Below are 57671 nucleotides of genomic sequence, written 5' to 3'. Positions count from 1 at the left end.
ATTTCAATCCCTGTCGTACTGGGGGACTCACAGATCGACCCCGGACTGTCGGACACGCCGATCGCACCCACCAACTTTCATCCCATCTCAACAACATCTACAATGCAATTCCTCGAACTCGTCCTCAAAAACTTCGGCCCCTATGCAGGCACCCAAACCATCAATCTCCGCCCCGAAAAAGACGGAAATCCCTGCCCAGTCATTTTATTTGGCGGCATGAATGGCGGCGGCAAAACCACCCTCATGGACGCCATTCGCCTCGCCCTCTACGGCGGCAGAGCCCAATGTTCCACCAGAGGCAATTTAAGCTACAGCGACTTTCTCAATCAATGCGTCAACCGCCACACTCCCCCATTAGAAGATACCCGCGTCGAACTAACATTTGAACAAGTCCAAGACGACAAATTAACTCAATTCAAAATAGTTAGATACTGGAAAAAATTAGATATAAAAGACAATTTAAGCATTCTCATATACAGCGAAATTGTCAGCGATTGGTGGTCGGACAAAGCAATTACTAACACCTGGGACGAATACATCGAAACCCTTTTGCCCGTCGGAATATCCAACCTATTTTTGTTTGACGGCGAACAAGTAAAAGAACTTGCCGAACTCGAAACACCGCCAGAGTTTGTCGTCGGGGCGATTAAATCTCTTTTAGGTTTAGAATTAGCAGAACGCCTCGCCGTCGATTTAGAAATATTAGCAGGCCGCAAGCGGAAAGAAATTGCTGGCAAAAAAGACTTGGCTGCTTTAGAGAAAATCGAACAAACTTTTAAGGAAATTACTGATAAAATAGACTTAGCTAAGCAAGAACAAGCCAGCTTTAAAAACGAATTAGATAAAGCTCAAAAAAATCAGAAACAAGCATCAGACAAGTTTATTTCAGAAGGCGGCAAAATTGCCGCCGATCGCAGTCAGCTAGACAGCAAGCTAAATGACTACAGAAATAAGGCAGACAAAAGCCGTCAAGCCATGATGGAATTGGCATCAAATACGCTACCACTAGCCCTAATTTCGCCCTTGCTAAGTGAAGCAAAAATTCAAGCAGAAACCGAAGCCAGCCAGCAGCAAGCAAAGATTGCCCAAAATGTTATCAAACAAAGAAGCGATCGCCTTCTCAACTATATCGCGGAAATCTCGTTAAATCCCCAACAGCTAGATAAAATTCAAGACTTCATCCGCCAAGAAAACCAAGAACTAGAACAGCAAGCCGGAACAGACGCCCCGCCCTGGATGAACGCCGACAACAACAGCATCCAACAACTAGAAAACCTTCTTAGCTACCAAATCAAAACCCAGCAAATTCTAGCCCGCGACCAAATAGAAGAAATCAAAAACATCGAATCAGAAATCGACTTCACAGACAGAGAACTCGCAGCCGCAGCTTCCCCCGAAGCCTACGAAAAACTAGAAGAAGAAGTCAGGAAAGCGCAAAAAGCAGTCGCTATCGCATCCGCAGCCTGCGAATCAGCCAACCGCCGCGTCGATGAATTAGAGAGAGAATTAGCCAAAAACCAAAAAGAATTAGAAAACTACAGCAGCGAATTCATTACCATCAGAAACAGCCAACACGTCATCGCTTCGATCGCCAAAGCCCAAGCTACCCTAAAACTCTTTAAAGAAAAACTCACCCTCAAAAAACTCAACAAACTCGAAATAGAAATTACCGACTGTTTCCGCTACCTGTTGCACAAAACCGACCTCGTGCACAGAGTTGCGATCGACACTCAAACATTTAGCCTCTCCATTTACGATCCAGAAGGCAAACCAGTACCCAAACACCGACTTTCAGCCGGGGAAAAACAATTGCTGGCGATCGCCTTTTTGTGGGGATTGGCGAGAGTATCCGGGAGACAATTGCCAGTGGCGATCGACACTCCCTTGGGCCGCCTCGACTCCTCCCACAGAAACAACCTAGTGGAACGCTATTTCCCCTCGGCCAGCCACCAAGTCATCCTGCTTTCTACCGACACGGAAATTAGAAAAGTAGAATACGAAAAACTCCAAGAATTAGAGGCGATCGCCCACAGCTACCTCCTCAAATACGACTCCGCCAAACACCAAACCACCGTCGAAAAAGGTTACTTCTGGGAATAAAAATTCGCCCTAAAAAATAGCCGCAACCCCCTTGACTTTGCTGGGGAGTTGCGGTAGTATATATAGCATAATGGGATGGTTGCGAAAATTTTATTTTTGCCACCATCCCATTATTAAGGATAAATCCTACTACAATCACAATACCAAAAAACAACCTTTTTATCAAGTCGCGCCGTGTAAAAAAATGTTAATTATTTCGGGTTATCTAGAGGCTTTGCTTCCCCAACATTAACACTTTTTACAATATACCAAAAAATCTTAAACCTATGGAACCACCAGTCGATCGCATCCGCCTCTCCCAAACAGGCAAAGACCAACTATCAAAACTGAAACGATCGACCAAAATCGATCAGTGGAATATTCTATGCAGGTGGGGATTTTGCCGATCGCTCGCCGAGCCCAGCATCCCATCGCCAGTACCAATTCCCAGCGACAGCAACGTCGAATTAAGCTGGGATGTTTTCGGCGGCGACATGGCCGATATCCTGATAATGGCCCTCAAGCAGCGCTGTCACCAAGACAATTTAGGCACAGAAAAAGAAACTCTAGCCAAACAATTTCGCCTGCACTTGCACCGAGGGATTGGTTATTTAGCGGGCGATCCGAATATTAAGAAAATTGAAGACTTGGTGGCGATCGCTTTATCGCCTGAGAAATTAAGAAATTAACTGATTGTTGACTGTTGGCGGTTCACTCAGGTTATTGGTTATATCAATTCCGGTTGGATCGGAATGATTTAACCGCAGAGTACGCAGAGAACACAGAGGAAGAGAAGAGAGAGAGGAATAATTTCGATGAATCGTGGATTTGATATTATTAGCAGACTCAAACAAGTAACAAATAACTTATTACTTCTGTAACAGGGGGAAAAAATGCCCTACTGGCCCTTGGCCTTCCCCAATATCCAAAGCATATTTGAGAGCAGTAGTAACATAATCCTTAGCCAATGTTATCGCTGTAAACAAATCTTTACCCAAAGCTAAATTAGCGGCGATCGCAGCACTCAAAGTACAACCAGTCCCGTGAGTATTCCCAGTATCAACATTCTCAGTCTTCAACACATCCAACCGCGTACCATCAAACCAAACATCAATCCCCCGCAAATCTCCCGCCATCCCGCCACCTTTCACCAAAACAGCCTTTGCGCCCAAACGGTAAATCTGTTGCGCCGCCGATCGCATATCATCTAGAGAAACAATCTCCAAACCGCTCAAAATCTGAGCTTCAAACCGATTGGGAGTCACGACAGCAGCCAAAGGAATCAAAACCTCCCGCAAAAATGCGATCGCCCCCTCATCAATCAATCGATCGCCCGATCGTGAAACCATCACCGGATCGACAACCAAATTCCCGATTCCCAAAGCTTCCACCTGTAAAGCCACCGCCGCCATAATTTCCCGGTTCAACAGCATCCCTGTCTTCACAGCATCTACCCCAATATCCCCAACCACCGCCTCAATTTGAGCCGCCACAGCCTCCGCAGACAAAGCATCAACTCGCATCACCCCCAAAGTATTTTGAGCCGTCACGCAAGTCAAAGCACTCGTACCGTGCACGCAGTGAAACGCAAAAGTCCGCAAATCCGCCTGAATCCCAGCCCCACCGCCACTATCAGATCCAGCCACAGTCAAAGCCACAGGAATCTTTGATTTAATCATCTTCTTCCACCCCAGATAAACGCCAACTTGAACCAGACAAATCCCAATCATATCTGTGGCACGGGCGTCCCGCCTGTGCTTCCCCGTGGCATGGGCGTCCCGCCTGTGCTTCCCCGTGGCACGGGCGTCCCGCCTGTGGTTCCGAAGGGGTTAAAATTCCCAAACAAAATTAGCTATGATTAAACCAAATGTAAAGAATTATTGCAAACAACTGTGAAAATTACCCGAATCGACCTCAACTCTTGGATCTTCCACATTGCAGGCCAAACCATCCTCGTCGATCCCTGGCTGGTCGATCCCCTCGTATTTTACGGTCAACCCTGGCTGTTCACCGCCTACCACAACACCCCCGTCGCCTTCACTCCCAGCAGCTTACCGCCGATCGACCTCATCCTAATTTCCCAAGGATTAGACGACCACTGCCACAGACCAACACTCGAACAGCTCGATCGCACAATTCCCGCGATCGCCTCACCCACCGCCACCAAAGTCCTCAGCAGTTTAGGCTACACCAATATCACATCTTTAGCAAATTGGCAAGAATTTAATTATCAAGAAAAGTTACAAATTACAGCCGTACCCGGAGCCGAAGTCCAGCCCGGACAAGAAGAAAACGGCTATTTGCTAAAAGATTTAAGCAGCGGCGAGACACTTTATTACGAACCGCACTTACCGCCATTAGACAAAGTTAAACAGAAAATAGACACAGTAGACGTAGCGATCGCCCCAGTCATCGGTCAAATCTTCCCCTTCCTCGGACAAGTCATCATCGGCCCTTCGGAAGCCCTCAGCCTCGCCCAAACTCTCAAACCTAGGTTTTTTCTGCCTACAGCGGCGGGAGACATCCGAGCCACAGGCATTTTACCAATGTTAGTGCGATCGGTCGGTAGCATCCCCGAATTTCGCGATTTACTAGCAAAATCGGGACTCTCCACCCAACTCCTCGAACCCGAACCAGGTCAAACCCTGGAAATTTTGGATTTTAGATTTTAGATTTTAGATTGAAGATTGAAGACTGGAGATTTTCGATTTTCTAGATTGGAGATTTTCGATTTTTTAGATTGGAGATTGGAGATTGGAGATTGGAGATTCAATCCAAAATCCAAAATCCAAAATCTAAAATCTAAAATCTAAAATCATCTTGGCGGGCGACGGTTGCGTAAAAACTCAGGAATATCCAATCCCAAATCCTGCGGCGGTTTCGCTTTCGGATCGGGCGTCTGTTGAGCAGGAGTTGTCGGCACAGTTGCAGCCCGCCAAGGAGCATTAACATTTTGCGTCCGCCCCGGAGTCGGAGGCGCCGGAATTTCTCCCGAAAAACCAGTAGCGATCACAGTAATCTTAATTTCGCCCTGAAGCCGCTCGTCAATCACCGCTCCAAAAATAATATTGGCATTCGGATCGACAACCTCGTAAATCGTCTCAGCCGCCGCATTCACTTCGTGCAGAGTCATGTCAGTACCGCCAGTGATGTTAAACACCACACCTCTAGCGCCCTCAATAGACGAAGCTTCCAGCAGAGGCGAAGAAATAGCCTGCATCGCAGCCTCCCTAGCCCGCGACTTGCCAGAACCCACGCCGATGCCCATCAAAGCCGAACCCGCATCCGCCATTACTGCCCGCACGTCAGCAAAGTCAACATTCACCAAACCGGGAATAGTAATAATGTCAGAAATACCCTGAACGCCTTGGCGCAGGATATCGTCAGCAACTCGAAAAGCCTCTTGTACCGGCATTTGTTCGGAAATCACAGACAGCAGCTTGTCGTTAGGAATTACGATCAGCGTATCCACCCGGGTTTGCAAAGCCGCAATCCCTTCCTCAGCTTGGCTGGTGCGCCGCCGTCCCTCAAACGTAAAAGGCCGGGTCACTATGCCCACAGTCAAGGCGCCCATTTCCTTAGCCACCTCAGCCACGATCGGAGCCGCGCCCGTGCCCGTACCGCCGCCCATGCCGGCTGTGATAAATACCAAATCCGCATGATTCAGAGCATTAGCAACCTCGTCGCGGGATTCCTCCGCAGCCTTTTGACCGATCGCCGGATTGCCCCCCGCCCCCAAACCGCGCGTCAACTTCTGTCCGACTTGCAAGCGTTTCGGAGCATTTGAGAGAACCAGAGCTTGGGAATCTGTATTCACGCACCAAAACTCGACACCAGAAACCTCGCTAGCAATCATCCGGTTAACGGCGTTGCCCCCACCGCCGCCGACGCCAATTACTTTGATTTTGGCAGCACTGCTGGGCATTATGTCTTTGGGATTGACCATAGGATCGATATCAATACTATCTACATTTACATAACCAGACTTGCGTCTAAACGGATTGGCGGAATCTGCAGCCACCGGAAAATTTTTTACTTCTTCCGAAGGGGGACTGTCTTGGTCAGACCCCTGTCTATTATTAAGCTTCATTACAGTTGGGGGTAGTAGATTACAGCTTGGTGACATCCTCCATACACCGATTTGGAGTACCAAATGAGCGTGTAGGCTTCCCAAATTCACAGATGGGCATTCCTGCTTCATTGGTCGTATCTAGACCGAAGTCCCCGATAACTATACCTCCACAGGCAACTTGACTGCGAGTCCCGCAGCGGCAAGACCCCTTTGTTCTACTACCATTGCAGCAGCAACATCGCGGTCTGTTGTGTATCCACACTCATGACAAGCATGAATGCGATCGGACAGCTTTTTCTTTCCTGTATGAGTGGAACACTGAGGACAAGTTTGGCTAGTGCCATTGGGGTCAACTTTAGCAAAGTACACGCCACGTTTCCAGCAAACCCAAGATAGGATATCGAGGAATCCGCCCCAACTAGCATCAAGACAGTGTTTTGCTAGCATCCCGCGACTCATCATTTTGAGATTCAACTCCTCAGCAAAAATCATTCCAACTCCCAAATCGCATAAAGCATGAGCTGTTTTGAAATGAAACTCTTTACGGAGATCATGAATGCGCTCGTGCAGAAGGCGGACTTTGTGTTGGATCTTGCGGTAGTTAGCAGAACCCTTAGTTTTGTTTCTCAGCTTGCGTTGCAGCCATTTAAGCTTGCTTTCCAAGTCTACAAAGAAACGTGGTCTTGAGAGTAACTTACCGTTAGATACAGCCAAGAATTTCTCCAATCCCAGATCGATGCCAATAGACAAACCATGAGGCATGAGATCGGGAACAGAGACATCACACTGCAAAATCAATTGAGTGTACCATCCTGATGCTTTGTTGATTACCCTCACTTGTTTAATGACAAACCCATCTGGGATGGCGCGGTGCAAATTAATTGGCACTGCTCCAATCTTAGGCAGCTTTATTTGTACTCCTATCAATGGATAGTCTTTGAACTGAGGGAAAGTAAACGACCGATACGAACCTAACTTTTTGAATCTAGGAAACCCAAAACCACGTTCTTTCATAAACTTGAAAGCCCGATCAAGTCGCTTCAAGGCATCTTGTAAAACTTGCGATTGAACCTCTTGGAGTTCTGGATTTACTTTTTTCGCTCTTGTCAGGGCGTTCTGTTGTTTGTAATAGTCAGGATACGCTGCGTCAGATGGAATGATGTACTCAGAATGAATACTGCAAGCGTTGATCGCACACTTACGCGATGCTATCGAGTCTTTTCGCTCTCGCAAAGCGTAATTATAAACTTTGCGACAAATCTCCATCCAAGCAAGCATTTTGGCTTCTTGACTGGCATCTGGATAAATTCGGTATGTGTACGTCAAACTGAGCATTGTGCAACCTTCCATCGAATTCTAACAGAATTTACAATTTTCTTAGAAAACTGGAGAAATTGTGATATAGTTAATCGCCTTATTCCCTCACTTGCTTGTAGTAAATATTGATCGCAGGGCGTTTCGTTTATAACTACCTTATATCCCCCCACCGATAGGGATTACCAAATTAGTGTGGGGCACGAGGGCGCGAAATTGTTAACTAAACGCCAATTCACGATCAACTATAGGCTATGTTGCGCGAAAAACTAACACAGATCGATGCTCAATGTTAGCAATCTCGGATTTTGCCGGCTTTGCAAAGCTGAGACCTCGATTGACCCCAATCCGGGCGCTTGTACGCTGCGTCAGAAAGAAAAAAAGTTGATACTAGCCTCCCCCATCGGGATGGAAAGAAAAATCAGATTTTTTTTCCCGACTCGATATCAAACAAGTGTCCTTATTTGCAGCCCTGCGTATCGATCCTGGTGGGCAAAAATTCTGCCTATCGATCGATACCTTCTACCTTCTGTTGACAGAGGATCAATTTCGGGCGCGAGTGGGTGCGGGAGTGGAACTCTCCAAACTGCCGGGGAGTTGTGGCAAATGGACGATCGGCGAAGCAGGATTTTTCAAGTCAATGTAGGCTATTTTGCTTGAATCTATCTGTTTTGGCAATTGTCGCATTCGGTCTAAAACCTTAAGTTGCTCCGCAGTCTTGGAACTGTACGGCCCTAAGTGTACGGTACCGATCTCTGTTTTCAAGATCAAGTTGTTCGGGTTTTGCCAATTAATCTCAAACACTTTCACCGTCAAGCCGCTGAGTCCTTGGTAAAACTTCGGCCAAGAGGCGCGATACTGTTCCAAAGGCCCGATGACTTTTAAAGTGGGCAAAGAACGCTGAGGCTGCGTTCCCGGAATGCTGCCGGGCCCGATCGAACTATTCTGCGATCGTACAGCAGTATAACTATCCGACGGCATCCAACCTCCGCGAGCGTCCAGCCACCCCACTTTTTCCTTGTCACTGTTCGATCTCAACACCGTATTCGGCTGCGCCACCGCCACCGGCAAGCGTTCTGCCACTTCTATAGTCAAACTCGGTGGAAACAAGTTACGAGTCACCTTCGCTTGGGCTATGGGCCCCGTTGACTCCAGCTTTTCGGCCAGGGCCTGCGGTTGAATTCCCCACAGCGACTGCGGGTAAGACAGCGGCACCAAAGACCGCACCGCCTTATCCGACAGCCACTGATTTCCCTCCACCTTCACTTGTTCCGATCGGGCAATCAACCAAGCCGGCTGAGCAATCCACCACAGCAAACCTCCAGCCATTGCACTCGCTGCCAGCATTTGCCACACAACAGCCGCCAATCGAGCGCGCCTCTGCTGCCGCAACTTTTGGCGCCTGCGCCCTAACTCTGTTTGAGAAACCGCTCCAAAACTAGCCATCTACGTCTTGACAATATAGTAATTAAGGATTAGCACAAATTCAAAACTGTTTAATCTCTCTCTCTCTTGAGCCCTGTTTTCCCCTACCATTTAACCAGATCCCCGCCAATTTACCCAGACTCCTGCCAATATCAGTAATATCACTGATCCCGCTAAGTAATAAAAAATTATTAATTAAAAATTCCCAATTCCAGCGCCGGGAAAACCCCTTGCCAGATCAAGGTTCTTTGGGTATTTAGGGCATTACCCCACAGGGCAAAAGGTTACAAATCAAACTAAACTCAACTAAAGAAAGTTTAGACTTTCGATTAACTTTTTAACTTTTATTCGGCTTCAATTGTGATCGCACTCGAATTAGACAGATTCTATAAAGCCTGCAACCCCAGCAAGACCCTTGTTGCGGGAGACCCAGGGGATTATCAATACTACATTGATTTTGGTTCCGTGCGTGGCGGCAAAATCATTGAATCTTTACAGCGAACCATTACCCGCATTTCCCCCAACGAGCCAACCTGTCAGCTATTTACAGGACATATCGGCTGTGGCAAATCTACGGAATTGTTTCGACTGAAAGCTGAGTTAGAGCAAGAGGGTTTTTGCGTTGTCTACTTTGAGTCTTCCCAAGACTTAGACATGGGGGATGTAGATATTAGCGATATTTTGCTGAGCATTGCGCGCCAAGTCAGCGAAACTATGGAATCCGCTAAAATCAAACTCAGACCGAGCTATTTTACAAATCTGTTTGCAGAAGTGGCAGAATTTTTGCAGACTCCCATAGATTTGTCAGCGGAAGCCGAGTTATCTGTAGGCATTGCTAGAGTGACTGCTAAAACTAAAGACTCTCCCAAACTGCGATCGCAACTCAGGCAATATCTCGAACCCCGCACCAACAGCATTTTGCAGTCGATCAACGAAGAACTCCTCAACAAAGCTAACGCCGAACTTAAGCACCAAGGCAAAAAAGGGCTCGCAGTCATCGTTGACAACCTCGATCGCCTCGACGCCTCCCTCAAACCCAGCGGACGCACCCAGCCAGAATACCTGTTTTTAGACCGTGGCGAACAGTTGAAAAAACTTAATTGCCATGTCGTCTACACGATTCCCCTGACTTTGATTTTTTCCAACGACTTCGGCCGCCTCGCCAGTCGATTTGGAGTCAAGCCCAAGGTGATGCCGATGGTACCAGTGCAAGTGCGATCGGGCGAAGACCACCTCGAAGGAATGGCACTGCTGCGGCAGCTAGTATTAGCTAGAGCTTTCCCCGCAGTTGCTCCCCATCAACGCATCGATTTGATTTCCCAGGTGTTTGACTCTCCCGAAACTTTAGATCGGCTTTGTCGGATTAGTGGCGGTCATGTTCGCAATCTACTGATGCTTTTGTATAGCTGTTTGCAGCACGAAGACCCTCCCTTCTCTCGCGAATGCCTCGAAAGTGTCATTCAAGAATATCGCGATGACCTTTTGGGAGCCATCAATGACCTGGAATGGGAATTGCTGTTTCAAGTCGTCAAGCGACAAAGTGTAACCGGCGAAGAAGAGTCTCAAATCTTGTTGCGAAGTATGTTTGTCTTTGAATACCGCGATCAAGAAGGTCGTTGGTTTGGGATTAATCCAGCCCTAGCAGAAACCAGAAAATATAAGGAGTGGCTGCAGCGCAGTGAGCCAAAATAGTTGGGATTTTTGAGATAGCTTTGTGACTCTGAGAACCCTTAACCACGAGGGACTTAGAAATTATTTAACTGAAAATTCCTCGCTCATAACTCCGAAATCTTACCATCCAATACAGAAATCAGTCAGCGGTTTTTGCCACTGGCTGATTTCTGTTGAATGCTGGCTATAGGCGGTGAATGTTATTGTCGTGTAAAAGTTTGCCACCACTAAGGACTTTCCCCACTTTCAACTCTCATATCTGCAATGCCAGACCCCCTATGTCTGTTTTTACCTGTTGTTCTTAATTTAAAATAATCCCATCCCGGAGGACATTTTTTTTTCTGTTTTGCTAAATGCCTGCTACAGATATATCGGAGTTGTTTACTAATAGCTAGCCGTCAGTATGATCGTGAACTTAGCAGTTGGCTATTTGTGATCGGTAGTCCTTTATATATAGCTGAATCAAAAAATCTAAGGGTGACATTAAATTTTTATTGGAAGTCTAGCATTCTCTGAGATTGAGAGGTATGATATCTTTACATTGGATCTAATAACTATGTAAGTATTGATAGGACAAGTACGGAAAACTACGTATTTATACAGAGATAAAGCGTCAGACAGAGACGGCGATATCTAAGTAGATACGCTTTCAGTCACGATTGGCGAGCGTTAGGTAATTGATTAATGCAAAAGAGGTGCACGCATGACCGATCTAATTAAGGTACAAGAAACTGCAAACTACAACGAGCGCTCGCTCAAAACTCTGGTCAGATCCATCACAATGTCTCAACACCAATTCTCGCTAATTTTGGTGCGCTGCAACTACGAGCAGTTGCGGCAGCAAATAGCGCAGCGGCTGCGAGAAGTGTCCCCAGTTCCAATTCAAGATATCGTCCTGCCAGCTTCAGTCAAAACCCTTTACACTACTCTGCAGGCAAGCACTTTCCAGGAGGGGTACTCGCCTGTCGATGCCGCCTCGGCTTTGATGGTATTCGGTTTAGAAACAGTAGTAGCGATCGACGAACTGATGGCTTCTACCAATCAAGTGCGAGACGAATTTCGCAAAAATTTTTCCTGCCCAGTGATTTTGTGGGTAACAGATGACATCGTGACCAAAATGATTCGTCTGGCCCCGGATTTCAAAAGTTGGGCCGCCGCCACAATTAAATTTGAAATGGGCGTTGACGAATTAATTAATTTCCTCGCTAGGCGGGCCGATACTATATTTAAAATAGGCGAACTCAATCAAGAACTCGCCAGCAGCAACGTCAGCACCATAGCTAATTGTGAGACCTGCGAAACCCCGTGCGAAAAACGCGGTCTGGAGCGCGAAATCAGCGCTGGAGAACGCTTTCTAACTTTTAACTCAGGGCCCCAAAACCGACGACAATCAGATGTCCACTCGTATTCGCCATTGAGTCCTGGCAATACCTTCGATTTGGCGATCGGCTCTTTGTCACGCCGAGAACTAGAATTAGCTTTAAGAGATTTACAAAATCGCGGTGAAGAATTAGAACCCGCCCTCAAAGCCAGCCTGCAATTCGTTCTCGGTCGAGATTACTATGTCAGCGACCAAACCGAAACTGCCTTAATTCACTACCAAGAAAGTTTAGTATTTTGGCAGCAGAAAACGGGCAACTGGGAACTGGAAAACTTGGAACATTCCGAAAACCCAGAAACCTTCTCCTCCTTGTCGAATCCTGTCCCCAAAATTTTATTTTTAGAGAGAGAAGGCATAGTGCTGTTTCACATAGCCCTCTGTCACCGCTTGCAAGCAGCCAGAAACCCGGTTGCCAACCGCCAGCACTGGGAACAAGCTTGGATTAGCCTGGAACAATCTAGAAACGCTTTCTCCCTTGCCTCACGCCCGGAATTGGTAGCTGAGGTGACAGCACACCTCGGAGAAGTGCTGCAGCGCCTGAAAGCTTGGGGAGAGTTGCAAGCATTAGCGGAAAATTCTTTGCAGTTGCACTTCACTTACGGTACTCCCAGCCAACTAGCTCAAGATTACGGCTTTTTGGCTGAAGTTGCCCTGCAACAGTCGAGGTGGAGTCACGCCCGCCAGCTAGCCGAGTTGGCTTTGGCGATTTTGGATCAAACGCCTAATGATTTGAGATTGCTGATTGAAGATTTGAGATTGGGGTTTGAGGGAAATTATCCAGAATTTGTGGGATCTAACGAGTTAAGTAACGAACCCAAATCTAAAATCCAACATCCCAAATCCGACAGGAGTTCCTATCTTTTACTTTTAGCCCGAAGTTTGCGGCAGCTAGGCCAGTGGGAAGCGGCGGTTCATTCTTTGGAGTTGGCTCAATCTCAAAGCGAGCCGAAGTACGACCCCCGACTTTACATCGATATTTTGACGGAACTGCAAGCGGTTTATTTCGAGCAGGGAGAGTATCTTAAAGCGTTTCGGATTAAAAAAACCCAGCGGTCGATCGAATATCAATACGGATTTAGAGCTTTTATCGGAGCCAGCCAATTGCAGCAGCAGCGCCAAGCCGTCAATCCTTCGGGCCCCTCAGCTCAAAACCAAGCTGCCATCGCAGCGGAAATGACAGCTTACTCGCGCCAAACAGATATCAATAGCTTGCTAGAAAGAATTAGCAGGGATGACCATAAATTAACTATTATTCATGGGCCCAGCGGAGTCGGGAAAAGTTCTCTAGTCAATGCCGGCTTAGTACCAGCTTTGAAAAATATTACTCCGGGCGCGCGGGATACATTGCCCGTAGTAGTCAAAGTTTACACCGACTGGCTGGTGGAGTTAGAAAATGCTTTGAACAGCGCACTGTACGACAAACAAGCCGAAGAGGAAAGTAAATTAATCTCCAAAGGACTACAGGAAATCAATAAAAAAAGTTGCTCGGTTATTCCTGCTCGCAGCTCGGAAGTCTCTTCTTTTATTATAGAGCAGTTGCGCGAAAATGCCACCAATAATTTGTTGACTGTGCTGATTTTCGATCAATTTGAAGAGTTTTTCTTTGTTTCGACTTCAGTGGCACAAAGACAACTTTTTTATAATTTTTTGCGCTTGTTTTTGAATTTGCCTTATGTCAAAATAATTCTGTGCTTGCGCGAAGATTATTTGCACTACTTACTAGATTGCGATCGCTTCCCAAATCTTGACGCTATTAACAATAATATTCTCGACAAAAGTATCCGCTACCAACTGCGGAGTTTTTCTATCAAAGACGCGCGGGCTGTCATCGGACACTTAACAGAACGAGCGGAATTTTATTTAGAGCCGGCACTGATCGATGCCTTCGTAGAAGATTTAGCAGACGAACTGCAAGAAGTGCGACCAATCGAATTGCAGGTAGTAGGAGCGCAACTGCAAGAAGAAGGTATTACCAATCTAGCACAATACCAGCAATTGGGGGACAATCCCAAAGCAGAATTAGTGAAACGATCGCTCGAAAGAGTCATCTCTGACTGTGGCCTGGTTAACGAAGACGCGGCTTGGAAAATCTTGTTTTCCCTGACAGATGAAAGAGGCGTAAGACTGATAAAAACCAAACACGAACTCTCGTTAGTTACAGGCCCACAGCCAGCCGATGCCCGCGAAACCGAATTATCGGCGATCGGCAGAAACAGAATTTCCCTACAGCGACAGTTCGCCAAAGACCCTGAAAGCCGACCCAATAAAACCGACAACCTCGACTTAATTTTAGACATTTTAGTTGGTCACGGTTTGCTATTTCTGCTACGGGAAGCGCCAGAAGACCGCTATCAATTGGTACACGACTATTTAGTGCGACCGATTCGCCAAAGATTCGGCTTAGAAGCCAGACTGCACAAAGCAGAAGCAGACAAAAAAATGAGTCAAGCACAGCTCTACCGAGCCAATACTTTTCTCAAACAACTGCTGGGAGTAGCAGTGATCGGCGTCATGCTGCTCACCAGTTCCACCATCGCCGCCGTAAATTTTTGGTGGCGGGCTGTGGGTCAAAAACAGCTAGCTGTCGCTCAAACTCAGCGAGCCGAAATCAGTACCCTGACAGCAGCTTCTGAAGCACTTTATTTCTCAAACAACAAATTTGACGCCATGATGGAAAGTTTGAGAGCTGGTAAAAAGTGGAAACAGATCGAACACTCCCAACAAATGTATACTCTCAAAGACACCGAAATTCTGATTTCGGCTGCCCTCCAGCAGGCAGTTTATGGAGTCAAAGAACGCAACCGCTTGGAAGGACATGGCGATGTAGTTTGGGGTCTTAGCTTCAGTCCAGACGGCGAAACAATAGCTTCTTCCAGTGTAGATAAAACAGTCAAACTTTGGCGACGCGACGGCAGTTTGCTGGCAACTTTCAAAGACCACACTAACAGCGTCTCCTGTGTAGCGTTCAGTCCCGACAACAAAACCCTAGCCTCGGCAAGTTTAGATAAAACTGTCAAAATTTGGCAAACAGACGGCAGTTTGCTGGCTACTTTCAAAGGGCATACTAATAGCGTTACCAGCGTTGCTTTTAGTTCTGACGGTCAAACGATCGCCACTGGCTCTACTGATAAAACTATCAAACTTTGGAAAACCGACGGCACGCTGCTGCGAACGATCGAACAATTTGCTCCCGTAAATTGGCTAAGCTTCAGCCGCGACGGCAAAATAATCGCTGTGGCGAGCGATGACGGTAGTGTGAAACTGTGGAGTTCGGACGGCAGGTTAATCGCTAATTTATGGCACAGCGAAAACAGACAACCCTCGAAAATTTACACCGTCAGTTTCTCCCCCGATGGTGAAACGATCGCCAGTGCGGGTGAAGATAAAACGGTGAAAATCTGGAGCATCGCGGCACTCAAACACCCACCAACAGAAAATTCAAAACCAGCAAAAAAAGGTGAACTGTTAACAACTTTGCGGGGACACAGCAAGTGGGTATTTGGTGTCAGTTTCTCCCCCGACGGTCAAACACTTGCTTCTGGAAGTGCAGACGGGACTGTCAAACTCTGGAATCTTGCTGGTGTTGGCGACAAACGCCCAACCGATGCTAGCAACATTAAACCAGAGAGTCGCTTACTGAGAACTTTTGAGGGACACGCCGATCGAGTTACTCAGGTGAGTTTTAGCCCGGAAGGCAAAACCTTGGCTTCGGCAAGTTTTGACAAAACTATCAGGCTGTGGCGACTCGATGACGTGCCACTCAAAACCCTCGACGGACACCAAAACCGGGTGCAAAGCGTTACTTTCAGCCCCAACGGCCAAAGGCTGGCTTCTGCTTCTACGGACAACACTATCAAACTCTGGAGCCGCACGGGGGTTTTGCTGGAAACCTTGGAAGGACACACTCAGAGAGTCGCCAGCGTCAGTTTCAGCCCCGACGGCCAGCTACTTGCTTCTGGGAGTTACGACAAAACTGTGAAGGTGTGGAGTTTGACAGAAGATGGCATGAATAATATTCTCCCTTGTCCTTCGGCTCCGCTATTCCCGTGTTCGCCTTCTGTGCTTTTCACTCTCGACGGCCACACCGACAGCGTGATGAGCGTGAGTTTTAGCCCCGACAGCGAGGTTCTGGCAACGGCTAGCAAGGATAAGACTGTGAAACTCTGGACTAGAAACGGCAGGTTGATTAAGACTTTGACGGGACACACAGGCTGGGTGACTGGGGTGACTTTCAGTCCCGACGGCTCGATGCTGGCTTCTGCCAGCGATGATGGTACTCTCAAACTCTGGAATCGGGATGGTCGTTTGCTAAGAACTTTTGAAGGAGCTCACAACAGTTTTGTGTTGGGGGTTGCTTTTAGCCCTGATGGCAAAATGCTGGCTTCGGCTGGTTACGACAATTCGGTGAAATTGTGGAAGGTAGACGGGACTTTGGTGGCGACGCTGCTGAAGGGTTCTAGCGACAGCGTGACTAGCGTGGGTTTTAGCCCGGATGGTTTGTTGGTTGCTTCGGGTAGTTACGATCATAAGGTGAAGCTTTGGAGTCGCAGCGGGACTTTGCTGAAAACTTTGACGGGTCACAAGGATAGCGTGATGAGCGTGAGTTTTAGCCCGGATGGGAAGGTTCTGGCTTCTGCTGGCCGGGATAATCGGGTGATTTTGTGGAATTTGGATCTTGACGATTTGCTGGTGAGGGGCTGCGATTGGGTGGGAGATTATCTGAGAACTAATCCTAATGTGAGCGATCGCGATCGGCGTCTCTGTGACGGGGTTGGGGCAAAACCAAATCAATTTTAGATTTTCGATTTTCGATTTTTGATTGGGGGATTCAGTCGATTTTCGATTTTCGATTTTCGATTTTCGATTGGGGGATGCAGTTGATTTTCGATTGGGGGATGTTATACCAATTTCCTAAAGTCCTGCTACAGATAAGGCGTCTAAAATGAATTCCCATCCCGTCAAAGAAGCAACGACTTCCCTGGTCAACTTTTCTAACTCTTTTTGCACCATGGTTCTTGCACAAGGGAGTCTCTTGCGAGCCGAATGTGTTAGCGTATCTATAGCATACTGAGGAAAATAAAATATGCCTAGAAATATAGTACCAAAACCAACACGGCGCTATAACGTTGATTTCAAATCCAGCTTGGAGGCTGACTGGGCTTCAATATTTGAACATTTAGAATTAAGTTGGAAGTATGAGCGAGAAGAGCCTTTTAAGTTTACAGATGAAACAAAATATACACCTGATTTTTGGATAGAAGACTTAGGTGTTTGGGTGGAGATTAAACCAACTCTAAAAATAGCACTTGAAGATGATGCTATACGTAAATGTTCAAAATTAGCCCTTGAACATGATGTGTTTGTAGATTTAGAAGTAGGTGAAGGCTCTTTCTGGTTTATTAAGGTTCGACATAACCAAAATCCTGAAGTGATAATATTGCCAATGTCTCCTCAATTTATTTTCTCAGGATACATTGTGAGAAAGTCGTTTGGTAGAGAACTTGAGGGTTTGAAACCCCCATTACGTAGTAAAGCCAATCAATTGCGCGGTTATAGTGATCCAAATTACCCCAAAGTGTGATTCAGATCATAAAAAAACGGTAGAATGCGGGTTGTAGCGGTCGTACCTCAACAGCTAGGATGACGCAAAATCGTTCAGAAATTTGTACAGCCCCCCTCCATTTTGGTGAAACTAGGGGGGGTCGTTGCTTCTTTGACGGGATGGGAATTCATTTTAGACGCCTTATCTGTAGCAGGACTTTAGGAAATTGGTATTACTCACCCCCTTGAGGAGCTCGATCGCTAATTTCTGGGCCCTTCCCCCTCTCCTTCTCCCCCTCCCCTTTCTCAAAAACTCTTTCCCCCTTCCCCTTGCTCTCGGCTTCCTGTAAAGTAAATAATTGTAAAGAAAAATGAGTTTTCTCTTATCCTTTGGTTAAAACCGCCAGCTAGCATTCACAATTAAGACCCGGATTATAAGTTCCTATGTCACAGCTTTTCCCGCGAAAATTTCTAGCCTCTGTTGCCGCATTTTTTCTGGCTTTGTCCGTGTGGACGATCGCACCTGCGGCCCACGCTTTCAATAATCCCGATTTGTTGCCGTCAACTCAGACGCCGATCATTGACTTAGCTAAAGCCCTTACGGATATTGAAGAACAAAGTTTGGCAAAAAATTTAAAGGCATTTGAAGCCGAAACCGGTTGGAAATTGCGAGTGCTGACTCAGTACGATCGCACGCCCGGTTTGGCTGTCAAAAGCTATTGGGGGCTAGATGACAAGAGTGTGTTATTAGTTGCTGACCCGCGAGGGGGCAATTTGCTCAATTTTAATGTGGGCGACTCGCTGTATCCGCTGCTGCCGCGCACTTTTTGGGTGGAACTGCAAACCCGCTACGGTAATCAATTTTTTGTGCGGGACAATGGCGAAGATCGAGCGATTATTGAATCTTTGGAGTCGATAGAAGGCTGTTTGCGTCAGGGCGGATGCCGCGTGGTTCCCGGTTTGCCGAGGGAACAGTGGGTTCTAACCTTAATTACGTCGGTGGTTGGCGGCGTCATCTGCGGGTTTGCGGCTCAGCCTCGGAAGCCGGGACAGGTGGTGGCTTGGCAGTGGGCGCTGATTTTTTCGCCGCTGTGGGGCATTCTGTTTTTCGCTTTCGGACTTGGGCCTGTGGTGACTCGGACTTCTGACTGGTTGCCTGTGGTTCGGAATGTGTCCGGTTTTGCGATCGGAGTTTTGGTGGCATTCCTGACTCCGGTGTTGGGCAAATCTTCTTCGTCATCGGAAACTTAGTTGTCAGTTGGCAGCCAAGTGACAACAGTCAACAGCCAAGTGACAACAGTCAACAGCCAAGTGACAACAGTCAACAGTCAACAGTCAACAGTCAACAGTCAACAGTCAACAGTTAACTGTTGACCAATGACTAAAAGCTGGTAAGCTGATACCTGACAACTCACAGGCGACAGCTATCCAACAAATGGAATGGCACGTAAGCGATGCCCAGAGTCTGGGATTAATCGATAACGAAATTGGCGACCACGGTTTTTCAGCGGCGGAGTACGAAATAGTCCGCCGCGTGATTTATGCTACTGCTGATTTTGAGTACAAGTCTTTAATTAGTTTTTCCGATCAGGCTTTGCAGGCTGGGGCGGCTGCTTTGGCTGCTCGGACTACGATCGTGGTAGATGTGCCGATGGTGCAGGTGGGCATTACGCCACAAATCCAAAGTACCTTTGCGAATCCGGTTTACTGTTCGATGGAGGCTTTGACGCGGCCCCAAAAGGAAAGGACGCGGGCGGCTTGGGGGATTGAAACTTTGGCAAGACGCTATCCTGAAGGGATTTTTGTGGTGGGCCAGGCTCAAACTGCTTTGTCGGCGATCGTAGATTTGATTGAATCTGAGGAAATTCGGCCGGCTTTAGTGATTGGCACTCCTTCTGGGTTTGTGGGGGTGGACGTGGCTAAGTCGCGGCTGCACGATTCGATGATTCCTCACATTCGGATTGAGGGCCGCAAGGGATCTGCGGTGGTGGCTGTGGCTATTGTTAACGGGCTGGTGGATTTGGCTTGGCAAGCTTACGGCCAAGAGGGGAACAGTTGATCGAGAAGTCAGCAGTCATTAGTCATTAGTCAGTAGTCAGTAGTCATTCTATCTGTGAGATCGTTTCCGGTTGCATCGGAATTATTAGCCAAAATTTAGGACACGGCAGTGCCGTTTCCCTACAATATTATTTTCGGTAGGGAAACGGCACTGCCGTCTCCTCGCTTGTCATTCCTATAATAACGGAATTGATATGAGCTCCGAGAAACCGGGTTTTTCACCTTAATTTGCGACTACAACCAAGTATCTCCCCAAAACCCGGTTTCTGCCCACGCACCCGTGCCTAAGTCCCAGATTAATAATCAGCGGGCGATCGCCTTTTTACATCTCTGCTTTGATTAGTGCGATCGCGCCCTTTTTTCCTACCTTTTTTAATCTGTTGGCTCATCTCGACAAACAAATCTCTGCGTAAATAAGGATAGTCGCTCACCCACACGTCACGGCTGGGAATATAAATATCTGAAACTTTGGCAATTCTGCCTAAATCTTCTTGATTTGACATAATTAACATTAAAGCAGCTTGACCGGGGACAATTCCTTGGTGATCTTTCCGCAATGGAGCTCGAAGTGTAGTAGTAAATCCGGTTTTGTCACCAACTTCTAAGTTGATGCGCGGTTCTAGGTTGTCAACTATTACGAGTTGTCCTTTTTGATTGACTGTTTCTTCTTGACTTGTGACTTCATCTGTAATATATATATCCAAAACTCGTCCTTGCCAAAAACCGCAGTATTGATATTTGCGGCATTCTGCATTCCGCAAACTCGCCCACAAAATCGGCCCCCACAGCCAGTACAAACCAGCTATCAATCCGGTGATTAAAACTAGCGGCGCGACATCGGAACCGGCGAAGTTGTAGACTACCAGGAGGAAAACTACGCTGACTGCAGAGATTAACATTCGCCTCAAAAAATCGGGCGGTTTTCCCCAGATATATTTGTATTGTGCTCCTGTGGCGACGGCGGGAATTAGTTCTTGAAAGGTTTCGCGGGTTAAGGGAATTAGCATAAGAAGTTCGGCAACGAGCAATGTACGGGATGCAACGGCTGTCTGTTCGGAAGCGGATTATCTTAAGGGATTTAACAGATTTTACGGATTGAAGTTGAAGTCAAAAATTAGAAGTTAGAAGTCAAAAGTTAGAAGTTAGATTAATTCCACATTACTAATGACTAATGACTAATGACTAATGACTACAAGATTTTTTCCAATCCGTAAACGAGCGATCGCAATTCAATGACTTTGCGTATAGACAGCAAGACTCCGGGCATATAACAAGCGCGATCGCTCGTATCGTGTCGTAAAGTATAAACTTGACCTGCGCCGCCAAAAATCACCTCTTGGTGGGCAATTAAACCTGGTAAACGGATGCTGTGAATGCGAATCCCTTCATCCGCCACTGAACCTCTAGCTCCGGCTAATTTTTCGGTTTCCTCAACTTCTGGCTGATTGAAAGTTTTTCCCATTTCTGCTAACATTTGGGCAGTTTGAATTGCCGTACCGCTGGGGGCGTCGGCTTTTTGATTGTGGTGCAGCTCGATAATTTCTACGTGTTCAAAATACTGAGATGCCGTGACGGCGGCTTGTTGGAGCAAAACCATGCCGATCGAGAAATTGGGTATGATCAAACACCCGATGCTAGCTTTATCAGCAAATTCAGCTAATTCTTGAATTTGGTCGCTGCTCAAGCCAGTAGTGCCGACTACCGGCCGAATGCCGTAAGCTATAGCCGATCGCACGTTTTCATAAACTGACGAAGGGTGCGTAAAATCTACCATCACGCCTAACTGCTTTTCCTGAGCTGCTAATACCAGCATTCCTTGCAAGTCGTCAGTGATGGGAACTTCTAACGGGCCGCATCCGGCTAATTCGCCGGCATCGGCGTTGAGGCACTCAGGAGAGCGGTCTACAGCCCCAAATAAGGTCATGTCACTAGCATGGGCGATCGCCTTAATTACTTCGCGGCCCATTTTGCCTGCGGCACCGTTAACAATCACCGGAATCGGAAGTTGATTCGCCATCATCTCAAAAATATCCTGAAAGTTTGATCGACTAAATTTTAACGCTTGTGCGAATTTGGGGAAACAAGGAATGAAAGACAGGATTTGTCGGCAAATCTTCAAAAACCCGGTTCCCATTCGAGAAATACTTTGCCAAATCGAGTAATTAGCTTAAAGAAACTCGGTTGCGGCACAAGTTCTGAAAAAATTACATTCAATCTCATATTAAGCTCAATTCTGTAAGAACAGACTTGTGCAAAGCTAATTTGCACCGACATATTTTTTCTGTGACTGCCAAATTCTCTCGAAATCTTCGATATGTCATGTCTGTCGCAACTGGTCTCAACCTGAGTTCTCAAAACCGACGGGTCAGGATTTTGCCTGCAATGCTTGCGGGCGTGACTGTAACGCTGCTGAATATGGGAATTCGGCAGTTGGGAGGCCTGCAAAGCTTGGAATTGGCGAGTTTTGACTCGTTAGTGCGCTTGCAGCCAGATGCGGGCCCCGATCCGCGACTGCTGGTAGTGGGAATTTCTGAGGCCGATATTCAAGCTTTGGGGAGATTTCCGATTTCCGACGGTGCGATCGCTCAAACCTTGGCAAAACTGCAAAAGTATCAGCCAAAAGTCATCGGTTTGGATTTGTACCGGGATTTGCCTCAAGCGCCGGGACACCAAGAATTGCTGGCCGCGCTGAAAGCACCGAATGTGGTGGCGATCAACCAATTGAGCGATTCAGAAAGTCCGGGAGTGCCTGCGCCTCCGGGGATACCGCCCGATCGGGTTGGTTTTAACGATTTCGTGCTCGATCCTGATGGCGTTGTACGCCGCAATTTGCTCTCAGTCTCGCAACCAGACAAAAAGATTGCTTTATCGTTTTCTCTGCAAGTGGCTTTGCTGTATCTCAAAGACAGAGTACAGCAGAAAAATAGCGCTGTTCATCCCCACCAAATCAACTGGGGAAAGGCAGAATTTGTGCCTTTAACTTCTGACAGTGGCGGCTATGCAAATCTCGACGCCAAAGGCTACCAAATTCTGCTCAAATACCGTTCTGGTAAGGAGGTGGCGCGACAAGTCAGTATCAGGCAGGTATTGAAGGGAGAAATTGAACCAAGCTGGGTTAAGGACAAGATTGTGCTGATCGGGACGACGGCACCGAGTACCAGAGATTTGTTTTTGACGCCTTACAGCCCGGTTAAAAAGCAAAGTCCGAAAATGCCGGGGGTGTTGCTGCACACGCAAATGCTTAGCCAAATATTGAGTGCGGTTTTGGATGGACGATCGCTGTTTTGGGTGTGGCCGGAATGGGCGGAAATTTTGTGGAACGGTGCTTGGGCGATGGTTGGCGGGGTTTTGGCTTGGCGGATTCAGCATCCGGCGAGGGCGGGATTGGCTGGGGGTGCGGCGTTAATGGGTTTGTTGGGGATTACTTTTGGGATTTTTACTGGGGGTGGGTGGGTACCGTTAGTGTCGCCGACTTTGGGTTTAGTTGTGACTGGTGTGGGTGTCAGTGCTTACAGGAAGCTTTACGATGCTTTTCACGATTCTCTGACTGGTTTGCCCAACCGGGATTTGTTCGTGGATTGCCTGGGGCGGGCGATCGCCAATACTAGGGGCCGGCGCAGCTATCTGTTTGCGGTGCTGTTTCTAGATTTAGACAGGTTTAAGGTGATTAATGATTCTTTGGGTCATTTGGTGGGGGATGAACTCCTGATGGCGGTGGTGCTGCGGTTGAGGGCAATTATTGGCTCCGGGGATACTGTGGCGCGGGTGGGGGGTGATGATTTTGCGATTTTGGTGAGGAATGTTGATGTTGACAGTGCCGTGGATTTGGCCACTCGAATTCACCAAGCTTTAATTGTGCCTTTTGAGTTGAAGGGGCAGGAGGTTTTTGTGACGGCAAGCATCGGGATTGCCATCGGGGGCGAACCCGCTGCTACTGTCAGGGAACAGCCGGAACACTTGCTGCGGGACGCCCACACGGCGATGTACCGGGCGAAGGCTTTGGGAACGGGAAGGTATCAGGTGTTTAATGCTTCGATGCACGCTTTGGCGGTGGAGAGGTTGCAGTTGGAAACTGATTTGCGGATGGCCCTCAAGCGTCAGGAGTTTTTGCTGCACTACCAGCCGTTTGTATCTTTGGCAAGCGGGAGGATTATTGGGTTTGAGGCTTTGGTACGCTGGCAACACCCGCTGCGGGGTTTGATTGGGCCGATGAAGTTTATTCCGGTGGCTGAAGAAACGGGGGCAATTGTGCCGCTGGGTGAGTGGGTGCTGGAGGAGGCTTGCCGACAGTTGCGGCTGTGGGAGGAAATGTTTGGTTTCGATCAAGCTTTGATTATGAGTGTAAATTTATCTGGGAAGCAGTTTGCTCAGCCGGATTTGGTCGATCGCATTCAGGTGATTTTGGAAACAACGGGTTTGAGTGCCGAGAGTTTGAAGTTGGAGATTACTGAGAGTGTGGTGATGGAGGATGTGGAGTCGGCGATCGCGGTTTTGAAGCAGATGAAAGCGTTAAATGTCAAGTTGGGAATTGATGATTTTGGTACGGGTTATTCGTCGTTGAGTTATTTGAGTCGGTTTCCTACGGATACTTTGAAGGTTGATAAGTCGTTTGTGGGGCGAATGGAGATCGAAAGCGAGGGAGAGAATGTGGCGATCGTGCGGACGATTGTGGCGCTGGCTCATGCTTTGGGTATGGATGTGATTGCTGAGGGTGTGGAGACGGCGGCACAATTAGCTAGGTTGAGGTCGATCGGCTGCGAATACGGTCAGGGTTATTTTTTTGCTAAGCCGTTACCGAGCGAGGCTGCGACTGCTTTGATGGCTTCCGAGCCGCAGTGGTAGTTGTGGGTTATTAGTTATTAGTTATTGTACGTTAGAGCTAAAGTTGAAAGTCGATCGGGTTGCCAAAACAGATCTTTAATCTGTTGGATGCTAAAATTAGTGTTATGTCAACAAACATGAAGCTGAAAGAACTTGTCAGCCATCTCGTTATCGCTCCTCGAAAATTAACAGAGTATGCTCTTAATTTAGATAATCCAGTCGGTAGCGATAAAGCTGTAATATTTCAGCGTCGCTTAGGATTTAGCCAAGAAAACTATGAATTGCTGTTAACACAGATTTCAGCTAAAATTCTTGATGCTGAAGCAGTTTTAGGACTAAATGACAAACACGGACAGCGCTATACTCTAGACTTGGAAATTGTGGGTGTACAGGGACAGCAGGGGATTGTCCGTACAGGTTGGATCGTAGAACCGGGTAGTAATGGGGCGAGACTGATAACACTATTCGTTCGGAGGTAAGCACGATCGTGCCAGAATTATTTGATGTAGTCGAATTGTTAGTAACATTACCTGAATCTAATTTGCACCAGGGTGTTAGAGGGGCAATTGTAGATTGTTATGATGATGGAACTTACGAGGTAGAATTTAGCGAGGGCTCTGGCGAAACGATAGCTTTGTGTACTCTGTCTACCGAGCAGTTTTTAGTGGTTTGGAAGTCGAAAGAAAGGCGTTGGTTGTCTGTATCGGAGCTATTAGCTGCGATGGTTGAACGTTTGTCTGATGAACGTCAGCAACAAATTTTAGACTTTGCGCGTTCTGTGTCTCAGAAATAGTCTGTTTTTGGCGGGGTTTTGAGAGGAATCAGACTAACTCTGTACTTGGATTTCAAGGCTGCCGATCGACTGTTGTCCGCTTGTATGTCACAATAAACAAGCAATTATTATATTTTGAGTTATCCTGTGAGTCCTACTGCCGAAGTCAGCAATACCCTAAATGCGGGCGCTCTACCAACCGTTACCGCTACCGCAGCCCGCCGCGCTGTTTTTCCCTTCACTGCAATTGTTGGTCAGGAGGAGATGAAACTGGCGCTGCTGTTGAATGTCATCGATCCCAAAATTGGCGGGGTGATGATTATGGGCGATCGAGGTACTGGTAAATCTACCACAATCCGCGCCCTCACTGATTTGCTGCCGGAAATTGAGGTGGTGGCTGACGATCCTTTTAACAGTCATCCCAGCGATCCAGATTTGATGAGTGATGAGGTGCGCGATCGCACTATGTCTCAAACTGACATTAAAATCGCCCGCAAGAAAGTCCAAATGGTAGACTTGCCTTTGGGCGCTACCGAAGACCGAGTTTGCGGTACGATCGACATCGAGAAAGCTTTGTCAGAAGGTGTTAAAGCTTTTGAACCCGGCCTTTTAGCTAAAGCTAACCGCGGCATTCTGTACGTTGATGAAGTCAATTTGCTCGACGATCATTTAGTCGATGTTTTGCTCGACTCGGCCGCCAGCGGTTGGAATACTGTTGAAAGAGAAGGCATTTCGATCCGCCACCCGGCTAAGTTTATTCTCATCGGTTCCGGGAATCCAGAAGAAGGAGAATTGCGGCCGCAGTTGCTCGACAGATTCGGGATGCACGCAGAAATTCGGACTGTAAAAGACCCGAATTTAAGAGTGGAAATTGTCGAACAGCGATCGAGTTTTGACCAAAATCCGCCGGAGTTTCTCGCGAAATACCAGCGCGAACAAGATGAAATGCAGCAGAGGTTGGTGGAAGCCCAGGAAAGGTTGAAATCGGTAACTATCGATCGAGAGTTGCGGGTAAAAATCTCCCAAGTTTGCGCGGAATTGGACGTAGACGGGCTGCGGGGCGATTTGGTGACGAATCGGGCTGCGAAAGCTTTCACGGCTTTGGAATGCCGCACAGAGGTGACTGTGGACGATATTCGCCGGGTGATGACTCTGTGTTTGCGGCACCGATTGCGGAAAGACCCGCTAGAATCAATAGATTCGGGGTATAAAGTGACTAAAGTGTTCGATCGGGTATTCGGCCTAGAAACAACTGAGGGGTAATTAATAATTGGTAATTGGTAATGGGTGGTGAGGAAACATTTCCCAAATTTTTAAGGCCTCCTTCCCCAGTTCCAATTACTAATTCTGGCAATGGAAAAACGAATTTTAGGATTAGATCCCGGCTTAGCAAATCTCGGCTATGGGGCAATTTCCTGTCAAATTGTCCCCGGCAAACAAGATAAAAACAGCGTTTCCCTGATTGATTGCGGCGTCATACAAACAACGCCAAAACAGGAAATGGGACAGCGGTTGAAAACAATTTACGACGATTTGCACGAGGTAATTGAACAGATTAAACCAGATATAGCAATTGCCGAAAAACTGTTCTTTTACAAGATGGGAAATACCATACTTGTAGCGCAAGCGCGGGGCGTTTTGACCCTAGTATTGGCGCAGTGTGGAGTGCCGCTGTTCGAGTTTACGCCGGCTCAAATTAAGCAAGCTTTGACGGGCCGCGGTAATGCGGATAAATCCGAAGTGCAAGAGGCCGTGGCGCGGGAGTTGGAGTTGGGTTATATTCCGAAACCCGACGATGCGGCAGATGCTTTGGCGGTGGCTTTGACTGGTTGGTACGATGATGATATTTGTCCGAAGAAAATACAGTTGGAAACAGGAAAAATTTGATGCAATATCAAATCATCGGCAAATTAAGAACAAATCCGGGCAAGACATCTTCTCCCGATAAACTTACAGGAAATTGTACAATCTCTACTTCGCGAGAAGGGCGATAAATTTCTACTTGTTCGTCTAGAGGATTAATTAACCAGCCCAAGCGTAAACCGCTGTTGAGATACTCCTGCATTTTCTCCTGAAGTGGTCGCAGCGGGTCTGGGGGCGATCGCAATTCTATGACAAAATCAGGACAAATTGGCGGAAATTTCTCTTGTTCTTCTGTTGTTAAAGCAGACCATCTTTCTAAGCTAACCCAAGCGGCGTCTGGAGCTCGATAGCCATTATTAGGCAACCGGAAAATTGTAGAAGAATTAAACACTCTCCCTAGCTGCATTTTACGGTTCCACAAGCCCAAATCAGTCATTAAATAAGCTTCTCGATTGCCGTTAACTCCGCCTACGGGTGACATAATAATGATTTCTCCTTTAGGTGTCCGTTCAAATTGCCAATCTCGATTCATCTGGCATAAACGGTAAAACTGTTCGTCTGTTAGTTCGACAGTATCTAAGTTTAAAGTAACGGTTGTCATTTTATTATTTCTCCTCTATTCAGTCCGGGCAGGCGGAGTTTGTTGTATGTGTAGAAGCGATTTCAATCGCCGATTAATCTATTTTAGCGCCATTTTAGTGAGAATGTGTGTTTTAAATCATATGTTGCACCATTCTCAATAATAGGTTTTCCGGCCTATTTCACAAATAGTAGATTTTCGGGTGGGAAGTAGGGGTTGGGCAGGATAACCCGCCCATATAAGAGTTATTGATAATGGTGCAATATCTCAGTTTTAAGGAAGAATTAACCCTTATACACTTCCTAATTTTTTCAGTGCAATTGTCCGGTTTTTACATAGAAAGTGGTAATCTGGTTTGATTTATAAGGCTTTTTCATAGGAGGCAATCTCTTGTTCAAACAATCCTAAATTACCCAAGATAATGCCCAATTGTTCTAGGCTCCAGAATAATCGGATTTGAATTCTAAAGGTTTGTTGGACGAGGCGAACTCCCGTTTGAAATTCACTAAATCACATTGCTTATTACCTCAATCGATACCACCGCATCCCTAGGGGCCGTGTCCCCGTACCCGCCCTCCAACAATAGAGCCCCAAACCTCCGCAACCAAGCCGCCAAATCACCATTTTTAATGCGTTTTGCGAGTAAGAATCCCGCAACATCCCCTCTTCCCCAGCCCTCATTCACCCCTTCGAGAAGTTCCATGAACTTCGCCTCGTATTCCGCATCAGTCAAAGTTGGTCGCGGTTGAGGAGGTGTCGGTTCAATTTTCGGATTGATGCCGAATAGCCGCTGAATTAATTGTTTGAGGAATCGCCAGATTTTATCTAACATTGGTGAGATTTTGAGGCGGTTGGTTTTTGTTATTTTAGCAATAATTGTGAGGATTGGTCGCCAGTCCGATCGTCCGCCAGAGGTTGAAAAGGCGATCATCGGGATTTGTCGTTAGTCCCATAGTCCGCCAGGGGTTGAAACCCCTGTCTCATAGCGCAAGTCCTCTGAAAGAGGACTGAAGATGTGCACAATGTTAATTAAGAGTGACATTTTGAACATTGTTAATTACCATTGAAATCCTTCTCATCAGTCCTATGCAAGAGGAATTTAGCTATGAGACGGGGGTTTCAACCATCGTCGGACTTCGCAACATCGCAATCTCACATTTTGAACATGATTAATTAGCCTTTAAATCCTTGTCATCAGTTTTATTGAGAGGACTTCCACTAGGAGACGGGGGTTGAAACCATCCTCGGACTCCGCTATGAGACGGGGGTTTCAAGCACATTGAACTATTGCACCAGTGATAAAATTCAAACAACCAATCCCAACCTCAAAAAAAATGCTATAATATCAACTTTAATTGCTAAACTTATCCCGCAAACACAAAACACAGGAAAATAATATGGTGATTATTACCTCACAACAAATTGCCCAATTTCGATCGCAATTAGCCGAATATCCCGAAGCCCTAAAAGCCCTAGACGCCATCGAAGATTGCGAAGGTAACATCGAAGATGCAGCGATATCTTTAGCAATTCAAGCCGGACAAGAACCGAATATCTCGGAAAATTGGTTAGACGGATTGGCTAAAAGATGCCGCGTTGCTATCTGCAAATCAGAGGTTAAAGAAGAGTTGACAAACGGACAATTGAATGCAGCATTTAGAGATTTAGTTGCCGCAAAAATTTGCCCTGATATTTTGGTGACTTCGGTGATTATTTATGTATTTAAAACTGGGGTGGATGATTTTTGTGAACCTCTCGAATATAAACTGTAAAGCCATAGCTGCATTTAAAAATTAGGTCAGGCGAAGCTATCCCGAAGGGTAGGGAATCGCCCTCTTTTCTCAAAACATGATACAACGAGGCGATCCTCTTCGAGGGCTTCGCTAACGCACTTTTTCTCTACCCCTTTGCACTACTGTACCCAGCCGGCTTCAAATCCGGCGACAAACCCAAAGATTTCCCCAGCAAACGAGCAAGTTGCACTAAAAAATTAGCAGTATCTTCGTCACCTTCGCGCGCCATTGAAGCCGATATCTGGATTAGCATTTGCACAAATCCCGCATCAATTAAATCGGAACAGGAACTCAAAACCTCTGGTTCTTGGCCGTTGGGACAGGTAAGCACTCGCTCGATTAAGTTCAAATAAGCCTCTTGGCGTTCTGGATTCATTTTGGCAGAAGCTGTACAGTAAATAATTTATTATTACGTTTAACTCAGTCCTGTCAATCAGGCGATCGAATAAGCGATCCCCGTTTTTACTCTAGAAACTCCATTCAGTCAGGAATAGACAGAAGCTTAAAGAAAATCTTAAGTTTCTCGATGCTAGTTTAGTCGAGGTAAGCTGCCCCGATGCGCCCCCTAGAATTCAAGCTAAGCTGGGCCAATCATAACCCTAAGATTCAAGGGAATTAAGAATATACAAAATGAAAATAGGAATATTTTTAGGAAATCTAGGAAACCCCGCCATCTACTATCCCAAACTCGCCACAATTAGTGGCGGAGTCGCGGCGAGTATTTTTCTTTGCCAATTATTGCAATGGCAATCACAAAAGTCCAATTCCGGCGAATGGGTAAAAACTAACAGCCGCGAAATTGAAAAAGCCACCGGTTTAAATCACGAAGAACAGGAATTAGCGAGAAAGCAGCTCCAAGTGCGATCGCTCCTGAAAGAAAAATTAACAAATCCCAACACCGACACCCTAGAACTCTGGGCGGACATTGACGCTTTCGAGGAAAAACTCAATAACTTTTGGACACCGAATCTGCCAGAAATCATAACACAGACAAGCCGCGAAAACAACAATCACCCTGTAGAAATATTCCCCGAAACATCACCCCCAAATCATGTAGTTAAAACCGACAAATATTTCGGGCAACCCCGCCAGCAAATAGCCGTTGCTGTCACGCCTCATTACCGATTTAGCGGCCCTTGGAATTCTCAAGAACAACTGCACAACTTTCAGCGAGCTTTAGAAGCATATGCTCAAGAGCGCAACTTAGGATTCGGCAATCCTTCTGGATGGGCATTTAAAATTATTGACAGCATGACAAAAGGCTTAACCTCGACTTTTTGGGATGAATTTATCGCCGGAATTCCTTTAGGAGAAAGTCAGAAAGTCAAGCGGGATTGGGAAATCGAGCCGGAAGTGCCTTATCCTGCTTTTGAAGAGGAGCGAATTCAGTATTACGTCCACAAAGGCGAACCGCTAGAAGCAGCAGTATCTAAAGCACGTGCTGACTTGAGAAACCCGGTTTTGGGCAAAGATTTGTGGGAGGGTTTTTTGCGAAAGTGCGATCGCCTTGCCGATGATGCACTCAAAGCAAAACAGCAGGGCGTTGACACACCATATCTGCCGTCTTCCTTCAACGAAAAACCGCAAATCACCAAGGATAGCGTTATGCGGAAGTTAGGGGCGATCGCGCCTCAATCTGCCTTAAATCACTCCACATCTGAAACAATTGCTGAACCGCCAAAACTCGAACAAAAACAGCCCCCAACGGCCGCCGAAATCCCCAGTATTTCCTCTTTGCAAAAAGCTTACAAAACTCCTCTCGGCCGAAGTCTAGTAGAAAAACAAATCGCTGCAAACCCAGAATGGGGCTACGAAATAGTTGACGGTGAAATAGTCGAATCAATCCCTTTTTAATGAGGCTGATATGAAACGAGTTAGCGATATTAATCCGTTGGGAGAAGAACGACCAAATCCTTCTGAGAAAGAGAGAGAAAAACTGCGGGGAGAGAGGTTACAGCGAGAAAGAGATGCAGGATATGAAAAGTTAGTTGAACTCTGCAATTTAGGCGAATATGACATGGCCCAGCAGTTGGCAAATCGCAACTCTAATTGGGGTTATGAAATAGTTGATGGAATTGTGATGGAAAGGATAGATTAGGTTCGCAGTTATCCCCTTTGTCACTTTCATGGGCGGGCAAGATGCCCGCCCCACAAAAAATTTAATATGTCGTGGAACAGGCATCTTGCCTGTTCCTAAGAATATGGGCCGGCTCTCCGGCATACCCCACAAGAAACTTGATATGTTGTGGAACAGGCATCTTGCCTGTTCTTAAGAATGGTGCAAGTAAACTACCGCAATGTCTATGTTATAATTATAACTAAAAATTAAATAACTATTAAAATATGACGACAACTATTAATGCCAAAAACCTAACATTAGCAGAAGTACACCGTCTGTTCGGCTTTCAAAAACAGTACACTAACTCATTTACCTCTCTGTTATCCCTTGAAGATATCACAGAACACGAACAGCAGGAAATTATACAAATTAGGGAGGACTTCGATGACTACATTTCAACTGATCGAGTTTCTGAAGGATTGGTAAAAGCTCTGACTACCTTTCCCTTAATGCGATTGGCTGGCTTCTACCGTCGCCCGATTAAAATTAGTTTAGAACAAGACATCGCCGAAATTAGCATTGAAGATGAAGATACTATCATTAAAGGACGGTTTGATATCTTAGCTGTCAACAGGATAAAACCCATCAGAAGCGATACATATTTTTGGGTTTTGGTGATTGAAAGTAAAAATTCTGGAATTAACGCATTGATGGGTTTATCCCAATTGCTAACCTATGCTTATCAAAATTTAAAATATCAAGACACAATCTGGGGCTTGACAACAAACGGAATGCACTATCAGTTCGTCAATATTCAGGGTGGCAATAACCCAACCTATCACCTAATGCCTTTGCTAAACCTGATGGAGTCCGACTCTTCAATTTTATTGTTGCAAGTTTTAAAAGCTATTTGTAAGCTATAGCAGAAGGAAGAAGAAGGAATAAAGTCCTTAGTAGAAACATAAAAAAAGAGGCAGAGAAAATTCTCCGCCTCAAGTCTGCAATGACTGTTAACCTAAAAGTTAGATTAGCCAGCCAATACTTTTTAGTAGCCTCTGGTGTTAGGCTTGTGCACGATGAAGCTGAGCACTTGGCATTGCTTCACGTTGTCAAAACCCATGACGCGGATGTAGCAGCTAGGATTTTCTTGACGGCAAGCTTGAACTTCAGCCATGATTTCTTGGACGCTGCGAGCACCAAACAAAGGCAACTTCCACAAAGTCCAGTAGCGCATTTCAGCGGCAGAGGTTTCGTTGAATTCTACGCCGGGAATGTAGCCTTGATCCAGGATGTACTGGAGTTGCTTGGCAATTTGGGCGTCTGTCAGCGGGGGCAAATAGGACAGAGTTTCGTAACGACGCTCTTTAGGTAAAGTCTTCATTTTTTGTATCTCTAAGGTGTGTGTTCGATCGCACTTGTCGATCGATTAACTCGACAAATTATCCAGATTCGGTTCAGAATCTATTGATGTTTCAGGATTACTGCTAGGAACAGACCAATTAAGTTGCGTAGTTCGCTCTAAATGCTGGCGTCTGTGTTCCATATTCGCCTGTTGAATGCCAGTACAAACCATTTCTGGCAAATATTCTGTCACATCGTGAGCCAGATACTCTCGCACAGTCATGATCCGAAAGCCTAAATCTTGATTTTCCAAAAGCAACTCTTGAATATAAGCTTCTCCATCTTGGATTTTGCCCTTAGTGGAAAACTCATTCAACCAGATTGCCAGAGGAGGATTGGTTTCGCTCAACTGAGCGACCACCATCCGCACGGATTGATAGGTTAGGTAACTTGCCAGCACCTTAGCGGTGTCTTTCGCAACTTGTTTGAGATCCATTTTGACCCCAGCCCCCTCAAATTTTAGATTTTGGATTTTAGATTTTGGATGCAAACTTACTTGTAAATCTTCTTCAAAGATAAAGACTTCCCAGCAAGTTTGCGACCTAAAACCTAAAATCTCAAACCAAAAATCCTTAAAGGGTATCCATTGCCTCGAACTCAAACTTGATTTCTTTCCAGAGTTCGCAAGCAACAGCCAGTTCAGGAGACCATTTGCAAGCTTCGCGAATTACGTCGCCGCCTTCGCGCATCAAGTTGCGGCCTTCATTACGAGCTTGGACGCAAGCTTCCAAAGCAACGCGGTTAGCAGTTGCACCAGGTGCGTTACCCCAAGGGTGGCCCAAGGTGCCGCCGCCGAACTGCAAGCAGGAGTCGTCGCCGAAGATTTCAACCAAGGCTGGCATGTGCCAGATGTGGATACCACCGGATGCAACTGGCATGACACCAGGCATGGAGGCCCAATCTTGGGTGAAGTAAATACCGCGGCTGCGGTCTTCTTCGATGTGGTCTTCGCGCATCAAGTCTACGAAGCCCATTGTGATGCCTTTTTCGCCTTCGAGTTTACCCACAACTGTACCGGAGTGCAGGTGGTCGCCACCGGACATCCGCAAGCACTTGGCAAGCACGCGGAAGTGGATACCGTGGTTTTTCTGACGGTCGATAACTGCGTGCATGGCGCGGTGAATGTGCAGCAAAATACCGTTGCGGCGGCACCATTTAGCCAAGGTGGTGTTTGCAGTGAAACCACCGGTCAGGTAGTCGTGCATGATGATGGGGGTTTTGATTTCCTTAGCGAACTCAGCCCGCTCCATCATTTCTTCGCAGGTAGGGGCAGTTACGTTGAGGTAGTGACCCTTGACTTCGCCGGTTTCTGCTTGGGCTTTTTCAATAGCTTCTTGAACGAACAAGAAACGATCGCGCCAACGCATGAACGGTTGCGAGTTGATGTTTTCGTCGTCTTTGGTGAAGTCCAAACCGCCGCGCAGAACTTCGTAAACGGCACGGCCGTAGTTCTTAGCAGACAGACCCAATTTGGGCTTAATTGTACAGCCCAGCAAAGGACGACCGTACTTGTTCAATTTGTCCCGCTCAACGGTAATACCGTGAGGAGGGCCTTGGAAGGTTTTCAGGTAAGCGATGGGAATCCGCAAGTCTTCCAAACGCAGAGCGCGCAGAGCTTTGAAACCGAACACGTTACCGACCAAAGAGGTCAGCAAGTTGGTGACGGAACCTTCTTCAAACAAATCCAAAGGATAGGCAATGAAGCAGATGTATTGGTTGTCTTCACCGGGAACTGGTTCGATGTCGTAGCAGCGACCTTTGTAGCGGTCGAGGTCGGTCAGGAGGTCAGTCCAAACAGTCGTCCATGTACCTGTAGAAGATTCAGCAGCCACAGCAGCTCCAGCTTCTTCTGGGGGAACTCCCGGCTGCGGTGTGACGCGGAAGGCAGCCAAAATATCTGTATCTTTCGGCGTGTAGTCCGGCGTGTAATACGTTAGTTTATAGTCTTGAACTCCGGCTTTATACCCAGCCTTTGATTGAGTTTGGGTTTGCGCGTAAGCCATATCTCGCTTCCTAGTATTCGCTTAATTTTTTTGCCCGATCGCAGGCTGTTAAAAATATATCAACAAAGTGTCACTCTCAAATTTTAATATTCTTTTAATCATCATAAGTATTATTTATTTTGCTTTACATTAGGCAAATATTTGTAACATATCTTATGAAATGCCAGCGGCGAAGGATGCAGGAGGAAAGGCTGGGGATCGCAGAGTGGGCAGGAATTTTGATCGACCGAAAGATATGGTGCAGCAAGCGGAACAGCGGATCAATACGGTTTATGTAAAGAATTTAATACTTAAAAATCAGAATTGGTAAGGGGTAATCGGTCAGGGGGAAGTAGTTAGAAATACCTAAAGTTATGGTTGGTAGTTGAGATCGATCTCAACTGCGATCCAGTATGCAATCTAAAATCCAAAATCCAAAATCTAAAATCTAAAATCGCGTGACTTCCAGACCGCCAACTCAAAAATCGACAGCATAGCACATAATATGGACAGGACTTGTGCTCTCAAACCAAATCCGTCGTTACAGCCATTTGACCACGCTGAAAACCGGGTTTCTGCATTAGCTGCGCGTAAGTCTACTATGGATATTTAGCCCCATTTTTACTCTGGTTGTGCCTCACCCCCCTTCAAAAGCCGTCCACTGCATCAATCCAGATTGCCCAAGGCCCTACCCTCAGACTTGGGGCAACAATTTTTGTCATAGTTGCGGAGCTCCGCTGCGACTAAAAAATCGCTACGTGCCTCTAGAAAGCCTCGGTTCCGGGGGTTTTGCAGCAATTTTCACAGTTTGGGACACAGAAACTGAAACCGAGCGCGTCCTGAAAGTGTTGCTTGAAACTTCCGCGAAAGCCCTGAAACTGTTCGAGCAAGAAGCTTGGGTTTTGGCACTTTTGCGGCACCCTGGTGTCCCTAGAGTCGAGCCTGACGGTTATTTTCACGTCCAAACACAAAATTTTGCAGGCGGGGATGGAAATCCTGCTGCGAAGCGGCTGCCTTGTTTGGTAATGGAAAAGATTCACGGCAAAACTTTAGAAGAGGTTCTCGACGAGCACCCTCAAGGATGTCCGCAGGAATGGGTGTTTAGTTGGCTGAGTCAAGCTGTGGAAATTTTAGAGGAGTTGCACAGGTGTCAGATTATTCACCGCGACATTAAACCCTCAAATTTGATGCTGCGAGACCCGGAATCGCCCCAAGTTTTGCTAAGCAAGGGTTTGGGCGGACTACAATTGGTGACGATCGACTTTGGGGGAGTTAAACAAATGGGCGGTGTCGAATCCGTGGGGAAAGATTCTCGGAGTTCGACGCGGTTGATTTCGCCCGGGTACAGTCCCCCGGAACAAATTGTGGGAGGCGGTGTGGTGCCGGCGACGGATTTTTATGCGCTGGGGCGGACTTGCATTCATTTGCTGACGGGGAAGTATCCGGCGGAAATTGAAGATCCGATGACGGGGGAGTTGCGGTGGCGCCACATTGTAGCTGTGAGTCCGGCTTTTGCGAATTTGTTGGACGATATGGTGCGATCAAATGTGCAACAACGTCCGGCGACTGCTGGCGATGTTCGGGCGCGTTTGCAGGAGATTTATGCTAGGAGTAAGGGCAAAATCGCGCTCGCCCCAATGGGTCAAGCTATTGTAGAATTCTGTCGGCAAGTAGTGGTGGCAGGGGCGCAAAAAACGGCAAATTTGACGGTTTTGCTGTTCGGCGCGATCGCCCAAATCGTGGTAGCTTCTCTGGATACTGGCTGGGAAATGGTGCTGGGTGCCGTTGGTGGAAGTGCGGGGGCGATCGGCGGTTTGGTTTTGGGTTATGCTTCGCCTATTGGCCCGGAAATTGCCAGTTTTCTGAATGAAGGTTTGCAGCAATTAATTCCTAATATGACTTTCGCTGTCGGGCCGGAAGTGCTGCTGTTTGGGTTGGCGGGGTTCGGAACTGCGATCGGTTTGACGGATGCGGGGAGTTTTCGCCAGCAAAAACAGTATTGGCTGTCTGGATTGATGGGAGCTCAGGGTTATTTATTGGCGGGTTTGTGCTGGATGGAAGCAACAGCTTCTAGTGGTGTGCAAGGGGTTATTTTGGGAGCTTTTGCGATCGCCTCTTTGACTGTGGGAATGGGTTTGCGGAGTCATCAATTAGTTCACGCTTTGGTAGTGGCTGTTTTTTCTACGGGAATGTTTCTGTTGCTGAATGCGTGGAACATTTTTCCGGGGAGTTTCTTTGGGATTTTGTCACTGTCTAACGTTACCTTCGGCTGGCTGCAAGTTTGGGGCTCAATTGTGTTTTTCGGTTTGTTGGGAAGTGCGATCGGGCTTTGTTTGGGAGTTAGTCATTATTTAATTGTGCCTTTGTTAAGGTGGTTGGGTTGGAAGTAGGAATTAACACCAAATCACTATGCTAATCGAGTCGTTATCAATTAAACCCGTCTCCAGATTTTCAATGATTTGTGCGATCGGGATCGCCCTTGTCCTCATCAGCCCCAATCTAGCCAAAGCTGAATCGCGCGAACAAGCCGTTGATCGATTGACCGATTTCTTATTCTACAGGGTTAATCCTCAGTTAAACAATCGCAAACTCCAAGCGGGCGATCGCGAATATAGCAATCAATGGCGGAGATTGCGCGAAGCGATCGATCCGCGAGTCAAGTCGGTACAAGAAGTCTGCTTTAGGCCCGCCCCAGAAGAGACAGGATGGGAATTCACGACAATTAACGGCGAAACCTACGAGCAAACCTACGATTTACTTGCAGATACAATTTTTTACAGCCGCCATCCTCAACGAACCGGACAGCAAATTCCCAAAAGCGATCGGATCGGCATTAGTGAATGGTCAGCAATTCGACGCGAAATGTATATTTCCAATTGTGGACTGTGAGACTCTATCGCCTTACGCCGCACGCAGCATTGATTGTAAAAAGAAAGGTTTTAAACCGATGAGTATGAAAAGTTGGATAGGCGATCGCACTCTTGTTACAACCAGAATTATTGCACCTTTGATGGGACTAATCGCTATTGGATATACAAGTTTTGCCGATGCTGCCCTGCAGCAACAAGTTCCCAGCATAAATAGTGCCAACATCGATACAAAAACTAAAAAAAATTACCTGAATAATCCAGGGGAAAATTCAACAATCGAGGCTTTAAATAAAAAAGTTCAAGTCAGCATTGAAAATTCTGTAAATGCCGCAAAAAAAATACCTCTTCAACAAGGTATGCCATACAAAGAGGCCCGTCAAATCCTGATTCAACAACGGTGGCAGCCAAGCTTACAGGGTCAACCTAACCTCAGAGATCGTTCGGTTAAAGAGCTATTTGATTTAGGATATAAAGAGATTAAGGATTGTTCGGGTACAGGAGAGGGGCCTTGTCGTTTTGAGTTTATAAATCAACAAGGAGAACTGCTAGTTATAGTCGCTACGACAAGAGGTTCTGAAAATACAAAACGTTTTGTGAGGAATTGGTGGATTGAGAAAAAGACAGATAGCAATCAACAAAAATCGTCATCAAACATAATTCAAGAAGGTCGTTATTGGTTGGGAGGTTCGGCTCAGGGTTTAGAGGTCAAGGGAAAACAATATCGATATTATGACGAGTCTAATATCGAGCGACCGTGGCAACCTCTCTCTGAGTTACAATATATCAAAAAAGGTGTTGTGTTTGATGGTAAAAATTATTGGTGTTTATCTACTCTAGCACCTAAAACAGGAGGAATTTCTTGTTCTAGGGATGGATGGCAATGAAAGATTTATCACCAGCTATATCCGGTAAATTCATAATTTTTATTGGTTGAATCGTGCTAACTAAATCACTTTCAATTAAGTCTAGATCGAAGTTTTTAGGGGTGTGTGCATTAGCTATATCCCTTGTACTGGGTGGTTCCAATCTAGATAGTGCTACAGCGCGCGATTATGAATCACGCACTCAAGCTGTGGATAGGTTTACGGATTGGTTTTTTTATAAAGTGAATCCTCAATTAGGAGGTCGCAAATTGCGCTCTGACGATTCTTCTGCCTACATCCGTGAATGGAATGCTATTCGCAATATAGTCGATCGAGAAATGATTGCTACACCAGGAGATTGCGTCGGTGATGCTTTCTGGGACTTCGATTATCGTTCTCATGGGCGATCGCTCGTTAGCGGAGCCCTCGAAGAGGATCGGATTGCAGATACAATTTGGGATATTCGCGATCCATCGGGTGACAAAACTCGTGCAGATGTTTCTAAACAAGAATGGCAGAAGCTTCGTAATTCAATAATTAGAGAGCATTTTTGCTATTAATTTGCCATATTTGTCAAGCCCATTTAAACAATAAAGAACAACAGCGCTTTCAGTTACAAATATTGTTAAAATGTAAAATAGCCCGCCTAGATCGTAGGTCATTTAGTCAAAAAGCAACAGAAACATTCTATAGCAAAACAAAAGGAGAAAAAAATGGGCCGAGTCACCGCAACAATAACCGTCACCAACGAAGTAGACAAGATGCTAGCAGAAAGAGGGTTCATCCCCGCAGAGCAAATACGCTGTATCACCATCGATAACGTCTTAGTCGATACAGGCGCAACTCGACTCTGCTTACCAGCAGATATTATCGCTCAGTTAGGTTTAACTTTAGTTGGTGAAATCCAAGGAAATACTGCAATAGGATCTAGACAATTTCGTCTGTTCAAAAATGTTGGTATTGCCGTAGCTGGACGGGAAGGCAGGTATGATTGTGTAGAAATTCCCGCAGGAGAAGAACCTTTACTCGGCTTAATTCCCCTCGAAGATTTGGGTTTAGAACCGGACTTGAAAAATCAGCGGTTGATTGTGTTGCCTGCCGAAGGAATGCAAAGCTATATTCGGGTATAAACTCCCTATGGTTTTTGCCATAAATACACTGCCCATTGTGTTTTTGTCTCGCTTTGCGCGGACTGAGCATTAGGGGGGCGGGTTTACTATATACTTAGTTTTAAACATAGATGGTTGGTAAAACCAGCCCCTACATCGCGCCAATTATATAGCGAAATTATACAAGGACGAATCAACCGGATTTGATATCATAAGTAATACCCAGAAATAATATTATATTATTGCACTAAAATGTCAGTCACTACTCATCAATTAATTCAGTGGAAACAACAAGGGCGGTCAATTGTCGCGCTGACAGCGTATGATTATGCGATCGCCCAACTCATCGATCAAGCAGGCGTAGATATCATCCTAGTCGGCGATTCCCTCGCCATGACAGTCTTAGGCTACGACACAACCCTACCCATAACCCTCGATGAAATGCTGCACCACGCTAAAGCTGTGCGCCGTGGAGTTAAACAAGGATTAATTGTGGTCGATTTGCCGTTTTTGACTTACCAAGAAAGTCCCCAGCAAGCCATGCACTCGGCGGGGAGAGTTTTGAAAGAAACCGGCGCTCAAGCTGTAAAATTGGAAGGTGGATATCCAGCAATGGCCGCCACAGTTTCGCAGCTAACATCCGCTGGAATTCCGGTGATGGGACACGTCGGTTTAACTCCGCAGTCGGTACACCAACTCGGTTATAAAAAACAAGGAAAAACGGCCCAAGCAGCCGATCGCATCATAGCAGAGTCGATCGCGCTTCAAGAAGCCGGTGCCTTTGCGATCGTCTTAGAACACATTCCCGCAGACTTAGCCGCCCAAATTACCCAAAAATTAACTATTCCCACCATTGGTATCGGGGCCGGGCCGCACTGCGACGGTCAAGTTTTAGTTACTTCCGATTTGTTGGGGCTTTCCGAAAAACAGCCACCTTTTGCGAAAGTTTACGCCAATTTGCGAGAAACAATTACCCAAGCTGTGAAAGATTATTCCCTTGAAGTTAGAGAAGGCAAATTTCCCGAATAGATTCATAGTGAGGGCTTGAACCCTTAAAAATGAGGACTAAAATCCTCACTACAAACCTAATTTACAGTTTGGGCTGGCCCTCTTCCTCTTTATCCTTCTCCTGATCAACAGCTTCATCATCAGATTGACCAACCCCTTCCTTAAAACTCCGCAGGGTTTTGCCCAAAGCATTTCCTAACTCAGGAATCTTCTTGGGGCCGAAAATTAGAATAGCGACTACCGCAATAATGCCCATTTCGGGCAATCCCAGACCAAACATACAAAATCTCCTGTAAAACTTGCTCGATCGTAAGTCAATCTACTGATATTGTTAAAGTATCTACCTTTTTTCCTGCATCCTGCAACAGTAGAATCAAGTTTTATTAAGCTATCCCCCGATAAATTAGGAATGTTAGAAATATCCCAGCCTTCCCTCCGCGAACAACAGCACTACCTCATCCGCAATTTAGCAGACCGGATGGAAGCAGTATGGCACCGCTATCTAGACCTCGAACCCTACCACCTGCCCGCTGAGTTGGGATACGTAGAAGGGCGCTTGGAAGGAGAAAAACTAATCATTGAAAACCGCTGCTATCAAACGCCCCAGTTCCGCAAAATACACCTCGAACTCGCTAAAGTCGGGCCGGTACTTGACATACTGCACTGCGTGATGTTTCCCAGACCGAATTATGCTTTGCCGATGTTCGGTACGGATATAGTAGCAGGCAAAGGCCAAGTTAGCGCCGCGATCGCAGACCTTTCTCCCCTCAATCGAGATCGAACTTTGTCGGAAACCTACCGAACCCAACTGGAAATTTTGCCTGTCAACCAATTTTCTTGTCCCCGCCAAATTCCTGAATGGGGGGATATTTTCTCAGAATTTTGTCTGTTTGTGCGGCCCGAGTCGATGGAAGAAGAAAACAGATTTTTGGACATAGTTGAATCCTACGTGGAAATTCACTGCCAACAGGCAGTCGCCTCCGAACCAGTCTCTGCCGCCGAAGAATCGAAAATTCTCGACGCTCATATTTACTACTGTAGCCAGCAGCAGCAAAACGACAAAACCCGCCGCGTACTCGAAAAAGCTTTCGGTCAAGATTGGGCGGAACATTACATGACCGAGGTGCTTTTTGATTTCCCTAAATAGCTGAAATTTGTTTACAATACTTAATAGTAGGTGGGCAAAACTTAATTAGGAAATCACCTACTTTATAAGTAATGGTAAAGGAATCACGGGTCAAGGATAAATCATTTTTAAAACCCCCAGGGCGAGGAATCATCGGTTTAGCGATCGCGGCTACTGTGATTACCACAGGAGTAGGTTTTTGGCAAGTATCTCAAATTAGAAAAGCCGAAGAGTTAAAGGCGGCGGCTGCAAGGGCGGCTGCAACTTCCGTCGCCACCCGCACCAGCGTTACCGCTTTGGGTAGGTTGACTCCGCAGGGGGAAGTTATCAAATTGTCTGCCCCTTCGGCGTCGGAGGGAGCAAGAATTGAACAGTTGCAGGTGGAAGAGGGCGATCGAGTCAGTCAAGGACAAATCATAGCAGTTCTCGATACGCGCGATCGGCTCCAAGCAATCCTCCAACAAGCCGACAAAGAAGTCAAAGTCAAACAAGCAGAATTAGCCAAAATTCAAGCCGGCGCAAAAACAGGCGTTGTGGGCGCTCAACAAGCAGAAGTTGCCAAGTTTGAAGCACAAGTGCAAAGGGAAACCGAAGCCGAAGCAGCCAATGTCGCCCGCTTAGAAGCTCAACTGCGAAGAGAAACCGAAGCCGAACAAGCTAACGTCGCCAAATTCGAGGCCGCGCTGCAAAGAGAAACCGAAGCTGAACAAGCTAATCTGGCCAAATTTGAGGCACAACTAGAAAGAGAAACAGAGGTGCAGCAAGCCAAATTGGCTAGGCTAGAAGCTCAATTACGCGGCGAAATTGCCTCTCAAAATGCTACAGTCGATCGGCTAAAAGCCGAATTAACCAACGCCGAAGCCGAGGAAAAACGCAATAAAGAACTCTCCGAAACAGGCGCAATTTCTGCTTCCGCATACGACACGAAACGTTTAGCAGTAGAGACGGCTCGCCAGAGAGTCAAAGAAGCTCAAGCTGTATTAGAAAAAACAGTGCAAACACTGCAAGAGCAAATAGTCGAAACTAAAGCCACAGTCAAACAAACAGTAGAAACGGGCAAGCAGGAAATCAATCAATCCAGAGCCAATCTCAGACGCAAGTTAGAAACAGGTAGGCAGGAAATTAACCAAGCCAGAGCAACCTTAAATCAAAAGATAGAAACTGGCAGAGAACAAATCAATCAAGCCGAAGCAATACTCAAACAAAAAGCAGAAACTGGCCAAGAACAAATCAATCAAGCCAAAGCAAATCTCGACCAAATTGCCGAAGTACGTCCCGAAGACGTGCAAGCCGCCCAAGCCGCCGTAGAAAGTGCGATCGCCACCAAACAAAAAGCTCAAGTAGACTTAAACTTAAGTTACGTCAAAGCACCCGTATCCGGCTACATCCTCAAAGTTCACAGCCGACAAGGAGAAGGTGTCAACACTCAAGATGGCATCGTAGAACTAGGCGGCACCGATCAAATGTACGCCGTAGCAGAAGTTTACGAAACCGACATCGCCAAAGTGCGAAACGGCCAGCGCGCAACAGTCACCAGCCCGGTTTTTGCAGGCACTTTAGAAGGAACAGTCGCTCGCATTGGCAAACAAATCAGCAAAAAAGATGTCCTTAATACAGACCCCGCCGCCGACACCGACGCGAGAGTTATCGAAGTTAGAATTCGACTCGCTCCCGAATCGAGCAAAAAAGTTGCCACCCTAACAAACTTGCAGGTTGAAGTCAAAATAAATATCTAAATTTTACGTAGAGAAGACTTACGCATGGGGACTCAAGCAACCGGGTGTTTTACCGATATTAAGGGTTTGAATCAAATACAAGGGTAAAAAACCTGGTTTCTCAACACCAGTGCTTAAACCCTAAAATTATTTACTCCAAATCCCAATCTAAAATCTAAAATCTAAAATAGACTATTATGGCCAAAATACCGCTAGCTTGGGCACAGTTAACCCGCGAAAAAATGCGCTTAGCCGTCGCATTAGCAGGCATTGGCTTTGCCGACTTGCTAATGTTTATGCAGTTCGGGTTTAGAGACGCGCTTTTTGAAAGTTCGATCACCTTTCACGCTAAATTAAAAGGGGATATTTTTATCACCAGCACCCAGTCTACGGCTTTAATAGCCATGAAAAGTTTTCCCCAGCGTCGCTTGTATCAAGCTTTGAGTTTTGACGGCGTTACAGCAATTAGTCCCGTATATTTAGGCTTTGGATTGTGGAAAAACCCCGACCCCAACCAGCGCAATACTCGGCAATTGATGGTAATCGGTTTTGACCCGGCTCATCCCATCTTTGATCTGCCTGAAATCCAAAATAATTTGGACAAAATCAAAATTTCGGATGTGGTTTTATTTGACCAAGCTTCCCGGCCGGAGTTTGGGCCGGTAGCAGAATATTTCAAACAGGGAAAAGTTGTTGAAACTGAAGTTGACAATCGCCGCGTTAGGGTAGATGGTTTATTTACTATAGGGGCTTCTTTCGGTGCCGACGGAAATCTTGTCACCAGCGATTTGAACTTTATGCGGATTTTTTCGACGCGAAGAACAAGAGGTTTAATCGATATAGGTATTGTTCACTTGCAGCCGGGAACAGATGTTAAGGCTGTTGTTGATAAAATGAGGGCAACTTTGCCGAATGATGTGAGAATTTCTTCTAAAGAAGAGTTTGTAGATTTTGAAAAAAAATATTGGCAGGAAAGTACCTCAATCGGATTTGTTTTCACTCTCGGCGCGGCAATGGGATTTATCGTTGGGATAGTGATTGTTTATCAAATTCTTTATACTGATGTTACCGATCATTTACCCGAATACGCTACGCTAAAGGCGATGGGATATAAGGACATTTACTTTTTGGGTGTGGTGTTTCAAGAGGCTTTGATTTTGGCAATTATTGGTTATTTGCCGGGATTGGGGATATCTGTATTGCTATACAATTTAGCTAGAAATGCGACAAGTTTGCCACTGTACATGACTTTAGCAAAAGCTACGACTGTGTTGGTAATGACGGTAATTATGTGTTGTTTTTCCGGGGCGATCGCAGTCAGGAAGTTGCAGGCGGCTGACCCGGCGGATATTTTTTAACGAAGGAAGGCACGACACGGATTTTGACACGGATACACGGATTGAAGAAGGAGGAATTATGAAATAAAAAACCACTATTAACTAATAACTAATAACTAATAACTAATAACCATGAATACTTTACCCGTTGTCTCAATTAAAAATCTCAATCATTCCTTCGGCGAAGGACAACTTCGTAAACAGACATTATTTGATATCAACCTAGAAATTTATCCGGGCGAAATCGTGCTGATGACAGGGCCTTCAGGGTCTGGTAAAACAACATTGTTAACCTTGATTGGAGCTTTGCGATCGATCCAAGAAGGTAGTCTGAAAATTCTCGACCAAGAATTGCGGGGAACCGCGAAAAATAAATTAGTTAAAGTCCGCCGCGACATCGGTTATATTTTCCAAGCTCATAATTTGCTTAAATGCTTGACAGCTAGGCAAAATGTGCAAATGTCCCTCGACCTGCACAACCATCTTTCTCCCCAAGAAACTAATGATAAAATAGAGGAAATGCTGCAAGCTGTAGGCTTGGGAGAAAGAATAGATTATTACCCCGACAGTCTTTCTGGTGGTCAGAAACAAAGAGTTGCGATCGCCCGCGCATTAGTCAGCCAGCCGAAATTAGTATTAGCAGACGAACCCACAGCAGCCCTAGACAGTAAATCAGGTCGAGATGTGGTAGAAATTATGCGAGGTTTGGCAAAAGAACAGCACTGCACTATTTTGCTTGTCACCCATGACAACCGCATTTTAGACATAGCCGATCGCATTATTCACATGGAAGACGGCTACCTCGCACAAGACACATCAACAACGGCGGCAACCGACGTTCTTTCGGGAAAATAATATTAATCCACCTCAACTTATTTCCGAGAACCGGGACGCTTTCCTCCTACCTTGGCAGGACTTTTTGTTGCACCTTTAGCTGGAGTTTTAGAACTACTTTTACCACTTTTTTGACCCTTAGCTCCTACTAATTGGCTATCATTGGCATTTGTAGGTCTACCTGCCGGCGTTCTCGTAGTCCTAAACGTAACATTTACCCCTTCATTCGACTGTTCCAGCACCAACATCGGCGTCGGCTTGGCTTTTTGATCCCACTCAATATGAACGATGCGACCTTGAATTGTCGGCTGCCAACTGTCGTGGTCGTCTGAAGGACTCAGATAAGTTTCCAAACAGTCAATAATTTGATTAATTGTCGCTGATGTTGCCTGAGTCGGCAGTTTCATCAGCTTAATTTGAATCCGAAACAGCACTCGTTTTTCTATTTTTACCGCCGGATCGCCAGTTTCGTATTCGATATCAAACATCGAATCCACTTGCCTGCCGCTGCCCGCATTCCCATTTTTATCTCCCACTGCCCCCTGAGTCGGACGCAGGGCAATACTAATTTTCTCTTTGACTTTTACCTTAATCTGGTTCACAATGGCAAAGTGAAATACTTCTTCCGCCATTCGCATTCTCAGGTAGTCTAAATTAAAGTCTCGCGAGTGGATAAGGTCGGGATTCTTTTCCATCTTTAACATGGTTTCCAGAGCCATTTTGTATTTTTTCTGGAGTTCTCGATTTCTAAACTCCTCAAATTTGAGCTTTTTGCTCAAATCGTCGAGTTTTAGCTTGGTAAACACCGCTAAACCGATAAGCAATAACAACAGTAATCCCGACCCTCCCATTAAGAGTTGGTCTAAGGACGGATCTCCGGGTTTAGCCTGTTTAGGTTTGGGAGAGGCTACTGCCAACCTTGGTTCTACAAGGATTATTTGGGTTGACATGGGCTTTTAAAGGGTAAAATTTGACGCTATATTTATACAGGACTCCAGAGTAGAGCTGGTAGTGCAACTGGATCAACCAACATTGACATCATTCCACCATCATCTTGGTACAACTGGATTTCTGCAACTGGAGCACGCACCCTCTAATTAATACTTTATCTTTAACTGCAAGCCGGTTTCCGAAATATCGGAAAATCGCGTGCTGGTACTGGCCAATAGAAATGGTGAATTGTCTGTAATATATTATACCAATACAGCTAAAAAAAATGTTTGTTCGGGGGTCTCCTTTTCTAGAAAAATAAAAAGAAATACACATAAATTAATAGTAACTCTGGGAGCAAGCAGCGGAAAACATCAAGCAGAACAGCCGATCGCCCGGACGATCGAGGGGCGGACGTTGGGAGGGTGTAATTCCTACTGTTGGCTCACTCCCGCCGTGCAAGCCCACCGGGCGGCTTGCTGTGAAAGTCGAGCTGTGGTGCGATCAAACAACGTCTCCTTAGCTAAGATTACAGCTAATACCACCAATATTCGATCGTGACCTACGAACCCCTGCATCACAAATATCGCCCTCAGACATTTGCCGAATTAGTCGGTCAAGAGGCGATCGCCCAAACCCTCACCAGCGCCATCCTACAAGAGCGCATAGCACCAGCATATCTATTCACCGGCCCCAGAGGCACCGGTAAAACCTCCAGTGCCAGAATTTTCGCCAAATCCCTCAACTGTATTTCTACGGTTGCCCCCACCCCCACACCCTGTGGCAAATGCAACGTTTGCCAAGAAATTGCCCGAGGTTCGACACTAGATGTCATCGAAATTGACGCCGCCAGCAACACCGGAGTAGATAACATTCGGGATTTGATCGAACGAGCTCAATTTGCCCCTGTACAGTGCCGCTATAAAGTATATGTAATCGACGAGTGTTTGAGCGGGGATTCTCAGGTAAAAACTAGCGAAGGTCTGATGCGGATCGACAATCCCAACATCAAAGGAAAACAAGTTATCAGCTATAACGAAACTTCAGAAGTTTGGGAATTTAAAAAAGTTTTGAGGTGGTTAGATCGAGGGGAAAAACAAACACTGGTGATTAAAACCGCCAACCGAGAAATCAGATGTACTGGCAATCATCCAATCAGGACAGAACAGGGATGGATACGAGCAAAAGACGTAAAAGAAGGAGTGAAGATACTATCCCCTGTGAATGTGGGTGCGGCACCGTCATTCACAAAATTGGAACAGATGGACGCTTGCGGAGATTTGCCAGAGGACATCAATTTTACGGGAATACCTACGGACAAAAATCCTACGACTTGGCCTCTATTCTCGAACAGGCTCAAGCCATCCAACCTCTCTGTGCGTGTGGCTGTGGAGAACAACTCGAAATACCAGACTTTTTACAAAAAAAAGGCAAAGGGATTAAGAGTATTCAGTCTCATTGGCAGCGACATCCGTATAAAAAAGGACATGGACTTTGGGATGCAAGAACGGAAAAGTTCTTGGCAAATGCCGAAGTTTTGCAACCAGAAACACTCGGACTCATCTACGGAACATTACTTGGAGACGGTTTTATCACCTACCCAAATAAATATAGCCGATTTCCAAGATTGGGCTGGACACACGGAGAAAAGCAGCGGGAATGGTTGGAATACAAAGCTTCTTGCCTTTCGACACTGCGACCAAAGTTACGAGTTACACCTAACAAAGGATACGGAAATATATCAGTCTGTTGCCACACAGTCTGCCACCCCCAACTTAGAGATGTCTTTGACGCTGTTAAACCCAACGGAAACGGAAAATACGTCACAATGGATTGGCTCGATCGCGTCACTCCAGAAGGACTTGCTTGGTGGTACATGGATGATGGCTCGCTCAGCATTTCCCCAGAAGGAAGTCCAAGCATCCAAATTCATACAGAAGGATATTCTAGGGCAGAAAATCAACTCCTTGCCAATTGGCTTACAGGTTTGGGATACCCAACAACAACTAAATTTTACACAAGGTCTAACACCTGTAAAACCTACGACTACATACACATGGGGGCTGAAACCAGTAGAAAATGGGTATCAGACTTTAAACAGTATTCAATCCCTTCAATGGATTACAAGTTTGGAGACAGTCGAATCTGTAAAAGTCGCTGGGGTTGAGAGAGTTTATGATATTGAAGTAGAAGACAACCACAATTTTGTCGCTAACGGTCTTCTGGTTCATAATTGCCATATGCTAAGCACCCAGGCATTCAACTCTCTACTCAAAACCCTAGAAGAACCGCCCGATCGCGTTGTATTCGTCCTCGCCACAACCGATCCACAAAGAGTATTACCAACTATTATTTCTCGCTGCCAAAAGTTCGATTTTCGTCGCATACCCCTCGAAGCAATGATTGCTCACTTACACAAAATTGCCCAATTAGAAAACATCAATATTGCTAGTGATGCAGTACAAATGGTTGCTCAGATCGCCCAAGGCGGTCTGCGAGATGCCGAAAGTTTGCTCGACCAACTGAGCTTATTTCAGGGTGAAGTAACAGTTGAAAAAGTTTGGGATTTAGTCGGCGCAGTCCCTGAAAATGACTTAATGGATTTGCTACAAGCTATTGATACAGATAACGCTACAGCACTAATAGACATGACCCGCCACCTCATGGATCGCGGTCGGGAACCGCTAATCGTCCTGCAAAGTCTCGCCAGCTTTTACCGAGATTTGCTAATAGCAAAAGCTGCACCTAAGCGGTCAGATTTAGTAGCTTTAACCTCCACGACTTGGGAAAAACTGGGGGATTTTGCCCGCAATTGGGATGCGGAGTTGATTTTGGCAGGTCAGAAACATTTGCAAACCCACGAAGTGCAAATTAAAAATACCACTCAGCCGCGTTTATGGCTGGAAGTAACGCTGTTGGGATTGTTGCCCTCAGCAATTAGAACTCAGCAGCAACCAACAACCGAACCAGCGAAAAATGTTGCTCAACCACCACAAAATCACCCCCCCCAGCCCAGGGCGGCCACGGGGGCACCGCCCCTACAATCGGGGGGGAGCCAGACATCTAATATTGAACAATCTTCAGTTCCCAATTCGCAAAATCCTCCACCTCAGCCGCCACCTATTGCTAATCGAACAGAAAGCACACCTGCAGCAGCTATTCCCGCACCTGTACCAACTGCTGAAACGAATCAAACAAATTATTCCCCCACTAATTCAGCCGATGAAATCGATTTAAATCGAGTGTGGGAACAGGTACTTGACCGCGTGCGGCCGCATGGCACTCAATCGCTGCTTCGCCAACATGGACAGCTAGTAATTTTTAGCAATAATACTGCTCATGTTAAGATTAGTTCGCAGCCGTTGCTCAATATGGTTAAAGACAAAGTAGCTAATATTGAAGAAGCTTTTTTGCAAATTTTTAACCGTCGAGTTACCGTAAAAGTGGGCTTGACAAATCCCGCTGAAACTAATAGTTCCCGCGCCAAGGATTTGCCAACTTCTAACGGACGTGTTGGCGAAAATCCCAGGAATTCTCATCCTGTGAGTGATGCCGGCGAACAGGTGCAGAACTCGGTGGGTTCTGAAATTACAGATGATTTTTTGGGGAAGGGTAGAGAAGAACAAAAACACCCGCCAGCGCCTGAAAATACCGCCGTTAATGTGCCGGCAATTTCCGAATCGCGATCGCCCACCAACGGCTCTACCGACTCTCAAAATGACTTTAACGCTCAGGCTATAGCGGTGCGTGATGACGCTCAATATGTCGCGAATACGGCTAGGCAATTGGCTGATATGTTTGACGGGGAAGTAGTGGATTTGTCGGATGACTTGGAGGTTTGGGAGTCGGAAACTTTTAGATTGGAATCTGAACCGGATTTTTCCGAGTTCTCTTCTGAGTTAAATGAGGATGATTTTATTGATTGGTAAATGAGAATTAGAAATTGGAAAGTGGGAATGGGCTTGACATATAATATTAAGTCCAGTTGATCTTACATCTTGCACTATTCTTAGGAACGGGCTCTCCGGCCTGTTCCACAACGCTCCGCAGTCAAAATCCAGTTTATGCTATAACCGCCAAGGCGGTGGCTATTATAAAACAGTTTTCAGGGTTTCTGCCGAGTAGGTCGCTCTCCGTTATTTTGAGTCGGGTAGGTATTATGCTGTGGATATCTGTTGGTGTCTGGGATTTTATAGCTTCGGAACTTACAGAAACCTTGTTTTGGGCTAGGCTTGGAGCACCAGTTATCTTTATTGTTATAATAATACTTGCCGTCCTGTTGAGGTATATAAAAAATGAGAAAAATTTTGAGCGAATACGATTTTCCTTTTTTATTAGCTATTGATTTGGAATCAGAATGGAAGAGAGTTTTGACCGTAGTTGAAAAACATCCTTGGTTAACTGTGGATGGGTATTTTCAGACTGAACAACAATACCGCCGTTACCAAATGAGAATGGGGACAGGGGCGAGTGAAGTTAAGCTTTGGCAAATCGAAAATTGGAATGATAAATATTATCTTGACGAAATTTATCGCTCTAGATATTGGCTGAGTCAAATAGACTTGATCAAATCATTTAATTATCAACATACAAGTTATGGGTTAAAACACGCTTGTGAAAATTGGTGGGGTGTAGAGAAAAGTAAATTGGGTATTCAAGACACTGTGTCTTATGTTGCTAACGGTTGCTTGATTGTAGCAGCTTTAATTTTAGAATGGAAATTCACCGATACTTACCAAGGACATCGATCCCTGAATGTGTATTTCCCGATTAGTGAAAAAAGTCTGAAACGATTGAAACCCGATTATCTAGGTTAAACCCGAAATGACTAAAAATCCAATTCTGTCGCTCCCTAGGTTTGGCCGACTTTTCCTCCTTTCCACAAATAGATTTCATACTTGATTCTTTAGTCTGTCGTGGCGCTGACTTCGTTCAATAATGCTTTAGAGCGGGCTATAAGAACCCACCCCACAAGAAAATTTAATTGTTGTGGAACAGGCATCCTGCCTGTTCCACGAGAATAGTAAAATATCTCAACTTAAGCCGATTCCGGTTTTGGCAGCGAAGACGGAAGTACCAACAACTCAGCAGTCGATCGCTTCTCGACCATTTCCTTAGTAATCGTACACCGGGCAACATCCTTGCGCGACGGCAACTCGTACATCACATCCAACATCAATTCTTCGACAATTCCGCGCAGCGCCCGTGCTCCAGTTTTGCGGCGGTATGCCTCCTGGGCGATCGCCCGAATCGCCTCCGGCTTAAAGTCCAACTGCACATTATCCATCTTCAGCAGCTTTTGATACTGCTTAACCAAAGCATTGCGCGGTTCCGTCAAAATCGCCATCAGCGTTTCCTCATCCAACGGTTCCAACACCGCCGCCACCGGCACCCGCCCAATAAACTCAGGAATCATCCCAAACTTCACCAAATCATCCGGTTCTAGTTGCTTGAGTACATCAGCAGCCCGCTTTTCCTTCGGCTGAGCTTCTCCGGGCTGAATAAAACCCATTGACTTTTTACCCGTTCTCTGCTCTATCACTTTCTCTAGACCGACAAAAGCGCCACCGCAAATAAACATGATATTGCTGGTATCAATTTGGATGCAGTCTTGATAGGGATGCTTGCGGCCGCCTTGGGGAGGTACATTGGCGATCGTCCCCTCCAGCATTTTCAGCAGCGCCTGCTGCACGCCTTCACCCGACACATCCCGCGTAATCGAAGGATTTTCGCTCTTGCGGGCAATTTTGTCAATTTCATCAATATAAATAATTCCGCGCTGCGCCTCTTCCACGTCCATATCTGCCACTTGCAGCAGCCGCAGCAAAATATTTTCCACATCTTCCCCGACATAGCCCGCTTCCGTCAGCGTCGTCGCGTCAGCCACCGCAAACGGCACGTCCAGCATATCCGCCAAAGTCTGAGCCAGCAGAGTTTTGCCGCAGCCCGTCGGCCCGATTAACAAAATATTCGATTTTTGCAGTTCTACTTCTTCCGGGGGGTGCTTGCCACTATTTTTGGCATGGATAAAGCTCAGGCGCTTGTAGTGGTTGTAAACAGCCACCGAGAGTACCTTTTTCGCCTCATTTTGCCCGATCGCGTTTTCGTCGAGGTAATTTTTAATTTCCCTCGGCTTCGGAATTTGGCTCATCAACATACTTTTGCCCGAGGTAGCGCGGCGCTTTTGCGTCGTTTCCGGCTTCGGGGCCACAGCCGCTGCGGGTACTGCACTCGAATCAAACAACTCCTCATCTAAAATTTCATTGCACAAGTCTACGCATTCGTCGCAGATATACACCCCGGGCCCTGCGATCAACTTGCGTACTTGCTCTTGAGACTTGCCACAAAACGAACATTTTAGATGGGAGTCGTACTTAGACATAACAGCCTCTTAATTCAGTGCAGTGACATTCTCTCCCGCCGCCGGAAGGTTTTCTTTAGCGATAACTCGATCGACCAAACCGTAATTTTTGGCTTCCTCGGCTGACATAAAAAAGTCGCGCTCTGTATCAGCCTCTAATTTCTCGATCGGTTGACCTGTGTGGTGCGCTAGCAGTTGATTCAGCTTACGCTTATGATAAAGGATTTCTTTGGCTTGAATCTCAATATCAACTGCTTGACCTTGAGCGCCTCCAAGCGGCTGGTGAATCATAATTCGGGAACTCGGAAGAGACATCCGCTTACCGTGGGCTCCTGCTGTCAGTAGAAAGGCGCCCATACTCGCTGCCAAACCGTAACAAATCGTCACCACATCCGGGCGGATTTGCTGCATTGTGTCATAAATTGCCATGCCGGCCGTCACCGAGCCGCCCGGGGAATTAATGTACATTTGGACATCTTTTTCTGGGTCTTCGGCATCTAGATACAATAGCTGAGCCACTATTGAGTCAGCAACTTCGTCGGTTACGGGAGTTCCTAAAAACACAATTCGCTCCCGCAGCAAGCGCGAGTAAATGTCAAAGGCCCGCTCGCCCATCCCCGACTGTTCTAGTACCATCGGCACTACATTGCTGGGGCTGGAACTGACATCAAAATCGTTATAGCTTGTAATTAGGTAATTGGAAGATTGAGATACAACCATAAGACACCAGTCAAGGATTCTAGACAATTTGCTGCTGCTGATGAAAGCTTTAAATTAAGCCGCCAGCTTTTAACTATTATGCCTCTTCTGAACAGATATCGGGGGAATGGGGAATGGGGAATGGGGAATGGGGCATTGGGCATTGGGCATAGTCGAGCAAAAATCTTGTGACTATTTAACCCACATTCAACAGTAGTTCGACATTAAACGTAAAATTCGATCGCACTTCAGATACCCCCGATCGATCCCCGCCCTAGGGACACTCCAAGACCCCATTAGTGTCCACTTAAGCTTTCCGCCCGCCAAGTCCACCAGTGGGCCCGCTAGTCCGCCAGGGAATGAATTCCCCCTCTTATAGCTAAAGTCCTCGCTATGAGGACTAATGAATTATTCAGTCCTCATAGCGAGGACTTTCGCTTTGAGGCAGGGGTTTAAACCCCTGCCGGACTGAGGGTTTAACGTGTTTGTTGACACAAATAAGGGCTGGCGTTCGGTGTCCCTACTACTTTCATTCTGGGCCCTACTCTTCGCCTACGACTTCCACTTCAACGCTCGTGGCTGCTTCTGCTGAATCTTCAGCGTCCGATTCTTCTGATTCTGCTGCTGCGGGAGTCAGAGAGCCTTCAGGTACGAGTTCGATTGTTCCTTTTTCTTCCAACCATTTCAGGGTTTTTTGTTTGAGCAAGTCTTCTGCTACAAATTCCTGCAATCTTTGGGGGTCAAAATCTCCTCTGGGAAACTGCTTTCTGATTTTTGCTACTTCTGCTGCTACTTCTGCTGGTTCAACAGATAAGGATTCCAGCTTGGCTACTTCTGCCAGAGCTAAATTCTGCTTGAGGCGCTCGATTGCTTCCGGGCGCGAGCGTTCCCGCATCGGCCCCATATTTTCTTCGGTAAACAGTTGGTTGATATCTATGCCGTAATTTTTCAATTGGACGGCTTGTTGATTCAACAAATAATCGATTTCGCGATCGAGCATTGTTTCGGGAATTTCCACTTCTATTAGCTGCGCGAGTGCTGCTGATATAGCTTTTTCCTTATTAGCTGATGTCTGGTTTTCTTTGTCTGCTTTAAACCTAGTTTCGAGCGATTCGCGCAGTTCTGCTAAAGTTTCAAACTCGCTGACTTCTTGGGCGAAGTCGTCGTCCAACTCCGGCAATTCTTTTTCCTTAAGTTCTTTAAGGGTAATCGTAAAGACTGCCGGTTTTCCTGCTAATTCTTCACTACTATATTCATCGGGGAACTGCACCGAAACTTCTCTCGTTTCTCCCGGATTCATCCCGATCATGCCTTGGATAAAGCCCGGTACAAACTGATTTTCCGACAATTCTACTTGAAAATCTTCTGCTTCGCCACCGGGGATTTCTGCGGGAGTTTCGCCTTCGGGTGCTTCCGCAAATCTACCGGAGAAATCAACCAAAGCCGTGTCTCCCAACTGAGCCGGCCGGCCTTCTACGGGGATTAAAGTAGCCTTGTCCGATCGATATTTTGCCAATACCTCATCTACCTGAGCTTCATCATACTTAGCTTCTTCTGCTTGAAGCTGCAAACCTGTGTACTGACCCATTTTCACTTCGGGTTGTACATCAACCTTCGCCGAAAAAATCAGAGGCTGTTCTGGATCGAACTTAGCTAGTAATTCTTCAAACTCGGTGCGAAGTTCAAAACTGCCAATAGCGGCAATTTTTTCTTGTTCGAGGGCTTTTTGCAGGGAATCATTAATCAAATTTTCCAAAGCCGTCGCCTTCAAACGAGTCTGGCCTAGGCGCTGTAGCAAAACTTGACGGGGAACTTTGCCTTTGCGGAACCCAGGAATATTTACCTCGCGAGCAAATTGTTTAATTACTTGCTCGTAAGCTTGTTTTGACTTTTCTGACGGTACTTCGATTTCCAGACCAATTTGGCTAGCTGGAAGTTTTTCCTGGGTTACTTTCATCGGCTTTTTTGATATTTAACAATAGTGTAATAAAATACATACAAATCTGACTTTGCCTGCATTTTAATTTTGTTACGCTTTGACTCGTAACGGCACAACTACAACACCTTTACCGGATGAGACTGTAAGTCATTGCCGGCTACTTTTTTGGCTCTTGCCAAATAGTTTTGGTTTGAGGATACTAGCTTTTGCTGCTAGGAATGTGGAGGTTAAGTCCACTAATTGCCGATGCACCATAGCACATATCGCCCTGTGATGTCAATCTTGCCGGCCTCTGCGGCCAGTCAAAGTCAATGGATGCGCCTGCGAAAATGCAGATATATCGCAAAACTTAACCGGATGCGGATTGGGCGTGGGCGAGCGGCAAAAGATGCTAAACTGGCATTGGGTACGATCGCACGGATCAATCGGGAAGTTCGATCGTCCTTTTCGCTTAACTGCACCATTGCCATCCTCTCATGCTCCTGATATCGCATAACATTAATTAAGTTTGATATTGAGAATTGCAGTTATTTAAATTTTTGATTTCGATCGTTGAAACTATAATTTGTGGAGGAAACTAATTTGTCTCAATCCTATCGAGTTGCCATTTTAGGAGCTACCGGCGCAGTCGGTGCCGAGTTGCTAGAACTATTGCACAGCCGGAGTTTTCCGATTTCTCACTTGAAGCTGCTGGCTTCGGAACGTTCAGCAGGCACTCGCTTGCCTTTTGGCGGTGAGATGCTGCCGGTGGAAGCAGTGTCGGCGCGATCGTTTGATAATGTAGATCTGGTGCTCGCCTCTGCAGGCGGCTCTACTTCTAAATTATGGGCTCCGCAAGCGGTGGCAGCCGGAGCAGTGGTAATTGACAATTCTAGCGCCTTCCGCATGGATGCGAACGTACCGCTAGTGGTTCCAGAAGTCAATCCCCAAGCGGCGGCATCTCACCGAGGTATAATTGCTAATCCCAACTGCACGACTATTTTGATGGCGGTTGCCGTTTGGCCACTTCACAAAGTTAGGCCGATACAGCGCATCGTTGTAGCAACTTACCAGTCTGCCAGCGGGGCGGGGGCGAGGGCAATGGAGGAAATGAAAGCTCAAGCAAGAGCAATTTTGCAGGGGGAAACTCCCAAAACAGATATATTTCCTTACCCCTTAGCATTTAATTTGTTTCCGCACAACACCCCGATTAACGATTTGGGGTATTGTGAAGAAGAGATGAAAATGGTAAACGAAACTCGGAAGATATTTGGTACGGACGAGATTAAAATTACGGCAACTTGTGTGCGGGTTCCCGTACTGCGGGCTCATTCGGAAGCGATTAATCTAGAGTTTGCAGAGCCTTTTAGCGCGATCGAGGCCAGGGAAATCTTAAAGCAGGCAAGCGGGGTTAAGCTGGTAGAAGACTGGCAAGCTAATTATTTCCCGATGCCCGCAGAAGCCAGCGGTAAGGATGAGGTGTTAGTTGGCAGGATTCGTCAAGATATTTCTCACCCCTGCGGGTTGGAGATGTGGCTATCGGGCGATCAAATCCGCAAAGGGGCGGCTTTAAATGCGGTGCAGATAGCTGAGTTGCTGGTAGAAAAAAATTTGTTGCGAACCCAAGTGGCGGCGGCTTCTAATTAGGGGAACCCCTGGCAATTTGGAAATTGAAATTGGGGATTTTAGCTTAGTCGCGGGAAGCCCCGCGCCAAACATGGTACGACCTTGAGCGACGGGATGTTCGCTGTGCGAGTCAAGGGGTTCGAGATCCCGCCGAGTTTGCAAATAATCTCTGCCACCACCCTATTATTTATCATGTTCTGTAAACCGTGCTAACGTAATGGAATGTTAAAAGCAGTCAAGGTCAGATTTTACCCCACAAATGCACAGCAAGCTCATTTGGCTCAAGCTTTTGGGTGTGCGCGTTGGGTCTGGAATCAGTCACTTGCGGCTATGTCAATAGCTTACAAAGAGACGGGTAAAGGTTTGTCTGCTCTTGATATGAAAACGCAGATCCCGTTCTGGAAAGCTGAACACGAATGGCTAAAAACTTGCTATTCACAATGTCTTCAGCAATCTGTGCTAA

Annotated in this window: 50 protein-coding genes; 32 read left to right on the top strand and 18 right to left on the bottom strand. The window is 46.3% G+C overall.

The window, feature by feature from the left end:
- Positions 1-102: 102 nt before the first annotated feature.
- Together dndD and dndE are read left to right on the top strand one after the other, a co-directional pair.
- Positions 103-2100 (top strand): DNA sulfur modification protein DndD, encoded by a 1998-nt coding sequence (gene dndD / locus QUA83_RS12700; protein ID WP_333293501.1) that lies wholly within the window; start codon positions 103-105, stop codon positions 2098-2100.
- Positions 2101-2366: 266 nt separating this feature from the next.
- Positions 2367-2768 (top strand): DNA sulfur modification protein DndE, encoded by a 402-nt coding sequence (dndE, locus tag QUA83_RS12695; protein WP_015179042.1) that lies wholly within the window; start codon positions 2367-2369, stop codon positions 2766-2768.
- A 180-nt stretch (positions 2769-2948) separates the two neighbouring features.
- Here dndE and thiD read toward each other — a convergent pair whose 3' ends face one another.
- Positions 2949-3758: a bifunctional hydroxymethylpyrimidine kinase/phosphomethylpyrimidine kinase gene (gene thiD / locus QUA83_RS12690; RefSeq protein WP_333293500.1), complete on the bottom strand. Its 810-nt coding sequence runs from the start codon at positions 3756-3758 to the stop codon at positions 2949-2951.
- Between the two features lie 213 nt (positions 3759-3971).
- Between thiD and QUA83_RS12685 the strand changes: the two genes are divergently transcribed.
- Positions 3972-4751 carry an MBL fold metallo-hydrolase gene (locus tag QUA83_RS12685; protein WP_333293499.1) on the top strand — a complete coding sequence of 260 codons (780 nt, stop codon included), beginning with the start codon at positions 3972-3974 and terminating at the stop codon, positions 4749-4751.
- 143 nt (positions 4752-4894) lie between these two features.
- On the opposite strand, the gene ftsZ is transcribed toward QUA83_RS12685, so the two are convergent.
- The 3 genes from ftsZ to QUA83_RS12670 form a co-directional block, all read right to left on the bottom strand.
- Positions 4895-6169: a cell division protein FtsZ gene (gene ftsZ, locus QUA83_RS12680; RefSeq protein ID WP_333293498.1), complete on the bottom strand. Its 1275-nt coding sequence runs from the start codon at positions 6167-6169 to the stop codon at positions 4895-4897.
- Between the two features lie 141 nt (positions 6170-6310).
- Entirely contained in the window at positions 6311-7486 is a 1176-nt protein-coding gene (locus QUA83_RS12675) for a transposase (RefSeq protein WP_333293497.1), read from the bottom strand.
- 522 nt (positions 7487-8008) lie between these two features.
- Positions 8009-8911: an FtsQ-type POTRA domain-containing protein gene (locus tag QUA83_RS12670; RefSeq protein WP_333293496.1), complete on the bottom strand. Its 903-nt coding sequence runs from the start codon at positions 8909-8911 to the stop codon at positions 8009-8011.
- 339 nt (positions 8912-9250) lie between these two features.
- Between QUA83_RS12670 and QUA83_RS12665 the strand changes: the two genes are divergently transcribed.
- The 5 genes from QUA83_RS12665 to QUA83_RS12645 all read left to right on the top strand — a co-directional run bounded on the left by QUA83_RS12665 (position 9251) and on the right by QUA83_RS12645 (position 19542).
- Positions 9251-10582, top strand: a complete 1332-nt coding sequence (locus QUA83_RS12665) for a P-loop NTPase fold protein (protein ID WP_333293495.1) — start codon at positions 9251-9253, stop codon at positions 10580-10582.
- A 682-nt stretch (positions 10583-11264) separates the two neighbouring features.
- Positions 11265-16739 (top strand): WD40 domain-containing protein, encoded by a 5475-nt coding sequence (locus QUA83_RS12660; RefSeq protein WP_333293494.1) that lies wholly within the window; start codon positions 11265-11267, stop codon positions 16737-16739.
- 286 nt (positions 16740-17025) lie between these two features.
- Positions 17026-17523 carry a hypothetical protein gene (locus tag QUA83_RS12655; RefSeq protein WP_333293493.1) on the top strand — a complete coding sequence of 166 codons (498 nt, stop codon included), beginning with the start codon at positions 17026-17028 and terminating at the stop codon, positions 17521-17523.
- 404 nt (positions 17524-17927) lie between these two features.
- Positions 17928-18734 carry a TPM domain-containing protein gene (locus QUA83_RS12650; protein WP_333152256.1) on the top strand — a complete coding sequence of 269 codons (807 nt, stop codon included), beginning with the start codon at positions 17928-17930 and terminating at the stop codon, positions 18732-18734.
- 184 nt (positions 18735-18918) lie between these two features.
- On the top strand, positions 18919-19542 hold the full coding sequence (locus QUA83_RS12645; protein ID WP_333152258.1) for a precorrin-8X methylmutase: 624 nt from the start codon (positions 18919-18921) through the stop codon (positions 19540-19542).
- Between the two features lie 295 nt (positions 19543-19837).
- Here QUA83_RS12645 and QUA83_RS12640 read toward each other — a convergent pair whose 3' ends face one another.
- Positions 19838-20548 carry a phosphate ABC transporter permease gene (locus QUA83_RS12640; RefSeq protein ID WP_333293492.1) on the bottom strand — a complete coding sequence of 237 codons (711 nt, stop codon included), beginning with the start codon at positions 20546-20548 and terminating at the stop codon, positions 19838-19840.
- Between the two features lie 182 nt (positions 20549-20730).
- Positions 20731-21558, bottom strand: a complete 828-nt coding sequence (gene dapB / locus QUA83_RS12635) for a 4-hydroxy-tetrahydrodipicolinate reductase (RefSeq protein WP_333293519.1) — start codon at positions 21556-21558, stop codon at positions 20731-20733.
- A 302-nt stretch (positions 21559-21860) separates the two neighbouring features.
- On the opposite strand from dapB, the gene QUA83_RS12630 reads away from it, so the two are divergent.
- The 5 genes from QUA83_RS12630 (at position 21861) to ruvC (ending at position 27021) form a co-directional block, all read left to right on the top strand.
- Entirely contained in the window at positions 21861-24383 is a 2523-nt protein-coding gene (locus QUA83_RS12630; protein WP_333293491.1) for an EAL domain-containing protein, read from the top strand.
- Between the two features lie 104 nt (positions 24384-24487).
- Positions 24488-24841, top strand: a complete 354-nt coding sequence (locus QUA83_RS12625; RefSeq protein ID WP_333293490.1) for a DUF6883 domain-containing protein — start codon at positions 24488-24490, stop codon at positions 24839-24841.
- 8 nt (positions 24842-24849) lie between these two features.
- Positions 24850-25155 (top strand): DUF4926 domain-containing protein, encoded by a 306-nt coding sequence (locus QUA83_RS12620; protein ID WP_333293489.1) that lies wholly within the window; start codon positions 24850-24852, stop codon positions 25153-25155.
- A gap of 126 nt (positions 25156-25281) precedes the next feature.
- Positions 25282-26397 carry a magnesium chelatase ATPase subunit I gene (gene bchI, locus QUA83_RS12615; protein WP_333293488.1) on the top strand — a complete coding sequence of 372 codons (1116 nt, stop codon included), beginning with the start codon at positions 25282-25284 and terminating at the stop codon, positions 26395-26397.
- Positions 26398-26487: 90 nt separating this feature from the next.
- Positions 26488-27021, top strand: a complete 534-nt coding sequence (gene ruvC / locus QUA83_RS12610; protein WP_333293487.1) for a crossover junction endodeoxyribonuclease RuvC — start codon at positions 26488-26490, stop codon at positions 27019-27021.
- A 7-nt stretch (positions 27022-27028) separates the two neighbouring features.
- Here the strand turns inward: ruvC and QUA83_RS12605 are convergent, their stop codons facing one another.
- Positions 27029-27598 (bottom strand): Uma2 family endonuclease, encoded by a 570-nt coding sequence (locus tag QUA83_RS12605; protein ID WP_333293486.1) that lies wholly within the window; start codon positions 27596-27598, stop codon positions 27029-27031.
- 484 nt (positions 27599-28082) lie between these two features.
- Positions 28083-28508 carry a hypothetical protein gene (locus QUA83_RS12600; RefSeq protein WP_333293485.1) on the bottom strand — a complete coding sequence of 142 codons (426 nt, stop codon included), beginning with the start codon at positions 28506-28508 and terminating at the stop codon, positions 28083-28085.
- Between the two features lie 466 nt (positions 28509-28974).
- On the opposite strand from QUA83_RS12600, the gene QUA83_RS12595 reads away from it, so the two are divergent.
- Positions 28975-29349, top strand: a complete 375-nt coding sequence (locus QUA83_RS12595; RefSeq protein WP_333138433.1) for a hypothetical protein — start codon at positions 28975-28977, stop codon at positions 29347-29349.
- 127 nt (positions 29350-29476) lie between these two features.
- Here QUA83_RS12595 and QUA83_RS12590 read toward each other — a convergent pair whose 3' ends face one another.
- Positions 29477-29746, bottom strand: a complete 270-nt coding sequence (locus tag QUA83_RS12590) for a hypothetical protein (protein WP_015179218.1) — start codon at positions 29744-29746, stop codon at positions 29477-29479.
- A 254-nt stretch (positions 29747-30000) separates the two neighbouring features.
- Between QUA83_RS12590 and QUA83_RS12585 the strand changes: the two genes are divergently transcribed.
- The 3 genes from QUA83_RS12585 to QUA83_RS12575 all read left to right on the top strand — a co-directional run bounded on the left by QUA83_RS12585 (position 30001) and on the right by QUA83_RS12575 (position 32352).
- On the top strand, positions 30001-31224 hold the full coding sequence (locus QUA83_RS12585; RefSeq protein WP_333293484.1) for a hypothetical protein: 1224 nt from the start codon (positions 30001-30003) through the stop codon (positions 31222-31224).
- A gap of 10 nt (positions 31225-31234) precedes the next feature.
- Positions 31235-31468, top strand: coding sequence for a hypothetical protein (locus QUA83_RS12580; RefSeq protein WP_333293483.1), 234 nt, complete (start codon positions 31235-31237; stop codon positions 31466-31468).
- A gap of 245 nt (positions 31469-31713) precedes the next feature.
- A complete protein-coding gene (locus QUA83_RS12575; RefSeq protein ID WP_333293482.1) occupies positions 31714-32352 on the top strand; it encodes a restriction endonuclease subunit R in 639 nt (212 codons plus the stop codon).
- Between the two features lie 122 nt (positions 32353-32474).
- Here the strand turns inward: QUA83_RS12575 and QUA83_RS12570 are convergent, their stop codons facing one another.
- From QUA83_RS12570 to QUA83_RS12560, 3 genes are all read right to left on the bottom strand, one after another.
- Positions 32475-32810, bottom strand: a complete 336-nt coding sequence (locus tag QUA83_RS12570; protein ID WP_190745620.1) for a ribulose bisphosphate carboxylase small subunit — start codon at positions 32808-32810, stop codon at positions 32475-32477.
- A gap of 45 nt (positions 32811-32855) precedes the next feature.
- On the bottom strand, positions 32856-33266 hold the full coding sequence (gene rcbX, locus QUA83_RS12565; protein WP_333103382.1) for a RuBisCO chaperone RbcX: 411 nt from the start codon (positions 33264-33266) through the stop codon (positions 32856-32858).
- 136 nt (positions 33267-33402) lie between these two features.
- Complete coding sequence (locus QUA83_RS12560; RefSeq protein ID WP_333045238.1) at positions 33403-34833, bottom strand: form I ribulose bisphosphate carboxylase large subunit; 1431 nt, start codon at positions 34831-34833, stop codon at positions 33403-33405.
- Positions 34834-35444: 611 nt separating this feature from the next.
- Here QUA83_RS12560 and QUA83_RS12555 point away from each other — a divergent pair.
- The 6 genes from QUA83_RS12555 to panB all read left to right on the top strand — a co-directional run bounded on the left by QUA83_RS12555 (position 35445) and on the right by panB (position 40683).
- Positions 35445-37202, top strand: coding sequence for a serine/threonine-protein kinase (locus QUA83_RS12555; RefSeq protein ID WP_333293481.1), 1758 nt, complete (start codon positions 35445-35447; stop codon positions 37200-37202).
- A 19-nt stretch (positions 37203-37221) separates the two neighbouring features.
- The gene (locus tag QUA83_RS12550) at positions 37222-37701 is read left to right on the top strand and encodes a hypothetical protein (RefSeq protein WP_333293480.1); all 480 of its coding nucleotides are present in this window, start codon (positions 37222-37224) and stop codon (positions 37699-37701) included.
- 64 nt (positions 37702-37765) lie between these two features.
- Entirely contained in the window at positions 37766-38566 is an 801-nt protein-coding gene (locus QUA83_RS12545) for a hypothetical protein (protein ID WP_333293479.1), read from the top strand.
- 101 nt (positions 38567-38667) lie between these two features.
- Positions 38668-39105: a hypothetical protein gene (locus QUA83_RS12540; protein ID WP_333293478.1), complete on the top strand. Its 438-nt coding sequence runs from the start codon at positions 38668-38670 to the stop codon at positions 39103-39105.
- Positions 39106-39258: 153 nt separating this feature from the next.
- Positions 39259-39675, top strand: coding sequence for an aspartyl protease family protein (locus QUA83_RS12535; protein WP_333293477.1), 417 nt, complete (start codon positions 39259-39261; stop codon positions 39673-39675).
- Between the two features lie 231 nt (positions 39676-39906).
- Complete coding sequence (gene panB / locus QUA83_RS12530; protein ID WP_333293476.1) at positions 39907-40683, top strand: 3-methyl-2-oxobutanoate hydroxymethyltransferase; 777 nt, start codon at positions 39907-39909, stop codon at positions 40681-40683.
- Positions 40684-40744: 61 nt separating this feature from the next.
- On the opposite strand, the gene tatA is transcribed toward panB, so the two are convergent.
- Positions 40745-40942, bottom strand: a complete 198-nt coding sequence (tatA, locus tag QUA83_RS12525; RefSeq protein WP_333293475.1) for a twin-arginine translocase TatA/TatE family subunit — start codon at positions 40940-40942, stop codon at positions 40745-40747.
- A 129-nt stretch (positions 40943-41071) separates the two neighbouring features.
- Here tatA and QUA83_RS12520 point away from each other — a divergent pair, with 129 nt between their 5' ends.
- The 4 genes from QUA83_RS12520 to QUA83_RS12505 all read left to right on the top strand — a co-directional run bounded on the left by QUA83_RS12520 (position 41072) and on the right by QUA83_RS12505 (position 45695).
- Positions 41072-41809, top strand: coding sequence for a phycocyanobilin:ferredoxin oxidoreductase (locus QUA83_RS12520; RefSeq protein WP_333293474.1), 738 nt, complete (start codon positions 41072-41074; stop codon positions 41807-41809).
- A gap of 71 nt (positions 41810-41880) precedes the next feature.
- Entirely contained in the window at positions 41881-43524 is a 1644-nt protein-coding gene (locus QUA83_RS12515; RefSeq protein WP_333293473.1) for an HlyD family efflux transporter periplasmic adaptor subunit, read from the top strand.
- Positions 43525-43700: 176 nt separating this feature from the next.
- Complete coding sequence (devC, locus tag QUA83_RS12510; protein ID WP_333293472.1) at positions 43701-44861, top strand: ABC transporter permease DevC; 1161 nt, start codon at positions 43701-43703, stop codon at positions 44859-44861.
- A gap of 111 nt (positions 44862-44972) precedes the next feature.
- Positions 44973-45695 carry a DevA family ABC transporter ATP-binding protein gene (locus QUA83_RS12505; RefSeq protein WP_333293471.1) on the top strand — a complete coding sequence of 241 codons (723 nt, stop codon included), beginning with the start codon at positions 44973-44975 and terminating at the stop codon, positions 45693-45695.
- Positions 45696-45712: 17 nt separating this feature from the next.
- On the opposite strand, the gene QUA83_RS12500 is transcribed toward QUA83_RS12505, so the two are convergent.
- Entirely contained in the window at positions 45713-46624 is a 912-nt protein-coding gene (locus tag QUA83_RS12500; protein ID WP_333293470.1) for a hypothetical protein, read from the bottom strand.
- A gap of 229 nt (positions 46625-46853) precedes the next feature.
- Between QUA83_RS12500 and QUA83_RS12495 the strand changes: the two genes are divergently transcribed.
- The 3 genes from QUA83_RS12495 (at position 46854) to QUA83_RS12485 (ending at position 51421) form a co-directional block, all read left to right on the top strand.
- Positions 46854-47165 carry a hypothetical protein gene (locus tag QUA83_RS12495; protein ID WP_333293469.1) on the top strand — a complete coding sequence of 104 codons (312 nt, stop codon included), beginning with the start codon at positions 46854-46856 and terminating at the stop codon, positions 47163-47165.
- A complete protein-coding gene (dnaX, locus tag QUA83_RS12490) occupies positions 47162-50533 on the top strand; it encodes a DNA polymerase III subunit gamma/tau (protein ID WP_333293468.1) in 3372 nt (1123 codons plus the stop codon). Before QUA83_RS12495 ends, dnaX begins: the two co-directional genes overlap by 4 nt.
- A gap of 378 nt (positions 50534-50911) precedes the next feature.
- Positions 50912-51421, top strand: a complete 510-nt coding sequence (locus QUA83_RS12485; protein WP_333293467.1) for a hypothetical protein — start codon at positions 50912-50914, stop codon at positions 51419-51421.
- A gap of 221 nt (positions 51422-51642) precedes the next feature.
- Here the strand turns inward: QUA83_RS12485 and clpX are convergent, their stop codons facing one another.
- From clpX to QUA83_RS12465, 4 genes are all read right to left on the bottom strand, one after another.
- Positions 51643-52986, bottom strand: coding sequence for an ATP-dependent protease ATP-binding subunit ClpX (gene clpX, locus QUA83_RS12480; RefSeq protein ID WP_333293466.1), 1344 nt, complete (start codon positions 52984-52986; stop codon positions 51643-51645).
- Between the two features lie 9 nt (positions 52987-52995).
- Positions 52996-53685 carry an ATP-dependent Clp endopeptidase proteolytic subunit ClpP gene (clpP, locus tag QUA83_RS12475; RefSeq protein ID WP_015179195.1) on the bottom strand — a complete coding sequence of 230 codons (690 nt, stop codon included), beginning with the start codon at positions 53683-53685 and terminating at the stop codon, positions 52996-52998.
- Positions 53686-54205: 520 nt separating this feature from the next.
- A complete protein-coding gene (tig, locus tag QUA83_RS12470; protein WP_333293465.1) occupies positions 54206-55621 on the bottom strand; it encodes a trigger factor in 1416 nt (471 codons plus the stop codon).
- Between the two features lie 290 nt (positions 55622-55911).
- Positions 55912-56097: a hypothetical protein gene (locus tag QUA83_RS12465; protein ID WP_333293464.1), complete on the bottom strand. Its 186-nt coding sequence runs from the start codon at positions 56095-56097 to the stop codon at positions 55912-55914.
- Between the two features lie 88 nt (positions 56098-56185).
- Between QUA83_RS12465 and QUA83_RS12460 the strand changes: the two genes are divergently transcribed.
- Together QUA83_RS12460 and QUA83_RS12455 are read left to right on the top strand one after the other, a co-directional pair.
- Positions 56186-57229, top strand: coding sequence for an aspartate-semialdehyde dehydrogenase (locus tag QUA83_RS12460; protein ID WP_333293463.1), 1044 nt, complete (start codon positions 56186-56188; stop codon positions 57227-57229).
- 201 nt (positions 57230-57430) lie between these two features.
- Positions 57431-57671 (top strand): helix-turn-helix domain-containing protein (locus QUA83_RS12455; protein ID WP_333293462.1); only part of this gene is annotated, 241 nt, incomplete at its 3' end.

Origin of the sequence: Microcoleus sp. K1-B1 (assembly GCF_036704705.1) — a bacterium.
In the GTDB taxonomy this organism is placed as follows: Bacteria; Cyanobacteriota; Cyanobacteriia; order Cyanobacteriales; family Microcoleaceae; genus Microcoleus.
This window is presented reverse-complemented; position numbering and strand designations above follow the sequence as displayed.

Excerpts from the sequence above, each read along its gene's own strand:
- dndD (WP_333293501.1), top strand. The coding sequence starts at position 103 with ATGCAATTCCTCGAACTCGTCCTCAAAAACTTCGGCCCCTATGCAGGC.
- dndE (WP_015179042.1), top strand. The coding sequence starts at position 2,367 with ATGGAACCACCAGTCGATCGCATCCGCCTCTCCCAAACAGGCAAAGAC.
- thiD (WP_333293500.1), bottom strand. The coding sequence starts at position 3,758 with ATGATTAAATCAAAGATTCCTGTGGCTTTGACTGTGGCTGGATCTGAT.
- ftsZ (WP_333293498.1), bottom strand. The coding sequence starts at position 6,169 with ATGAAGCTTAATAATAGACAGGGGTCTGACCAAGACAGTCCCCCTTCG.
- QUA83_RS12675 (WP_333293497.1), bottom strand. The coding sequence starts at position 7,486 with ATGCTCAGTTTGACGTACACATACCGAATTTATCCAGATGCCAGTCAA.
- QUA83_RS12670 (WP_333293496.1), bottom strand. The coding sequence starts at position 8,911 with ATGGCTAGTTTTGGAGCGGTTTCTCAAACAGAGTTAGGGCGCAGGCGC.
- QUA83_RS12660 (WP_333293494.1), top strand. The coding sequence starts at position 11,265 with ATGACCGATCTAATTAAGGTACAAGAAACTGCAAACTACAACGAGCGC.
- QUA83_RS12655 (WP_333293493.1), top strand. The coding sequence starts at position 17,026 with ATGCCTAGAAATATAGTACCAAAACCAACACGGCGCTATAACGTTGAT.
- QUA83_RS12650 (WP_333152256.1), top strand. The coding sequence starts at position 17,928 with ATGTCACAGCTTTTCCCGCGAAAATTTCTAGCCTCTGTTGCCGCATTT.
- QUA83_RS12645 (WP_333152258.1), top strand. The coding sequence starts at position 18,919 with ATGGAATGGCACGTAAGCGATGCCCAGAGTCTGGGATTAATCGATAAC.
- QUA83_RS12640 (WP_333293492.1), bottom strand. The coding sequence starts at position 20,548 with ATGCTAATTCCCTTAACCCGCGAAACCTTTCAAGAACTAATTCCCGCC.
- dapB (WP_333293519.1), bottom strand. The coding sequence starts at position 21,558 with ATGGCGAATCAACTTCCGATTCCGGTGATTGTTAACGGTGCCGCAGGC.
- QUA83_RS12630 (WP_333293491.1), top strand. The coding sequence starts at position 21,861 with ATGTCTGTCGCAACTGGTCTCAACCTGAGTTCTCAAAACCGACGGGTC.
- QUA83_RS12625 (WP_333293490.1), top strand. The coding sequence starts at position 24,488 with ATGTCAACAAACATGAAGCTGAAAGAACTTGTCAGCCATCTCGTTATC.
- ruvC (WP_333293487.1), top strand. The coding sequence starts at position 26,488 with ATGGAAAAACGAATTTTAGGATTAGATCCCGGCTTAGCAAATCTCGGC.
- QUA83_RS12605 (WP_333293486.1), bottom strand. The coding sequence starts at position 27,598 with ATGACAACCGTTACTTTAAACTTAGATACTGTCGAACTAACAGACGAA.
- QUA83_RS12600 (WP_333293485.1), bottom strand. The coding sequence starts at position 28,508 with ATGATCGCCTTTTCAACCTCTGGCGGACGATCGGACTGGCGACCAATC.
- QUA83_RS12595 (WP_333138433.1), top strand. The coding sequence starts at position 28,975 with ATGGTGATTATTACCTCACAACAAATTGCCCAATTTCGATCGCAATTA.
- QUA83_RS12590 (WP_015179218.1), bottom strand. The coding sequence starts at position 29,746 with ATGAATCCAGAACGCCAAGAGGCTTATTTGAACTTAATCGAGCGAGTG.
- QUA83_RS12585 (WP_333293484.1), top strand. The coding sequence starts at position 30,001 with ATGAAAATAGGAATATTTTTAGGAAATCTAGGAAACCCCGCCATCTAC.
- QUA83_RS12580 (WP_333293483.1), top strand. The coding sequence starts at position 31,235 with ATGAAACGAGTTAGCGATATTAATCCGTTGGGAGAAGAACGACCAAAT.
- QUA83_RS12575 (WP_333293482.1), top strand. The coding sequence starts at position 31,714 with ATGACGACAACTATTAATGCCAAAAACCTAACATTAGCAGAAGTACAC.
- QUA83_RS12570 (WP_190745620.1), bottom strand. The coding sequence starts at position 32,810 with ATGAAGACTTTACCTAAAGAGCGTCGTTACGAAACTCTGTCCTATTTG.
- rcbX (WP_333103382.1), bottom strand. The coding sequence starts at position 33,266 with ATGGATCTCAAACAAGTTGCGAAAGACACCGCTAAGGTGCTGGCAAGT.
- QUA83_RS12560 (WP_333045238.1), bottom strand. The coding sequence starts at position 34,833 with ATGGCTTACGCGCAAACCCAAACTCAATCAAAGGCTGGGTATAAAGCC.
- QUA83_RS12550 (WP_333293480.1), top strand. The coding sequence starts at position 37,222 with ATGCTAATCGAGTCGTTATCAATTAAACCCGTCTCCAGATTTTCAATG.
- QUA83_RS12545 (WP_333293479.1), top strand. The coding sequence starts at position 37,766 with ATGAAAAGTTGGATAGGCGATCGCACTCTTGTTACAACCAGAATTATT.
- QUA83_RS12535 (WP_333293477.1), top strand. The coding sequence starts at position 39,259 with ATGGGCCGAGTCACCGCAACAATAACCGTCACCAACGAAGTAGACAAG.
- panB (WP_333293476.1), top strand. The coding sequence starts at position 39,907 with ATGTCAGTCACTACTCATCAATTAATTCAGTGGAAACAACAAGGGCGG.
- tatA (WP_333293475.1), bottom strand. The coding sequence starts at position 40,942 with ATGTTTGGTCTGGGATTGCCCGAAATGGGCATTATTGCGGTAGTCGCT.
- QUA83_RS12520 (WP_333293474.1), top strand. The coding sequence starts at position 41,072 with ATGTTAGAAATATCCCAGCCTTCCCTCCGCGAACAACAGCACTACCTC.
- QUA83_RS12515 (WP_333293473.1), top strand. The coding sequence starts at position 41,881 with ATGGTAAAGGAATCACGGGTCAAGGATAAATCATTTTTAAAACCCCCA.
- devC (WP_333293472.1), top strand. The coding sequence starts at position 43,701 with ATGGCCAAAATACCGCTAGCTTGGGCACAGTTAACCCGCGAAAAAATG.
- QUA83_RS12505 (WP_333293471.1), top strand. The coding sequence starts at position 44,973 with ATGAATACTTTACCCGTTGTCTCAATTAAAAATCTCAATCATTCCTTC.
- QUA83_RS12500 (WP_333293470.1), bottom strand. The coding sequence starts at position 46,624 with ATGTCAACCCAAATAATCCTTGTAGAACCAAGGTTGGCAGTAGCCTCT.
- clpX (WP_333293466.1), bottom strand. The coding sequence starts at position 52,986 with ATGTCTAAGTACGACTCCCATCTAAAATGTTCGTTTTGTGGCAAGTCT.
- clpP (WP_015179195.1), bottom strand. The coding sequence starts at position 53,685 with ATGGTTGTATCTCAATCTTCCAATTACCTAATTACAAGCTATAACGAT.
- tig (WP_333293465.1), bottom strand. The coding sequence starts at position 55,621 with ATGAAAGTAACCCAGGAAAAACTTCCAGCTAGCCAAATTGGTCTGGAA.
- QUA83_RS12465 (WP_333293464.1), bottom strand. The coding sequence starts at position 56,097 with ATGCGATATCAGGAGCATGAGAGGATGGCAATGGTGCAGTTAAGCGAA.